54 protein-coding genes and 4 tRNA genes (2 of these 58 running past the window's edge) are annotated in these 56,701 nt (G+C 60.6%); 14 read left to right on the top strand and 44 right to left on the bottom strand.

Translation table 11 applies throughout. The annotated features are described in order from the left end of the window. From GO014_RS03455 to GO014_RS03340, 24 genes are all read right to left on the bottom strand, one after another. Positions 1 to 397 carry the start of a biotin--[acetyl-CoA-carboxylase] ligase gene (locus tag GO014_RS03455; protein ID WP_343030745.1) on the bottom strand. It extends 434 nt beyond the left edge of the window, so 397 of the gene's 831 nt are visible here — the first part of the coding sequence; it begins with the start codon at positions 395 to 397; its stop codon lies off the left edge, out of view. A 101-nt stretch (positions 398 to 498) separates the two neighbouring features. After that, positions 499 to 1,944: an NADH-quinone oxidoreductase subunit NuoN gene (gene nuoN, locus GO014_RS03450; RefSeq protein ID WP_343030744.1), complete on the bottom strand. Its 1,446-nt coding sequence runs from the start codon at positions 1,942 to 1,944 to the stop codon at positions 499 to 501. A 9-nt stretch (positions 1,945 to 1,953) separates the two neighbouring features. Further along, positions 1,954 to 3,537 carry an NADH-quinone oxidoreductase subunit M gene (locus GO014_RS03445; protein WP_157289122.1) on the bottom strand — a complete coding sequence of 528 codons (1,584 nt, stop codon included), beginning with the start codon at positions 3,535 to 3,537 and terminating at the stop codon, positions 1,954 to 1,956. Then, positions 3,537 to 5,645, bottom strand: coding sequence for an NADH-quinone oxidoreductase subunit L (gene nuoL / locus GO014_RS03440; protein WP_157289121.1), 2,109 nt, complete (start codon positions 5,643 to 5,645; stop codon positions 3,537 to 3,539). Before nuoL ends, GO014_RS03445 begins: the two co-directional genes overlap by 1 nt. A gap of 10 nt (positions 5,646 to 5,655) precedes the next feature. Beyond that, positions 5,656 to 5,964 (bottom strand): NADH-quinone oxidoreductase subunit NuoK, encoded by a 309-nt coding sequence (nuoK, locus tag GO014_RS03435; protein WP_116590553.1) that lies wholly within the window; start codon positions 5,962 to 5,964, stop codon positions 5,656 to 5,658. Positions 5,965 to 5,979: 15 nt separating this feature from the next. Then, complete coding sequence (locus GO014_RS03430) at positions 5,980 to 6,588, bottom strand: NADH-quinone oxidoreductase subunit J (RefSeq protein ID WP_116590442.1); 609 nt, start codon at positions 6,586 to 6,588, stop codon at positions 5,980 to 5,982. A gap of 11 nt (positions 6,589 to 6,599) precedes the next feature. Continuing rightward, positions 6,600 to 7,088, bottom strand: coding sequence for an NADH-quinone oxidoreductase subunit NuoI (nuoI, locus tag GO014_RS03425; RefSeq protein WP_104894426.1), 489 nt, complete (start codon positions 7,086 to 7,088; stop codon positions 6,600 to 6,602). Beyond that, positions 7,088 to 8,185, bottom strand: a complete 1,098-nt coding sequence (nuoH, locus tag GO014_RS03420; protein WP_157289120.1) for an NADH-quinone oxidoreductase subunit NuoH — start codon at positions 8,183 to 8,185, stop codon at positions 7,088 to 7,090. The genes nuoI and nuoH overlap by 1 nt, the downstream gene beginning before the upstream one ends. 9 nt (positions 8,186 to 8,194) lie before the next feature. Then, a complete protein-coding gene (nuoG, locus tag GO014_RS03415) occupies positions 8,195 to 10,297 on the bottom strand; it encodes an NADH-quinone oxidoreductase subunit NuoG (protein WP_157289119.1) in 2,103 nt (700 codons plus the stop codon). A gap of 4 nt (positions 10,298 to 10,301) precedes the next feature. Then, entirely contained in the window at positions 10,302 to 11,609 is a 1,308-nt protein-coding gene (gene nuoF, locus GO014_RS03410; RefSeq protein ID WP_116590445.1) for an NADH-quinone oxidoreductase subunit NuoF, read from the bottom strand. 2 nt (positions 11,610 to 11,611) lie between these two features. After that, the gene (locus tag GO014_RS03405; RefSeq protein ID WP_104894430.1) at positions 11,612 to 11,815 is read right to left on the bottom strand and encodes a hypothetical protein; all 204 of its coding nucleotides are present in this window, start codon (positions 11,813 to 11,815) and stop codon (positions 11,612 to 11,614) included. Then, positions 11,816 to 13,132 carry an NADH-quinone oxidoreductase subunit NuoE gene (gene nuoE / locus GO014_RS03400; RefSeq protein WP_157289118.1) on the bottom strand — a complete coding sequence of 439 codons (1,317 nt, stop codon included), beginning with the start codon at positions 13,130 to 13,132 and terminating at the stop codon, positions 11,816 to 11,818. Then, positions 13,132 to 14,322 carry an NADH-quinone oxidoreductase subunit D gene (locus GO014_RS03395; protein ID WP_116590448.1) on the bottom strand — a complete coding sequence of 397 codons (1,191 nt, stop codon included), beginning with the start codon at positions 14,320 to 14,322 and terminating at the stop codon, positions 13,132 to 13,134. Before GO014_RS03395 ends, nuoE begins: the two co-directional genes overlap by 1 nt. Next, positions 14,322 to 14,951 (bottom strand): NADH-quinone oxidoreductase subunit C, encoded by a 630-nt coding sequence (locus GO014_RS03390; protein WP_157289117.1) that lies wholly within the window; start codon positions 14,949 to 14,951, stop codon positions 14,322 to 14,324. Before GO014_RS03390 ends, GO014_RS03395 begins: the two co-directional genes overlap by 1 nt. A 9-nt stretch (positions 14,952 to 14,960) precedes the next feature. Next, the gene (locus GO014_RS03385; RefSeq protein WP_157289116.1) at positions 14,961 to 15,542 is read right to left on the bottom strand and encodes a NuoB/complex I 20 kDa subunit family protein; all 582 of its coding nucleotides are present in this window, start codon (positions 15,540 to 15,542) and stop codon (positions 14,961 to 14,963) included. After that, positions 15,533 to 15,898, bottom strand: a complete 366-nt coding sequence (locus tag GO014_RS03380) for an NADH-quinone oxidoreductase subunit A (RefSeq protein ID WP_116590450.1) — start codon at positions 15,896 to 15,898, stop codon at positions 15,533 to 15,535. Before GO014_RS03380 ends, GO014_RS03385 begins: the two co-directional genes overlap by 10 nt. A 418-nt stretch (positions 15,899 to 16,316) precedes the next feature. Beyond that, the gene (locus GO014_RS03375; RefSeq protein WP_157289115.1) at positions 16,317 to 16,895 is read right to left on the bottom strand and encodes an outer membrane protein; all 579 of its coding nucleotides are present in this window, start codon (positions 16,893 to 16,895) and stop codon (positions 16,317 to 16,319) included. Between the two features lie 317 nt (positions 16,896 to 17,212). Then, positions 17,213 to 17,764 carry an outer membrane beta-barrel protein gene (locus GO014_RS03370; protein ID WP_157289114.1) on the bottom strand — a complete coding sequence of 184 codons (552 nt, stop codon included), beginning with the start codon at positions 17,762 to 17,764 and terminating at the stop codon, positions 17,213 to 17,215. A 226-nt stretch (positions 17,765 to 17,990) separates the two neighbouring features. Then, positions 17,991 to 18,737, bottom strand: coding sequence for a peptide-methionine (S)-S-oxide reductase MsrA (msrA, locus tag GO014_RS03365; RefSeq protein WP_157289113.1), 747 nt, complete (start codon positions 18,735 to 18,737; stop codon positions 17,991 to 17,993). A 152-nt stretch (positions 18,738 to 18,889) separates the two neighbouring features. Next, a tRNA-Asp gene (locus GO014_RS03360) sits at positions 18,890 to 18,966 on the bottom strand. Positions 18,967 to 19,246: 280 nt separating this feature from the next. After that, positions 19,247 to 19,322: transfer RNA gene (locus GO014_RS03355), tRNA-Val, on the bottom strand. Between the two features lie 135 nt (positions 19,323 to 19,457). Next, entirely contained in the window at positions 19,458 to 19,730 is a 273-nt protein-coding gene (locus GO014_RS03350) for an HU family DNA-binding protein (RefSeq protein ID WP_046104301.1), read from the bottom strand. Positions 19,731 to 19,931: 201 nt separating this feature from the next. Further along, positions 19,932 to 21,131, bottom strand: a complete 1,200-nt coding sequence (gene tet, locus GO014_RS03345) for a Tet(A)/Tet(B)/Tet(C) family tetracycline efflux MFS transporter (protein WP_157289112.1) — start codon at positions 21,129 to 21,131, stop codon at positions 19,932 to 19,934. Between the two features lie 164 nt (positions 21,132 to 21,295). After that, a complete protein-coding gene (locus tag GO014_RS03340; protein WP_157289111.1) occupies positions 21,296 to 22,789 on the bottom strand; it encodes an NAD(P)H-hydrate dehydratase in 1,494 nt (497 codons plus the stop codon). A 129-nt stretch (positions 22,790 to 22,918) separates the two neighbouring features. Between GO014_RS03340 and GO014_RS03335 the strand changes: the two genes are divergently transcribed. Together GO014_RS03335 and GO014_RS03330 are read left to right on the top strand one after the other, a co-directional pair. Further along, entirely contained in the window at positions 22,919 to 23,575 is a 657-nt protein-coding gene (locus GO014_RS03335) for a PilZ domain-containing protein (protein WP_157289110.1), read from the top strand. A gap of 104 nt (positions 23,576 to 23,679) precedes the next feature. Then, on the top strand, positions 23,680 to 24,330 hold the full coding sequence (locus GO014_RS03330; protein WP_133244580.1) for a PilZ domain-containing protein: 651 nt from the start codon (positions 23,680 to 23,682) through the stop codon (positions 24,328 to 24,330). An 84-nt stretch (positions 24,331 to 24,414) separates the two neighbouring features. Here GO014_RS03330 and glnA read toward each other — a convergent pair whose 3' ends face one another. Beyond that, complete coding sequence (glnA, locus tag GO014_RS03325; RefSeq protein WP_116590474.1) at positions 24,415 to 25,824, bottom strand: type I glutamate--ammonia ligase; 1,410 nt, start codon at positions 25,822 to 25,824, stop codon at positions 24,415 to 24,417. Positions 25,825 to 25,894: 70 nt separating this feature from the next. Next, positions 25,895 to 26,233 carry a P-II family nitrogen regulator gene (locus GO014_RS03320; RefSeq protein WP_067452386.1) on the bottom strand — a complete coding sequence of 113 codons (339 nt, stop codon included), beginning with the start codon at positions 26,231 to 26,233 and terminating at the stop codon, positions 25,895 to 25,897. Between the two features lie 317 nt (positions 26,234 to 26,550). Between GO014_RS03320 and GO014_RS03315 the strand changes: the two genes are divergently transcribed. Next, a tRNA-Leu gene (locus tag GO014_RS03315) sits at positions 26,551 to 26,635 on the top strand. Between the two features lie 46 nt (positions 26,636 to 26,681). Next, positions 26,682 to 28,061 carry a trigger factor gene (gene tig, locus GO014_RS03310; RefSeq protein ID WP_157289109.1) on the top strand — a complete coding sequence of 460 codons (1,380 nt, stop codon included), beginning with the start codon at positions 26,682 to 26,684 and terminating at the stop codon, positions 28,059 to 28,061. Between the two features lie 72 nt (positions 28,062 to 28,133). Here the strand turns inward: tig and GO014_RS03305 are convergent, their stop codons facing one another. Together GO014_RS03305 and GO014_RS03300 are read right to left on the bottom strand one after the other, a co-directional pair. Further along, the gene (locus tag GO014_RS03305; RefSeq protein WP_157289108.1) at positions 28,134 to 29,645 is read right to left on the bottom strand and encodes an ABC-F family ATP-binding cassette domain-containing protein; all 1,512 of its coding nucleotides are present in this window, start codon (positions 29,643 to 29,645) and stop codon (positions 28,134 to 28,136) included. Between the two features lie 272 nt (positions 29,646 to 29,917). Beyond that, positions 29,918 to 30,088 (bottom strand): hypothetical protein, encoded by a 171-nt coding sequence (locus tag GO014_RS03300; RefSeq protein ID WP_157289107.1) that lies wholly within the window; start codon positions 30,086 to 30,088, stop codon positions 29,918 to 29,920. Between the two features lie 274 nt (positions 30,089 to 30,362). Between GO014_RS03300 and parE the strand changes: the two genes are divergently transcribed. The 3 genes from parE (at position 30,363) to GO014_RS19485 (ending at position 35,350) form a co-directional block, all read left to right on the top strand. Next, complete coding sequence (gene parE, locus GO014_RS03295) at positions 30,363 to 32,381, top strand: DNA topoisomerase IV subunit B (protein WP_116590477.1); 2,019 nt, start codon at positions 30,363 to 30,365, stop codon at positions 32,379 to 32,381. 333 nt (positions 32,382 to 32,714) lie between these two features. After that, a complete protein-coding gene (locus tag GO014_RS03290; protein WP_157289106.1) occupies positions 32,715 to 34,142 on the top strand; it encodes a DEAD/DEAH box helicase in 1,428 nt (475 codons plus the stop codon). Between the two features lie 140 nt (positions 34,143 to 34,282). Then, the gene (locus GO014_RS19485) at positions 34,283 to 35,350 is read left to right on the top strand and encodes a diguanylate cyclase (RefSeq protein ID WP_157289105.1); all 1,068 of its coding nucleotides are present in this window, start codon (positions 34,283 to 34,285) and stop codon (positions 35,348 to 35,350) included. Here GO014_RS19485 and aroA read toward each other — a convergent pair whose 3' ends face one another. The 9 genes from aroA to GO014_RS03240 all read right to left on the bottom strand — a co-directional run bounded on the left by aroA (position 35,351) and on the right by GO014_RS03240 (position 44,144). Then, positions 35,351 to 36,634, bottom strand: coding sequence for a 3-phosphoshikimate 1-carboxyvinyltransferase (aroA, locus tag GO014_RS03280; protein ID WP_157289104.1), 1,284 nt, complete (start codon positions 36,632 to 36,634; stop codon positions 35,351 to 35,353). Positions 36,635 to 36,737: 103 nt separating this feature from the next. Then, entirely contained in the window at positions 36,738 to 37,118 is a 381-nt protein-coding gene (locus tag GO014_RS03275; RefSeq protein ID WP_116590481.1) for a HesB/IscA family protein, read from the bottom strand. Positions 37,119 to 37,169: 51 nt separating this feature from the next. Beyond that, entirely contained in the window at positions 37,170 to 37,565 is a 396-nt protein-coding gene (locus GO014_RS03270) for an SUF system Fe-S cluster assembly protein (protein ID WP_157289103.1), read from the bottom strand. A gap of 11 nt (positions 37,566 to 37,576) precedes the next feature. After that, positions 37,577 to 38,797, bottom strand: coding sequence for a cysteine desulfurase (locus GO014_RS03265; protein WP_246204363.1), 1,221 nt, complete (start codon positions 38,795 to 38,797; stop codon positions 37,577 to 37,579). A 97-nt stretch (positions 38,798 to 38,894) separates the two neighbouring features. After that, the gene (sufD, locus tag GO014_RS03260) at positions 38,895 to 40,106 is read right to left on the bottom strand and encodes a Fe-S cluster assembly protein SufD (RefSeq protein ID WP_116590484.1); all 1,212 of its coding nucleotides are present in this window, start codon (positions 40,104 to 40,106) and stop codon (positions 38,895 to 38,897) included. A 3-nt stretch (positions 40,107 to 40,109) separates the two neighbouring features. Beyond that, complete coding sequence (gene sufC / locus GO014_RS03255; protein WP_157289101.1) at positions 40,110 to 40,871, bottom strand: Fe-S cluster assembly ATPase SufC; 762 nt, start codon at positions 40,869 to 40,871, stop codon at positions 40,110 to 40,112. 65 nt (positions 40,872 to 40,936) lie between these two features. Continuing rightward, complete coding sequence (locus GO014_RS03250; protein ID WP_157289100.1) at positions 40,937 to 41,404, bottom strand: cupin domain-containing protein; 468 nt, start codon at positions 41,402 to 41,404, stop codon at positions 40,937 to 40,939. Next, positions 41,404 to 42,933 (bottom strand): Fe-S cluster assembly protein SufB, encoded by a 1,530-nt coding sequence (gene sufB / locus GO014_RS03245; RefSeq protein ID WP_157289099.1) that lies wholly within the window; start codon positions 42,931 to 42,933, stop codon positions 41,404 to 41,406. The genes GO014_RS03250 and sufB overlap by 1 nt, the downstream gene beginning before the upstream one ends. A 65-nt stretch (positions 42,934 to 42,998) precedes the next feature. Then, entirely contained in the window at positions 42,999 to 44,144 is a 1,146-nt protein-coding gene (locus tag GO014_RS03240) for a cysteine desulfurase family protein (protein WP_157289098.1), read from the bottom strand. Between the two features lie 288 nt (positions 44,145 to 44,432). Here GO014_RS03240 and GO014_RS03235 point away from each other — a divergent pair, with 288 nt between their 5' ends. Then, a complete protein-coding gene (locus GO014_RS03235; RefSeq protein WP_104894457.1) occupies positions 44,433 to 45,095 on the top strand; it encodes an alpha/beta hydrolase in 663 nt (220 codons plus the stop codon). Between the two features lie 129 nt (positions 45,096 to 45,224). Next, complete coding sequence (gene tyrS, locus GO014_RS03230; protein ID WP_157289097.1) at positions 45,225 to 46,469, top strand: tyrosine--tRNA ligase; 1,245 nt, start codon at positions 45,225 to 45,227, stop codon at positions 46,467 to 46,469. 64 nt (positions 46,470 to 46,533) lie between these two features. Here the strand turns inward: tyrS and GO014_RS03225 are convergent, their stop codons facing one another. Then, positions 46,534 to 50,055, bottom strand: a complete 3,522-nt coding sequence (locus tag GO014_RS03225; protein WP_157289096.1) for a YhdP family protein — start codon at positions 50,053 to 50,055, stop codon at positions 46,534 to 46,536. A gap of 110 nt (positions 50,056 to 50,165) precedes the next feature. On the opposite strand from GO014_RS03225, the gene GO014_RS03220 reads away from it, so the two are divergent. Continuing rightward, complete coding sequence (locus GO014_RS03220; RefSeq protein WP_157289095.1) at positions 50,166 to 50,651, top strand: peroxiredoxin; 486 nt, start codon at positions 50,166 to 50,168, stop codon at positions 50,649 to 50,651. A 117-nt stretch (positions 50,652 to 50,768) separates the two neighbouring features. Next, complete coding sequence (locus tag GO014_RS19480) at positions 50,769 to 51,857, top strand: M23 family metallopeptidase (protein WP_210252405.1); 1,089 nt, start codon at positions 50,769 to 50,771, stop codon at positions 51,855 to 51,857. A gap of 48 nt (positions 51,858 to 51,905) precedes the next feature. On the opposite strand, the gene prfB is transcribed toward GO014_RS19480, so the two are convergent. Further along, positions 51,906 to 53,031 (bottom strand): peptide chain release factor 2 gene (gene prfB, locus GO014_RS03210; RefSeq protein ID WP_157289094.1). Its coding sequence is split into 2 segments (ribosomal slippage): positions 51,906 to 52,961 and positions 52,963 to 53,031, totalling 1,125 coding nucleotides; the frame shifts between segments, so codons are not numbered across the junction. Between the two features lie 50 nt (positions 53,032 to 53,081). Next, entirely contained in the window at positions 53,082 to 53,594 is a 513-nt protein-coding gene (locus GO014_RS03205; protein ID WP_157289093.1) for a peptide deformylase, read from the bottom strand. Between the two features lie 63 nt (positions 53,595 to 53,657). Between GO014_RS03205 and GO014_RS03200 the strand changes: the two genes are divergently transcribed. Beyond that, a tRNA-Arg gene (locus tag GO014_RS03200) sits at positions 53,658 to 53,734 on the top strand. On the opposite strand, the gene GO014_RS03195 is transcribed toward GO014_RS03200, so the two are convergent. From GO014_RS03195 to GO014_RS03190, 3 genes are read right to left on the bottom strand one after another with little or no spacing between them, the layout of a single operon-like run. Beyond that, positions 53,729 to 54,754 carry a carbohydrate kinase family protein gene (locus GO014_RS03195; RefSeq protein ID WP_157289092.1) on the bottom strand — a complete coding sequence of 342 codons (1,026 nt, stop codon included), beginning with the start codon at positions 54,752 to 54,754 and terminating at the stop codon, positions 53,729 to 53,731. The two genes, GO014_RS03200 and GO014_RS03195, sit on opposite strands and share 6 nt — an antisense overlap. 41 nt (positions 54,755 to 54,795) lie before the next feature. Next, positions 54,796 to 55,086: an SIP domain-containing protein gene (locus GO014_RS19595; protein ID WP_425482050.1), complete on the bottom strand. Its 291-nt coding sequence runs from the start codon at positions 55,084 to 55,086 to the stop codon at positions 54,796 to 54,798. Next, positions 54,986 to 55,630: a siderophore-interacting protein gene (locus GO014_RS03190; protein WP_246204361.1), complete on the bottom strand. Its 645-nt coding sequence runs from the start codon at positions 55,628 to 55,630 to the stop codon at positions 54,986 to 54,988. Before GO014_RS03190 ends, GO014_RS19595 begins: the two co-directional genes overlap by 101 nt. Positions 55,631 to 55,885: 255 nt before the next feature. Here GO014_RS03190 and GO014_RS03185 point away from each other — a divergent pair, with 255 nt between their 5' ends. Both GO014_RS03185 and GO014_RS03180 read left to right on the top strand, forming a co-directional pair. Next, complete coding sequence (locus GO014_RS03185) at positions 55,886 to 56,368, top strand: CAP domain-containing protein (RefSeq protein WP_157289091.1); 483 nt, start codon at positions 55,886 to 55,888, stop codon at positions 56,366 to 56,368. Further along, positions 56,358 to 56,600: a sulfurtransferase TusA family protein gene (locus tag GO014_RS03180; protein WP_116590289.1), complete on the top strand. Its 243-nt coding sequence runs from the start codon at positions 56,358 to 56,360 to the stop codon at positions 56,598 to 56,600. The genes GO014_RS03185 and GO014_RS03180 overlap by 11 nt, the downstream gene beginning before the upstream one ends. Here GO014_RS03180 and GO014_RS03175 read toward each other — a convergent pair. Beyond that, on the bottom strand, positions 56,597 to 56,701 hold the 3' end of the coding sequence (locus tag GO014_RS03175) for a D-alanyl-D-alanine carboxypeptidase family protein (protein WP_157289090.1). Its footprint extends 1,053 nt past the window's final position; only the last 105 of its 1,158 coding nucleotides appear in the window; its start codon lies beyond the right edge, outside the window; the stop codon is at positions 56,597 to 56,599. The genes GO014_RS03180 and GO014_RS03175 overlap by 4 nt on opposite strands.

The raw sequence follows: 56,701 nt of genomic DNA, 5'->3' as shown, positions 1-56,701 counted from the left end.
CGGCCAGAACATCGTTGGGCCATTTGAGCGCAATGCGCGACCGGCCATCGGCGCCGTCGGCCCCGTCGATGCCAATGCGGACCATGCCGCCCGGCAGAATAGCGGAGAGGCCGGCGTTGAGAGCGACACCGGCCACAAAACCCAGCGTGGCGATGGTGTCCGGCGAAGCATCGGGCACGACCAGGAGGCTGGCGGCCAGATTGCCGTGAGGGCTATGCCACTCCCTACCCCGCCGGCCGCGGCCGGCAGTCTGTTGCAGGGCAGCAAACCAGATGCCGCCGGGATCGCCTGCGGCCGCCGCAGCCAAAGCTTCGCTATTGGTGGAGCCGATGGAGTCAAAGCCCGCAAGCCGGTATCCGGCATCGCGGGCTTTTGCACCCAAGGCGAACCTTGCCACCTAGATCACCACATGCCCTGACGGGCATGTCCGGTGTGATCCACGTCCAATGTGGTGCATCGGCTGACCGAAAACCGGCAACCACTTTTCGGGCCGATGCACTAGAACAGGCTTCCGGCCGCTGTCTGCGCCCAGGATGCGAGCGGATTGCCGACCGTGAAGTAGTAGGTGACGACCAGGAAGCCGGAGGCTGCCATGATGATGTTGAGCTCTCCAGGGACAGCTGCGAACTGCTTGATCGGCGCGTCGAAGAACATCACCTTGACCACGCGCAGATAGTAGAAGGCGCTGACGGCCGAGGCGAGCACGCCGATCACCGAGAGCACGTAGAGGTTGGCTTCAATGGCGGCCAGGAAGACGTGCCACTTGGCAAAGAACCCGGCAAGCGGCGGCAGGCCGATGAGCGAGAACATCAGGATCGCCATGATGGCGGCCACGAAGGGCCGGGTCTGGGCAGCGCCAGCCAGATCATCGATGGTTTCGACATAGCCGGTGTCGGTGCGGAATGAGAGCAGGCAGGCGAACAGACCGACCGTCATGGCCACATAGATGGCCATGTAGATGGCGACGCCTTCCACCCCGACCTGGGTACCCGAGGACAGGCCCACAAGGGCAAAGCCGACATGACCGATAGACGAGTAGGCAATCAGGCGCTTGAGCGACTGCTGCCCGATGGCGGCAAAGGCCGCAAGCACCATGGAGGCAATCGAGAGGAAGATGACGATCTGCTGCCAGTCGGAGGTGATGGGCGCAAAGGTGTCCATCACCAGACGGATCATCAGCGTCATCGCCGCAACCTTGGGCGCCATGGCAAAGAATGCGGTGACCGGGGTCGGCGCGCCTTCATAAACGTCGGGTGTCCACATGTGGAACGGCACTGCCGAAATCTTGAAGGCAACGCCAGCAAGCAGAAACACCACGCCGAAGATCAGGCCGACTGAGCGACCTTCATTTGCGATGGCAATGACGATCTCGCCCAGATTGGTATGGCCGGTGAAGCCATAGATCAGCGAGGCGCCGTAGAGCAGCAAGCCCGAAGACAGCGCGCCGAGCACGAAGTACTTGAGGCCGGCTTCGGAGGCCCGCGGGTCATCACGCTTGATGGCGGCCATGACATAGAGCGAGAGCGACTGCAGCTCGAGACCGACATAGAGGCTCATCAGGTCGTTGGCAGAAACCATGACCATCATGCCCAGCGTGGCAAGCAACGCGAGCACGGAATACTCGTATTTATGGACGCCGTTTTCCTCGGCATTGGACATGGCGAGGATGAGGGCCAGGCCCGCGCCGCCAATGACCAGCACCTTCATGAACCGGCCAAAGCTGTCGGCGATGAACAGGCCATTGAAGATGACGCCGTCGGCCGGCTGTAGCATGACCAGCAGGCCAGTGGCGGCCAGCAGGCTCACGGCGAGCCAGGAAACGAGCGCCGAGCGCTCCTTATTGATCACCACGCCGAGCAGCAAGAGCACCAGAATACCCAATGCCATGAGCACTTCGGGATAGGCAGGAGCCAGGCTCGCGAAATCGGTAACGTCAGAGTTCACGTCAGTCTCCTAATGCGCAGCGGGCTCGGCCGCGTGGTCGTCGGCCGGCTGGGCCGCGCCTTCGGCAGGCGCGACATATTCAAGGGGGGCGCGGGCTTCGGCCTGGGCCACAGCCGGATCGAGGCCGTTGGCAGCCGAATATTGCGCGACCAGATTGTCGACCGCAGCTGCGGTCGTATCGAGGATCGGGGCCGGATAGAAGCCAAAAACCACGGTCAGCACGATGAGCGGATAGAGCACCACTTTCTCGCGCAGGTTGAGGTCGAGAATGCCCTTCAGGCTGTCCTTGGTGAGCGCACCGAACACCACCCGGCGATAAAGCCAGAGGGCGTAGCCGGCCGAGAAGATCACGCCGAAGGCCGCACCAAAGGCCACCCAGGTGTTGACCTGGAAGACACCGATCATGGTGAGGAATTCACCGACGAAGCCAGAGGTGCCCGGCAGGCCGACATTGGCCATGGTGAAGACCATGAACGCAAAGGCATATTGCGGCATGCGTTCGACAAGGCCGCCATAGGCAGAGATCTCGCGAGTGTGCATGCGGTCATAAATGACGCCAACACACAGGAAGAGCGCGCCGGACACGATGCCGTGGCTGATCATCTGGAACATGGCGCCTTGGATGCCCAAGGCATTGCCGGCAAAGATACCCATGGTCACGAAGCCCATGTGGGCCACCGACGAATAGGCGATCAGCTTCTTGATGTCGGTCTGCACCAGAGCCACCAGCGAGGTCAGGATGATGGCAGCGACCGAGAGCACGAAGACGAAGTTGGCGAACTGCGCCGAAGCGTCAGGGAACATAGGCAGCGAAAAGCGCAGGAAGCCGTAGCCGCCCAGCTTGAGCAGGATGGCCGCCAAGATCACCGAACCGGCCGTTGGCGCCTGTACGTGCGCTTCGGGCAGCCAGCGGTGGAAGGGCCACATGGGCATCTTGACCGCCAGCGAGGCGAAGAAGGCCAGCCACAGCCAAGTCTGCATGCCGACAGGGAAATCGTGGCCAAGCAGGCGGACAATGTCCGTGGTGCCGGCGTCCCAATACATCCCCATCATGGCGAGCAGCATCAGCACCGAGCCGACGAAAGTGTAGAAGAAGAACTTGTAGGCCGCCTGAATGCGCTGCGCGCCACCCCAGATGCCAATGATGAGGAACATCGGCAACAGTGTGCCTTCGAAGAAGACGTAGAACATGGCCAGATCGAGCGTGGTGAAAACGCCGACCATCAGCGTTTCGAGCACCAGGAACACGATCATGTATTCCTTGACGCGCATCTCGACGTCCCAGCTCGCCAGAACGGCGGCGGGCATCAGCAGCGCGGTCAGCACGACAAAGAGCACCGAAATGCCGTCGACGCCTACGCGGTAGCCGATCGAGTCGCCGATCCAGGGCATGTTGACCACGAACTGGAAGCCGGCGCTGGAGGCGTCGAACGCCTGCCAGAGGGCCAGGGAAAGCACGAAGACAACAATAGTGGTGGCCAGTGCAATCCAGCGGATGGCATTCAGCGCGGTCTTTGGCGTGAACAGCAGGATCGCTGCGCCGAGAACCGGCAGCCAGGTCAGGAGCGTGAGGATAGAGTTCTCAAAGGTCATCAGATCAGTCCCCCGGCCGCGATGGCCCAGGTCAACAGCGCCGCGATGCCGATGAGCATGGCGAAGGCATAATGGTAGAGATAGCCGGACTGGAGCTTGACGACCCAGCTCGTGACGTTCTGGACGCGACGGCCAAGGCCCTCGGCAATCTTGCCGTCGACCAGCCAGTCATCAAAGCCCTTCCAGACCGCATTGCCGATCCAGAGCGCAGGCTTGACGAAGATCGTGTTGTAGAGCTCGTCGAAGTACCACTTGTTGAGCAGGAACTTGTAGAGCCCCGGATTGGTCGCAGCCAGCCGGCCGGGCACATCCGGGCGGCGGATATACATGTACCAGGCCGAGACGAAGCCGAGGATCATGGCGATGGTGGCGCTCCACTTGACCCAGGTCGGGACGTGATGGGCGTCGTCGATGATCTGGTGGTCGACATAGATCGACCCGGCGAAGAAGTGCTCGATATGCTCCACCTCGTGGAAGAACATGCCGTAGAACACCACGCCAGCCAGCACTGCACCAACGGCCAGCACATAGAGCGGCACCAGCATGACATTGGGCGACTCGTGGGCGTGATCGTAAGCCGAGCCGTGGTGACCATGGTCGCCATGATCGTCGGCATTGCTGTCGTCGATCGGCTCGTCATGGCTTTCCAAGGCCGCATGGGCCGGATCAGGGTGGGGACCTTCGCCATGGTGCTGCGCGTCGCGCGGCGAGCCGTGGAAGGTCAGATGCACCAGGCGCCAGGAATAGAAGCTGGTGAACAGCGCCGCCACGACCAGCAGCCAAAAGGCAAGCGAGCCGACATTGCCGCCGAAAGCATAGGCGCTTTCGATGATGGCGTCCTTGGAGAAGAAGCCGGCGAAACCGAAATTGGTGCCCGGGATGCCCACGCCGGTCAGGGCCAGCGTACCGATCATCATCATGGCATAGGTGATGGGGATCTTCTTGCGCAGCCCCCCCATGTTCCGCATGTCCTGCTCATGGTGCATGGCATGGATGACCGAGCCGGCACCGAGGAACAGCAGAGCCTTGAAAAAGGCGTGGGTGAACAGGTGGAAGATACCGGCCGAATAGGCCCCTACCCCAAGCGCCACGAACATGTAGCCAAGCTGCGAGCAAGTCGAATAGGCGATGACGCGCTTGATGTCGTTCTGCACCAGGCCAACAGTTGCCGCGAAGAAGGCGGTGATGGCACCGATGACGATGACGACAGTCAGCGCGACCGGCGACGTTTCAAAGAGTGGCGACAGACGCGCAACCATGAAGACACCGGCCGTGACCATGGTGGCGGCATGGATCAGTGCCGACACCGGGGTCGGGCCTTCCATGGCGTCCGGGAGCCAAGTGTGCAGCAGAAACTGCGCCGACTTGCCCATGGCACCCATGAACAGCAGCAGGCAGATAACCGTCATGGCATCGAGCTGCCAGGAGAGGAACTGAATCACCGGCAGGCCGGTGACGGCGAATTCGTCGGCGGCGTGGAAGGCACCGTCGAAATCGATGTGACCCAGCACCAGAAAGGCGCCGAAAATGCCCAGGGCAAAGCCGAAGTCACCCACGCGGTTGACGATGAAGGCCTTCATCGCGGCAGCCGTAGCGGAGGGCTTGGTGTACCAGAAGCCGATCAGCAGATAGGAGGCCAGACCCACGCCTTCCCAGCCGAAGAACATCTGCAGGAAGTTGTCGGCGGTCACCAGCATGAGCATGGCGAAAGTGAAGAGCGAGAGATAGGCAAAGAAGCGCGAACGATGCGGGTCTTCTTCCATATAGCCGATGGAGTAGACGTGCACGAGTGCGGAGACCGTGTTGACCACGACCAGCATGATGGCAGTCAGCGTGTCGACACGCAGGATCCAGCGCAGATCCATGTCACCGACCTGGATCCAGCGCATCACCTCGACCTTGACCACGGCCGCATGGCCATCGCCCACGGCGCCGACCAGGCCGTCACCAAAGGCGACGGGGATGAACACGATCCAGCTCAGCACAGCCGCGATAAGCAACAGGCCGGTGGTGATGAACTCGGATGGCCGATGGCCGATGGTACGGCCGAGCAGTCCGGCCACAAGTGCCCCGATGAGGGGCAGGAAAACAATCGCCTGAATGATCATAGCGGTGCTCTTAGCCCTTCATCATATTGACGTCTTCAACCGCGATCGTCCCGCGGTTGCGGTAGAAGATAACCAGGATCGCCAGACCAATGGCGGCCTCGGCGGCAGCCACGGTGAGGATCATCAGCGCAAAGACCTGACCCTGAAGGTCATTGAGATGCGCACTGAAGGCCACCAGGTTGAGGTTCACCGCCAGAAGGATGAGTTCCACCGACATCAGGATGACGATGACGTTCTTGCGGTTGATGAAAATGCCGAACACGCCGAGCGTGAACAGGATTGCTGCTACGGTCAGGTAATGACCGAGCCCGATTTCCAGACCCATAGTAACCCCCTATAGCCCCTGACCGCTTTTGACTTTGACGTTGCGAACCGTCTCGCTGGGCTTGCGGCCCAGCTGCGAGGCGGTGCTCTGCCGTTTGATGCCTGTCCGGTGCCTCAGCGTCAGAACGATGGCGCCGATCATGGCGACCAACAGAACTGCAGCAGCACCCTGGAACAGGAAGACATAGCGCGTATAGAGCACCAGTCCGAGCGCCCTTGTGTTGTCCATGGTTGCGTCAATCGGCAGCCCCCCGGCACCCACCATATCGGGCGCAATCACGAAGCTACCCGCCACCAGCAGAAGTTCAAGGAACAGGATGGCACCAACCACCATGCCGATCGGTGCATAAGACAGCAGACCCGATTTCAGCTCGGCAAAATCCACGTCGATCATCATCACGACGAAGAGGAACAGCACGGCCACGGCGCCGACATAGACCACGATCAGCAGCAGGGCGAGGAATTCGGCCCCGGCCAGCATGAACAGGCCCGCTGCGTTGACAAAGGCCAGGATCAGGAACAGCACCGCGTGCACAGGATTGCGCGCGGAGATGACCATGAAGGCCGAAGCCACGGTAATGGCGGAGAAGACGTAAAAGAAGAACAGCGGAAGGGTCATGCTCTTCCCTCTCAGCGATAAGGCGCGTCGGCAGCCAGGTTGGCAGCGATTTCACGCTCCCACCGGTCACCGTTGGCAAGGAGCTTCTCCTTGGAGAAGTAGAGTTCCTCGCGCGTTTCTGTTGCGAATTCGAAATTCGGACCTTCAACGATGGCATCGACCGGGCAGGCTTCCTGGCAGAAGCCGCAATAGATGCACTTCACCATGTCGATGTCGTAGCGCACGGTACGGCGGGTGCCGTCATTCTGGCGCGGGCCGGCCTCGATTGTGATGGCCTGGGCCGGGCAAATAGCTTCGCACAGCTTACACGCGATGCAGCGCTCTTCCCCGTTGGGGTAGCGGCGCAAGGCATGTTCGCCCCGGAAACGCGGCGACACGGCACCCTTTTCGAACGGATAGTTGATGGTCGGCTTGGCCCCGAAGAAATAGCGCATGGCCAGAAAGAAGGCCGTGACGAATTCGGTAAGGAGCAGCTTGTTGATCAGTTGTCCGGCGCGCATCAGGCAATCCCCCCGTGCCAGCCCCAGCCGGTGAGCTGGAGAACAAAAGCGACGATCACGACCATGAGCAGGGAGAGCGGCAGGAACAGCTTCCAACCGATCCGCATGAGCTGGTCGTAGCGATAGCGGGGCACAATGGCCTTTGCCATGGCAAACATGAAGAAGACGAGAGTTACCTTGATGAAGAACCAGATGACCCCCGGAATCCAGGTGAACGGCGGCAGGTCGATCGGTGCGGCCCAACCACCCAGGAACAGGATGGTGGTCATGGCGCACATGAGCAGGATGGCGATGTACTCACCCAGCATGAACAGCAGGTAGGGCGTGGAGGAGTACTCGGTCATGAACCCGGCAACCAGCTCGGATTCGCCTTCGACCATGTCGAAAGGCGGACGGTTGGTTTCAGCCAGGGCCGAAATGTAGAACACCACGAACATCGGGAATAGCGGCAGCCAGAACCAATTCAGGAACGAGAGCCACGGCACGCCCAGGGCATGGGCAAGACCCATCTCGGACTGAGCGATGACGATGTCATTGAGGTTCAGCGACCCAACGCAGAGCAACACGGTGATGATGACGAGGCCGATCGAGACTTCGTAGGACACCATCTGGGCGGCAGCGCGCAGCGCGCCGAAGAAGGGGTATTTCGAGTTGGAGGCCCAGCCGCCGATGATGACGCCATAGACGCCAAGCGAGGAAATACCGAGCAGGTAGAGAATGCCGATATTGATATTGGCCATGGCCCAGCCATTGTCCACCGGCACAACCGCCCAACCGGCCAGGGCAAGCGTTGCTGTGATCAGCGGCGCGAGCAGGAACAGCACCTTGTCGGCGCCGGCGGGAATGACCGCTTCCTTGACTCCGAACTTGATCAGGTCGGCAAAGGATTGCAGCAGACCAAAGGGGCCGACAACGTTGGGACCACGGCGCATCTGCACGGCAGCCCAGACCTTGCGGTCGCCCAACAGGATGAAGGCCGTGAAGATCAAGAGGCCAACAAGCAGTGCAAGCGCCTTATAGACGAATCCGATCTGTTCACCCCATCCAAGGAAGGGGATGCCCAGCAGATAATCGAGGGCGGAGAGAATAAAGTCCATTGTGCTCCCCTACTCCGCCGCCTGCCGCAAACCAGCGGCCATCTGGGCGCATTCGGCCATTGTGGCCGAGGCGCGGGCAATCGGATTGCTGAGATAGAAGTCTGTGACCGGCGACACGAAAGGTGCCGACTTGGTCTTGATGGCGGCCTTGCCGAGCTTGGCCACTTCCGCCGCCGAACCGGGCGTAATTTCATCGATGTGCGCCAGATGCGGGAACTCCGCATAGAGCGAGGCACGGAGCTGGGCCAGCGAATTGTAGGGCAGCGGCTTGCCGATGGCGCCGGAAAGGGCGCGAATGATGGCCCAGTCTTCCCTGGCGTCGCCCGGCGGGAATACGGCGCGGGTGGTGACCTGCACGCGGCCCTCGGTGTTCACATAGGTGCCGGACTTCTCCGTATAGGTCGCGGCTGGAAGGATGACGTCGGCGCGATGTGCGCCCTTGTCGCCATGCGAGCCGATATAGACCACGAAGGCCTTACCCATGGCCGACATGTCGTATTCGTCCGCGCCGAGCAGGAAGAGAACGTCAAGTTCACCCTTGCCGGCCAGAGCGATCTGGTCGGCCGAGCAGACGCCGCCGTCATGCGGCACGAAACCGATATCGAGGCCACCAACGCGGCTGGCCGCATTGTGCAGCAGCGCAAAGCCGTTCCAGTCGCCTTCGACATTGGCGCCGGTGGCGAGCTTGGCCGCAAGCGCGATTGTGTCACGACCGGCCTGCTTGCCGAGTTCGGCATGCGAGACAGCGCCTTCGCCCACAATGACCAGGGGGCGTTTGGCGTTTTTGAGGGTTTCGGCGAAAGCGCCCTTGCCATCGGCAAGATCGGTGAGCGTTTCGAAGCCCGAACCCAGATATTCGTAAGCGTATGTGAGATCAGCCTGCTCGCCGATGACGGCGATGGGCAGGTTGGTGGCGCGCCAGGTCTTGCGGATGCGCGCATTGATCAGCGACGCTTCCTTGCGCGGGTTGGCACCGATGATGAGGATGGCGTCGGCCTGTTCGATCCCGGCAATGGTCGGGTTGAACAGATAGGCCGAGCGCGGCATGGAGGGGTCAATACCCGACATGGCGGGGCGCACATCGGTCATGCCCGACCCGATCGAGGCGAGCAGGCCCTTGAGGGCATACATTTCCTCGACAGCGGCGAGATCACCGGCAATGGCGCCGACCTTGTTGCCGGCCTTCTTGACCTTGGTAGAAACGGCGGCGAGCGCCTCTTCCCAGGTGGCGGCCTGCAACTTGCCGGACTTGCGCACATAGGGGCGGTCCAGGCGCTGGCTCTTGAGGCCATCCCAGATAAAGCGGGTCTTGTCCGAGATCCATTCTTCGTTGATGGCCTCGTTAATGCGCGGCAGAATGCGCATGACTTCGCGGCCACGGCTATCGACGCGGATGGCCGAACCGACAGCATCCATCACGTCGATGGATTCGGTCTTGGTCAGCTCCCAGGGCCGGGCGTTGAATGCGTAAGGCTTGGAGGTCAATGCACCGACCGGGCAGAGGTCGATGACATTGCCCTGCAGCTCGCTGGTCAGCGCGCGCTCGAGATAGGGAGTGATCTCGGCGTCTTCGCCGCGACCCAAGAGACCCAGCTCGGAAATGCCGGCGACTTCGGTGGTGAAGCGAACGCAACGCGTGCAGTGAATGCAGCGGTTCATCACCGTCTTGATCAGCGGGCCCATGTATTTGTCTTCGACTGCGCGCTTGTTCTCAGCGAAACGCGAACCGGAAACGCCATAGGCCATGGCCTGGTCCTGCAGGTCGCACTCGCCCCCCTGATCGCATATCGGGCAATCGAGCGGGTGGTTGATGAGCAGGAATTCCATCACACCTTCACGGGCCTTCTTGACCATGGGCGTGTTGGTAAACATTTCGGGCGGTTCGCCGTTCGGGCCGGGACGCAGATCCTTGACGGACATGGCGCACGAGGCCTGTGGCTTTGGCGGGCCACCCTTCACTTCCACCAGGCACATGCGGCAATTGCCGGCGACCGACAGGCGCTCGTGGTAGCAGAAGCGCGGAATTTCGGCGCCAGCGGCCTCGGCGGCCTGCATCAGGGTGTAATGATCGGGGACTTCGATGAGCTGCCCGTCGACTTTGAGATTTGCCATGGTCTTACTCCGCCGCGATCGACGGAACAGCGCCGTCGCTGGTGGATGAATAGGTGTATTGCTCGATCCGCGCCTCAATTGTGGGGCGGAAATTGCGGATCAGGCCCTGGATCGGCCAAGCGGCCGCGTCGCCCAGGGCGCAGATGGTGTGGCCTTCGATCTGCTTGGTTACCTCGAACAACATGTCGATCTCGCGCTTCTGGGCGCGGCCCTGAACCATGCGTTCCATGACGCGCATCATCCAGCCGGTGCCCTCGCGGCACGGCGTGCACTGGCCGCAGCTCTCGTGCTTGAAAAAGGCCGAGATTCGCCAGATGGCTTTGATGATGTCGGTGGACTTGTCCATGACGATCATGCCGCCGGTGCCGAAGCTCGACTTCTTCTCGCGCATGCCGTCGAAATCCATGATGGCATCCATCATGTCCTCGCCACGCACGACCGGGCACGAAGCGCCGCCAGGGATCACAGCAAGCAGATTGTCCCAGCCGCCGCGGATGCCACCGCAATGCTTTTCGATGATGTCCTTGAAGCTTTCGCCCAAGGCTTCCTCGAAGGTCGCCGGCTTGTTCACATGGCCCGAGACCATGAACAGCTTGGTGCCGACGTTGTTCGGGCGACCGATGGAGGAGAACCAGGCGCCGGAGCGGCGCAGGATTTCCGGCACAACGGCGATGGACTCGACATTGTTGACGGTGGTGGGATTGCCATAGACGCCCATACCAGCCGGGAACGGCGGCTTGAGGCGCGGCTGGCCCTTCTTGCCTTCCAGACTTTCCATCAGCGCGGTTTCTTCGCCGCAGATGTAGGCGCCGGCGCCGTGATGGACGATGATATCCAGATCCCAGCCGTGGATATTGTCCTTACCGATCAGCTTGGCGTCATAGGCCTCCTGAACGGCCTCTTCCAGGCGCTGGCGCTCACGGACGAACTCGCCACGCACATAGATGAAGGCCAGATGCGCATCCATGGCGCGGCAGGCCAAGAGGCAGCCTTCGATCAGGTGGTGCGGATCGTGGCGCAGGATTTCGCGGTCCTTGCAGGTGCCGGGCTCGGATTCGTCGGCATTGACCAGCAAGTAATGCGGGCGTCCGTCGGACTGCTTGGGCATGAAGGACCATTTCAGGCCCGTCGGGAAGCCAGCCCCGCCGCGGCCACGCAGGCCGGACGATTTGACTTCATTGGTGATCCAGTCGCGTCCGGAATCGATGAATTCCTTGGTCCCAACCCATGAGCCGCGCTCACGCGCGCCGTCCAGCCGCCAGTCGTGGTGGCCATAGAGATTGGTGAAAATGCGATCCTTGTCAGCGAGCATGATCAGCTTTTCCGCTTCAACAAAAAGACAAACCAGGCAGCGATACCAATCGCTGCCCCCACTGCCGCAGCCACGAAGCTGGGCAATGCAATATTGAGAACCATTTCAAAGCCGGTGACGATGAACGTGCCCAGCACCGCATAGACCACGCCAACTGCGTAGTCCGCGATCGTCAGAGCCCGAAAATCGATGCCACCAATGGTCATTTAGCGCGGGTCCTTCCCGAATACCTTGCGATATTCCTCAGCGCCGCCCTTGGCGAGCGCCTTGGCCTGCTTGAGCCAGTCGTCACGCTCGATACGACCCTTGAAGTTCAGGACGTCGTCGACACGGGTAATGTCGGCCTTCTTGAACTTTGCGATCTGGTCATAGCGAGTGATGCCCAGAGCATTGAGCTTGCGCTCAATCACCGGACCGACGCCCGAGATCAGTTTCAGATCATCGGCTGGACCTTCCGGCCGCTCGAACAAGGGCGTCGAGTCGCCCCCCTTCTCGGCGGTCGGGGTGACCTCCTTGGGATTGGCCGCGGGGGCCTTTGCCACAGGCTTAGACTTCTTGACCGAAGCCGATGCGCCGCCTTCGGCGGGCTCGGCGGCCTTCTTCTTGCCCACGGCCTTGCCATCGTCGACGGCTTCCGCGTGCGACTCGGCGCCGGTGGCACCTTCGCGCATGGCAGTGTTCGGCTTGCCGGTAGCCTTGGCGGCGGAATCTGCCGATTTGCGTTCGGCTTCGGCCTTGGCCTGGCTGACCTTGGCTTGCTTCGGGGTGCCCTTGATGGCCGGCGCGTTCTCGGCGGCCACATCCTTGGGCTTTGCCGCAGTGTCGGGCTCAGTCTTGGCTGCCGGTGCAGCGGCGGGTGCCGCTTCTGCCTCGGGCGCCGGTGGCGGCACGAATTTTTCGCGCTTGGCCGTCGGCTGCTCGAGCAATGTGGTGCGGCCACCGATGGCGGCAGAGGTCTGACGCTCGATCTGCGGGCCGGGCTCGATGGTGTCACCTTTGCCAGCGGCAAAGGCGTCCACGATTTCTTCCATGCGCTCGGGCGTCAGGTCTTCGTAAACGTCGTGATAGATCATCACCATGGGAGCGTTCACGCAGGCCCCGAGGCACTCGACCTCCTCCCAGCTCATTGTGCCATCTTCATTGAGATGGTGCGGCTCGGGATGGATCTTGTTCTTGCAGACCTCAATCAGCCCCTCAGCTCCACGCAGCATACAAGGCGTGGTGCCACAGACCTGGATATGAGCGTTCTTGCCCACGGGCTGGAGCTGGAACTGGGTGTAGAAGGTCGCCACTTCGAGCACGCGGATATAGGGCATATCCAGCATCTCGGCGACCTTTTCGATGGTCGCACGGGTGACCCAGCCATCCTGATCCTGCGCACGCATGAGCAGCGGGATGACGGCAGACTGCTGACGGCCCGCCGGGTAAAGCGCGATGCGCTTTTCGGCCCAGGCCTGATTCTCAGCGTTGAACGCAAAGCTCGCCGGCTGCACCGACTCGTCTGCAAGGCGTCGCGTAGACATCAGCGATCCACCTCTCCGAACACAATATCAATCGACCCCAGGATCGCGGTCACGTCTGCCAGCATGTGTTTGCGGCAGAGATAGTCCATGGCGCTGAGATGGGCGAAGCCCGGCGCACGGATGTGGCAGCGATAGGGCTTATTGGTGCCGTCGGACACCAAATAGACGCCAAACTCACCCTTGGGGGCTTCGACGGCGGCGTAAATCTCGCCAGCCGGCACCTTGAACCCTTCAGTATAGAGCTTGAAGTGGTGGATGAGCGCCTCCATGGACTGCTTCATCTCGCCACGCGAGGGCGGGACTACCTTGCCGTCGGTCGAGGACACGGGGCCCTTGCCGTCCGGTGCATTCAACTTCTTCACGCACTGGCGCATGATTTCGTTGGCCTGGCGCATTTCTTCCATGCGAATCAGGTAGCGGTCATAGCAATCGCCATTGGAGCCGACCGGAATGTCGAATTCCATCTCGGCATAGGCGTCATAGGGCTGGCTTTTGCGCAAGTCCCAGGCCGCGCCGGACGCGCGCACCATGACACCGGAAAACCCACGGCCCCAAGCCTCCTCGAGCGGCACGACGCCGATATCGACATTGCGCTGCTTGAAGATGCGGTTGCCGGTGAGCAGCGTGTCGATGTCCTTGAGGGCCGCCGGGAATTCGTCGCAAAACACGGCGATATCGTCGATCAGCGCCTGCGGCAGATCCTGATGGACTCCACCGGGACGGAAATAGGCGGCATGCATGCGGGCGCCCGATGCGCGCTCATAAAAGACCATGAGTTTTTCGCGCTGCTCAAAGCCCCAGAGCGGCGGGGTGAGCGCGCCAATGTCCATGGCCTGGGTGGTTACGTTCATCAGGTGCGCCAGGAGGCGGCCAATTTCAGCGTAGAGCACGCGAATGAGCTGGCCACGACGCGGTACCTCAAGCTCGAGCATACGCTCAACGGCCAGGGCAAAGGCGTGCTCCTGATTCATCGGCGCCACGTAATCGAGGCGGTCGAAATAGGGAACGGCCTGCAGATAGGTCTTGTACTCGATCAGCTTCTCAGTGCCGCGATGCAGCAGTCCGACATGCGGATCGACGCGCTCGACCAGCTCGCCATCGAGCTCAAGGATCATGCGCAGCACGCCGTGCGCCGAGGGGTGCACCGGGCCAAAGTTCAGAGTGAAGTTGCGAACGTCGACTTCAGACATCAGTTCTTCGCCTTCTCGTCACCCGGAAGCACGTAATCCGTACCCTCCCAAGGCGACAAATAATCGAACGATCGGAATTCCTGGGCCAGAGTTACTGGCTCATAGACCACACGCTTGCGCTCTTCGTCATAGCGGACCTCGACGAAGCCGGTCAGCGGGAAGTCCTTGCGCAGCGGGTGACCATCGAAGCCATAGTCCGTCAGGATACGACGCAGATCGGGATGTCCGGAGAACAGCACGCCGTAAAGGTCATATACTTCGCGCTCGAACCAGTTGGCGCCGGCAAAGACGTCGCAGATGGAGGGGACGGGCGTCGCATCATCGGCTTCCAGTTTAACCCGGATGCGATGATTCAAATGCGGGCTCAGGAAGTGATAGACCACATCGAAGCGGAATTCGCGCGCAGGATAGTCCGCGCCGCAAACATCGACAAAGCTGATGAAACGACATTTCGGATCATCGCGCAGGAATGTCGCCACATTGACGATGGAATCACGCGCAACGGTGACGGTCAGGTCACCGAAGGCCACTTCAAAACCCAGGACGGCGTCACCCAGGGACGCCGCAACGTGCTCGCCAAGCGTAACCAGCGGGTCGACAGCAATCGGCTCGACAACAGTTTCGTCCATGCCCCTGCCCTATCGTTCGATCGTACCGTCGCGGCGAATCTTCTTCTGCAGAAGAAGAATGCCGTAAAGAAGCGCTTCTGCCGTCGGCGGACAGCCCGGGACATAGACGTCGACAGGCAGCACCCGGTCGCAACCGCGCACCACGGAATAGGAATAATGGTAATAGCCGCCGCCATTGGCGCAGCTGCCCATGGAGATCACGTAGCGCGGCTCAGGCATCTGGTCATAGACCTTGCGCAGAGCTGGCGCCATCTTGTTGGTCAGAGTTCCCGCAACAATCAGAACGTCGGACTGGCGCGGCGAGGCGCGCGGGGCCGTGCCGAAGCGCTCGATGTCGTAGCGCGGCATCGACATCTGCATCATTTCGACAGCGCAACAGGCCAGGCCGGTCTGCATCCACATCAACGAGCCGGTACGGGCCCAGGTGATGAGTTGCGACACGGTGGTCACAAGAAAACCCTTGTCGGCCAACTCATTGTTAACGCCGGCGAAGAACGGATCATCCGCACCAACAGGCTTGCCAGTTGCCGGATCGATCGCACCCGTGGGCTGCGGAGAAACCAGTGTCGAACTGGACGGGCTCAATCCCATTCCAGAGCTCCCTTACGCCATTCATAGATAAAGCCGATGGTCAGCACCGCCAGGAAGATCATCATGGACCAAAAGCCAAACCAGCCTACGTCCCGGAAAGCGACCGCCCATGGAAAGAGGAATGCCACTTCAAGATCGAAGATGATGAAGAGAATCGCCACGAGGTAGAATCGAACATCCACCTTCATGCGGGCATCGCTGAACGCGTCAAAGCCCGCTTCAAAGGCCGAAACCTTTTCTGGATCGGGACGCTTCACTGCCACAAGGAACGGCGCCACCAAAAGGGCTACGCCAATCAAGGCAGACAAGGCGATGAAGATGACGATGGGCAGGTAATTGCTGAGCAATTCAGTCATGCGGCAGCCTAAAGTTCAAACCGGCCAGAGGGGACCGAGAAGCGCGCGGGCCACATTGCGATTGGGGCAAACAGGCCGATGCGCCGGTGATGGGCAACGGCTTAGACCTTCCCCCCAAACGTTTCAAGGGAAAGAAAATATGACCAAAACATTCATGTAACAACGAGGCGATATTTCGCGCTTCCCGCCCCGCTTGGAGCCAATCAGGGCAATGGAATTGCTCCAAACGCGAGTTTGCTAGCACGCCCATGTCGGGCTCGCCTATACGAGGATCGTCAAAAGCGGGATCGATCTGTCAGACGGCAAACGAACTAGGCGCTCCAAAAAACCAAAACGGCGGACCGAAAGAATCGGTCCGCCGCGATGGGCTGCAAGATTGAGAACTCCGGGGCGGAGGCCGTCCCGGAGCACTACAAACTTAGAAGTGGTAGAATACGCCGACGGTGGCCTTGGTCGACTCGAAGAACGAGTCAGCGCCAACGGACGAAAAGTCGCCCTGGCCGACGATTTCACCACGGACGGTAACAACGTTGTTGACGGCGAATTCAACGCCACCACCGAGCTGGTAGACGGATTCGGTCGCGGTGCCATTGTTCTGGAAGCCAACGCCGCCCAGTGCGTAGATCAGAGCGTTGTCGGTCACGATCGCACCAGCGCGCAGGTTCGCAAAGAACTCGCTGGTCGAGGTCGCCGTGTTGTTCCAGTTGTAGTCGCCGGTGACTTCAACGCCAAGCAGGACCGGGTCCATCGGAATGAAGTTCACGCCGACAGCAGCACCAATCACACCATAGGTGGTGCTTGCGGTGGAACCGGCATAGGCGTTAGCGCCGGTGAACTGACCGCCGAGACGGGCACCGACGTAGAGGCCTTCCCAGTCAAAACCAGCCGGAGCATAGATCGGCTCCGGAGTGGTCGGGATGATGAGGTCAGCGGCCTGAGCGCCACCAACCATGAGAGCCGCGGCGGAAACGCCAATGGCCAAAGAACGTACAAACATGTCTTGCACTCCCATAGAGTTAACCGTAGTCGACCGATAGATGCCTGACGGGCGCGTGGCTGACAAGAGCGCGCGCCACCAAATTTGGTAGCGCGGATAAGATTTGATGACCATTTCCGGGCAGGTGTTGCACGAACACACCGGAATTGGTTCAATTTGATACAATTGCCACGTTCCGTCCCGTGCCCGCGCGATTCTTGCAGGCAATTGTGGCAACGAACGCCTCGCTGCCATTTAGCTGACATAATTTCGCCAAGAACGCAATCGGCCCCGCATGCGCGCATGCGGGGCCGATGAGAACAAATGCCGGGTGGGCACTAGAAGTGGTAGCTGGCGCCCAGGGTGAACTGATTCTTGTTGTTGCCGCCCTGGAGCGGGAAGCCGTGCAGATATTGGGCACGTACCGAAATATCCTCAGTCACTGCCAGTTCGACGCCGCCGCCGAGAAGGGCGTCTTCCTCATTGGGTGGGCCCATGTCGATGCCGTAGCCGCCGGCGGCATAGACAACCACGTTATCGGAGACCACCAGGCCGGCCCGACCAAGTATCTGGCCGTAGGACGTTTCGCCGACTGTTCCGTTCTCCAACAGGCCGCTGACCGCCACTTCGGCTCCAAGCAGGTAAAAGTCGAACTGGGCATTCACGCCGGCCTGAATGCCCAGGCCGTATTGCGTGCCACTGGTCGAACCGTTCTGCGCAGTGCCATGCACACCGGCGTAGAACCCGCTCCAATCAAACCCGGCAGCCTCGACCATGGGCAATTCGGCCTGGGTCGATGTGGGCACGGTAATGAGGTCCGCCGCCATGGCAGCACCGGCCGGAACGGTGGTGACAAAGGCCGCTAGGGCAAATGTTGCTGCAACACGCATTGCCGTCATCCTTGTATTGAACCATCTGATGGAGCCGGAACGTCCCCCTGCATGCGGGGGTTCCGGGATGGTTTCCTCTGCTGCGACCACGCTCTCGGCTGTCTGCACAGCCTTTGACGGGGTCGCCGTACGACCGGTTTTGCAGGCCTTTGAGGGCCAAACGCCGACAGTCAGAGGGCCAGAATAGGGCAACCAATCAATGTGGCCACAAGGCCACACTCAGCCATCAGCTTGTCGGCAACATCCCCACAAGCACCGGCTCGGGCCGGAACTTGTCAGGAAAAATCTCTTCAAGGGCCACGATCTTGGGCAGGTCGTGGACCACGATATAGGGCCAGTCCGGATTGAGCGTCAGGAAGTCCTGATGGTATTGCTCGGCCGGATAGAAGGCCTTGAAAGGTTCGAGCGTGGTGACGACCGGCCCTTCGAACAGGCCGGTGGCGTCCAATTGTTCGATGTAGGCCTGGGCGACGCGGCGCTGGTCCTCATCTAGCGGGAAGATGGTCGAGCGATATTGTGTGCCGCGGTCGGGGCCCTGGTAGTTCAGCTGCGTAGGGTTGTGCGCGACCGAGAAATAGACGTGCATCAATTCGCCAAAGCTGACGATCCGCGGGTCGTATGAGATCTCGACCGTTTCGGCATGGCCGGTGTCCCCGCGGTTGGTCCTGTCATAGGTCGCGGTGGACGCCTCGCCCCCGGAATAGCCCGAGACCGCGTTGGTGACACCCTTGACCCGCTGGAACACGCCCTGGACGCCCCAGAAGCAGCCGCCGGCGAACACAGCAGTCGCGGTATTGCCTGTTTCGACCAGATCCAACGCCGGGGCCGGAATCACCACAGGCTCTTCCTGTGCTTGCGGGGACACTGCGGCAAAAGGCAAGGCGAGGGCGGACAAGGCGGCAAAGCCTGCCAGCAGGCGGCGGCGTGGCAGACGACCTGCAAATGCGAAATGTGGCGACCGGCTTTCTGGCATCTTGAAACCTCATGCTGAACATCTGCCAGCATATACGGTCATCATGCGCCCGAAGTTACGCCGGATCACCCGGCTCACGACTATATGATGAACGGCACCGCTCATGCGCGGCGACGCCAACCTGAACCAAACCAACAATGTTACGGAAAAGGTGGCGCGAGAGACGGGGCTCGAACCCGCGACCTCCGGCGTGACAGGCCGGCGCTCTAACCAACTGAGCTACTCCCGCAGCGCTTGCGAACAAGTCGTTCGCGCAACGTGGCGTCCATGTACTGGGCGCCTATTGTGAAGTCAAGCGCCCTGCCCGCATTCTGTCGCAGAAAAAGCTAAATTGTCCGACGGGGCTGTGGATAACTTTTTAAGATCAAGGGATAGGAGCAAAATGCTGATGCATTGGGTCAGCACAGCGCAATCGCGGGGACATTGGATAGGGACGCCGCTTTGCAGGTCTTGCGGGAAGGCTCCCGCAGATGGCCGGATGATCGGCCTATTGCGCAAATGCAGGTAAATGGTGGGCGATGACGGGCTCGAACCGCCGACATCTTCGGTGTAAACGAAGCGCTCTACCAACTGAGCTAATCGCCCACAGCGGCCGGAGCCGACTGAGTGGCGCCCTGATTAGGGCGCAAGCCCCTGCCCGTCAACTGACATTTGCAGGAATAGAAACGGCCCCGGCGAAATCGCACGGGACCGATTGCCAAAGTCCGGCAGAACGCAATCTTAGTTGATGGCGTCCTTAAGACCCTTACCGGGCTTGAACTTCGCCTGGTTCGAAGCCGGAATCTGAATCTCGGCACCAGTGGCCGGATTGCGGCCGGTCGAAGCCTTGCGCTGGGAGACGGCAAAGGTGCCGAAACCGACCAGACGAACTTCGTCGCCGCCCTTGAGAGCAGCAGTAATGGCTTCGAACACTGCGTCAACCGCTTCGGCGGCCTGTGCCTTGGTGATCGTAGCCTTGTCGGCAACGACGCCAACCAGATCGTTTTTGTTCATAGCGTTTCCTCACAGTGAATGCCCGCCGTCTCTGGCGAACGAAAACGCCGACAACCTTTTGTGATTCTGCGCTTGGCGCAAGGAAATCCGGGGGTTTTCGGCTGCCCGACGGTGCAAAGCTGTTAATGAACCGGAAAAAACGCCCCCGCAAGCCCGCATTGGGCAAAAAGCCCCGTATTCCGGGGATTGTCCCCGTTTTGCCTAGCCGGGGTGCACCGTTTGCACAGTCAAGGTGCGCCGGATACCCATCATCAGCGGTACCGCCAGGAGATAAATGCAGATCGCGACCAGCCAAATCGCGCCCGGCCAGCTCGGACGCAGGCCATGATAGGTCATGGAGAAGAAGAGCGGCCCGAACACCGATGCGAGGCTGACCAGGCTCGCCAGGACGCCCTGCAACTGGCCCTGCCGTTCCGAATCGACCTGCCGGGTCAGTAAGGATTGAAGAGCCGGCATGCCAATGCCGCCGAGGGCGAATATTGGCATGATGACAAAGACCAGCCAGCCTTGCCCGGACAGGGCCATGACCAGCATGGCGGTGATCTCGCAGGCCATGCCCAGCAAAAGCGCCCAGCGTTCACCCAGCCGCGCCACAGCGGGGCCGGTGAGGAAGGCCTGCGCGATGGCGTGCAAGAGACCATATGCCCCCAGGGACAACCCGATCATCATGCCGTTCCAGGCAAAAACGTCTTCGCTGAAGATAGCCCAGATGCTGCCATAGACGGTGCCGACGAGATTCATGATGAGATAGATCGCCATGAGCGGAATCAGCGCTTTGAACGTCAGCGCCCACGCCAGTGGCTTGAAAGGGTTAAGCGTGCTCCAGGTGAAGCGTGTACCCTTCTGGCCGGGACGGGATTCAGGTAGCAGGAACAGCGCCAGTGCGAAGTTGGCGGCGTTGAGAATCGCGGCGATCAGGAAGGGCGAACGCAGCCAGATATCGCCAAGTATGCCGCCCAGCACGGGGCCGACAATGAAGCCGATTCCGAACATGGCATGGAACAGGCCGAATCGCCGGGCCCTTTGTTCTTCAGTCGAAATATCGGTGATGTAGGCGGTCGCTACCGCCATATTGGCGCTGGTGATGCCAGCAATGGCGCGACCGATCACCAGCAACCAGAGCTCCGGAGCAAAGGCCATGACCAGATAGTCGATGGCCGCACCCGCCAATGAGACCAACAGGACCGGCCGCCGGCCGAATCGGTCGCTCAATACGCCAAGGATGGGCGAGAACAGAAACTGACAGGCCGAGTAGAGCGCCAGCATGACGCCCAAAAGCATGGCGATGTCAGTAGTGTGGCCCACATCGCGCAACAGCGCGGGCAGAATGGGGAAGATCAGACCGATACCCACGGCATCGAGCATGACTGCGGCAAGAATGACGACCAGCGCCTTGTTCATCGGGCAACTCCAGACACACGCACCGCATGGGATAGGACCTGAAAGGCAGTTAAGGCCAAGCCCGGTCGATCCAGCTGGTGTAGTCAAACCGACTTTCGGCAGCAAGACAAAGGCGGCAATGAGCCGACGAAGTGACAAGGCGTGTCAGCAACCCGACTCGCCTTCTATTGGAGTGTGGCGAGCAGGTTGGGCAGCAAGGGAGGAAGGTCATCGCTCAGCATGCCCGGGCCGCCGAAGCGGTTGGCCGCCTCAGCATGTAGCCAAACGGCGGCGCTGGCCGCTTCAAATCCCGGCATGCCCTGGGCGAGCAGTCCGGCGGCCATGCCGGCGAGAACATCCCCTGCCCCCGCCGTTCCGAGCCAGTATGGAGCATTGTCGTTGATTGCAGCACGACCGTCAGGTGCGGCGATGACGGTGTCGCGCCCTTTCAGAATTACATAAGCACCTGATCGGCTGGCCGCGGCGCGCGCGCGCGCCAGCTTGTCGCCCTCAAGACCGGAGAAGAGCCGGGCAAATTCGCCTTCATGGGGCGTCAACACGACTGGCGCGGCTCGCCGATGGATCTGACTGAACAATTTGTCCGGTCGGTCGGCGAAACTGGTCAAGGCGTCGGCGTCCAGCACCAGCGCTGTTTTTGCAGCCAGTGCAGCATCGACATGCGCAATGGTTGCCGGGCCGATGCCGGCCGCTGGACCGATGACGCAGGCATTGTGCCGCTCGTCCGCAAGGATTGCTGCGGTGTCTTCGGCAGACGACGCCGGTCGAAGCATGATGGCTGTAACATGGGTTGCGTGGACCCTGAGCGCGTCTTCGGCACCAAAAAGCGTAACGAGACCTGCACCGATCCTGATGGCGCCCATCGCCGACAAACGCGCTGCACCGGTCTGCAATAGGCCGCCGGACAGGACTACGACATGTCCGCGATCAAACTTGTGGCTATCGCTCGCCGGGCTGGGCAGCGCCCACAGACCTGGCGCGTTGCGCCAGGTCTGCGGCCCGATTGCATCCAGGACACTATTGGGTATGCCGATATCGGCAAGGGTCAACCTGCCGCACAGATCGCGCCCCGGCATCAGCAGGTGGCCGGGCTTGCGTCGAAAGAAGGTTACGGTCGCATCGGCGTTGACTGCGATGCCCCTGACCGCGCCGGTGGCGCCATCGACGCCGCTGGGCACGTCGATGCTGACGACGGGCAGCACGGATTTGTTGACGGCCTCTATGACCGCGCCAAGCGGCCCAGTGATGTCCCGGTCGAGGCCAGCACCGAGCAAGGCGTCCACGACCAGGGCAGCCCCTTCGAGCGCCAACGGACCTGTCTCGCATGATCCCGTCCAGCGGGCCGCCATTTCTGCAGCATCGCCACGCAGGCGTGTCTGGTCCGTGGACATCCAGAGACGCACCGGCCAACCCATGTCCTGCAGCAGGCGGGCGACGACGAAGCCATCGCCGCCATTATTGCCAGGTCCGCACAGCACCAGGACCGGCAAGCGTGAGTACGTGGCGGCGATCAAATCGACAACCGCCCGGCCGGCTTGTTCCATCAGGTCCAGGGACGCAATACCAGACTGCACCGCCAGACGGTCGGCTTGTGCCATTTCCGCGGGAGTCAAAAGGGCATCTGGGTGCTGGTGGGCGTCTGGGTAGCCGAATTTGGACATGTGAACGATTGGAAACTTCAGATTAGGAACAAATTTACATCGGATGCGCCATTTGAATATCGATTGGGAAAACTCCTTAAAGTGTAACCTTCAGATTGGTTTCGATAGTGACAGTTGGGAGGGGGGCCCATGTCATTGATCGCCACATTAGATGGCCGCGGCCTGGGCGCAAAGGCCAGCTTACATGATGTCCGTTTCATTGGGGCGCTGGCGGGACGCTATGCCCTGCCGGAGCGCCGCCAAGGCGACAATAGCAGGATTCCGGTCTACGCCTGCCGGCTCTGCTCAATCTCCACCCGCTTACTGGTTTCCGTCGGGCCTGTAGTTGGAAAAGAGGGGGAGAGAGTTTCCTGTCACTTCACTGAGTTCGGCATGCTACGTGGACGCATAACGCGCCGGCTGGCATCGGGCTTCGTTGCCGAACTGCATATGAATGCCAATGAGCGCGAGAAACTGGCGGCCAAGATCGAGTGGCAGAAAAGGCATGTGCATGCGCAGGTGCCGGACAAGCGCGAGCACAAGCGCGTTCAGCCACGCGACCCGCGTAGCACAATCGTTTTGGCGGATGGTCAACGCCTGCCCTGTTTCGTGATCGACATGTCTCGTTCGTGGGCCGCCGTTTCCGCCCATTGCTGGCCAGAGCTGGGCACGCCGATGGCGCTGGGCCGCATAGTCGGCCGGGTGGTACGTCACCTCGAGGTCGGGTCCGCACTCCAGTTTATCCAGCCCCAGGCGTTCGAAGAGCTTGAGCACCTGATCAAGCCCGCCATTGCGCCCACGCCGTAGCGTATGCCATTGGTCACCGATCTCGATAAAATGCGATCAATACGTGCAATGCCGCGTTGACGGGGCTGATGCATGCTCTTTCGACCACCAGAGGGAGGTCGGAATTGCCCGAAGTTCTGGAACGTCCAACAATTGCCTTGCACGGTATCGCCAGCGTGGCGGGACGCTATGTCATCGGCGAACAACCAACCCACCCCGGAATCAACCTGTTCGCCTGCCGGCTTCGCATGATTGCCAGCGACAGTCTGCGGCTCACGGCCCCCGTCATTCCGCAAATGGGTGAGCAGGTTACAACCAGTTTCAACTCCTTCGGCACCCTGACCGGCCAGGTCACCCGCCAGTTCGAAGACGGGTTCGCAGTGAGTATCGAGCACGATGCTGCAGGACGTGATCGTCTCAATGCCCGCATCACCAGTTTCAGCGAGAAGCTCTGGACGGCAGAGACGGACCGGCGAGCGGCCCAGCGCATAATGCCAAGCAATCCACGCACCGTGATCGCGCGCCCGGACAATTGGTCCCAACCCTGCCTGATCGTTGACTATTCGATCTCCGGGGCTGCGGTATCGGCGGCCTTTCAACCCGAGGTCGGAGAGATCGTCACCGTTGGCCGGGTCACTGGCGAAGTGGTGCGCCTATTCGATTTCGGCTTTGCGGTGCGCTTCTTCGAGCCGCAGAATGCCGATCACCTGGAGGGGCTCCTGGAGGCCCCGGATGAATGGCGCGATGTGATGCGCCGGACCTTCAAGGCGGTCTGACGGCGTTTCGACACCAAGCGGCTTTGCAGAGCTAAAAAGAAAGGGGCCCGAAAGGCCCCTTCCCTGTTTTTATGTCCGCTCGACTTAGGCGGAGTAGTACATCTCGTACTCGACCGGATGCGGTGTGTGCTCGAACTTGACCACTTCCTGCATCTTAAGGTCGATGTAGCTGTCGATGAAGTCATCATCCATGACGCCACCCACCTTGAGGAAGTCGCGGTCGGCCGAAAGGCTGTCCAGCGCTTCGCGCAGCGAGCCGGAAACGGTCGGGATTTCCTTGAGCTCTTCCTTGGGCAGCTCGTAGAGATCCTTGTCCATCGGGTCGCCCGGGTGGATCTTGTTCTTGATGCCGTCGAGGCCGGCCATCAGCAGCGCGGTGAACGCCAGATAAGGGTTGGCCATCGGATCGGGGAAGCGCACTTCGACGCGCTTGGACTTGGGCGACTGACCAAACGGGATACGGCAGGACGCCGAACGATTGCGAGCCGAGTAGGCCAGCAGCACAGGAGCTTCAAAGCCCGGCACCAGACGCTTGTAGGAGTTGGTTGTCGGGTTGGTGAAGGCGTTGATGGCCTTCGCGTGCTTGATCACGCCTCCGATGTAGTAGAGGCACTCCATCGACAGACCAGCATACTGATCACCGGCGAAGAGCGGCTTGCCGTCCTTCCAGATCGACTGGTGGCAGTGCATGCCCGAGCCGTTGTCGCCATAGACGGGCTTGGGCATGAAGGTTGCGGTCTTGCCATAGGCATTGGCAACCTGCTGCACGGCATATTTGTAGAGCAGGACGTCATCGGCCGATTGGATCATCGGCTTGAACTTCATGCCGAGCTCGTGCTGGGCCGAGGCCACTTCGTGGTGGTGCTTTTCGATGATGACGCCCATCGAGCCCATGGCTTCGAGCATCTCGCCGCGCATGTCCTGGGCGCTGTCGAGCGGCGGAACCGGGAAGTAGCCCTTCTTCAGGCCAATATGGTGACCGTTATTGCCGCCTTCATAGTCGGCATTGCTGTTGATCGGCAGTTCGGAGTGATCAACGGAGAAGCCAACGTTATAGGTCGAGGTGGAGTACTTCACATCGTCGAAGATGAAGAATTCGGGCTCAGGACCGAACACCACAGAGTCGCCAACACCCGAAGACTTGACCAGGGCTTCTGCCTTCTTGGCGATGCTGCGCGGGTCGCGGTTGTAGGGCTGGTAGGTGGCCGGCTCAAGAATGTCGCAGTTAACCGCAAGGGTCGGCGCTGCAAAGAACGGATCCATATAGGCGGAGTCCGGGTCGGGCATCAGCACCATGTCGCTTTCGTTGATGGCCTTCCAGCCCGCGATCGAGGAGCCGTCGAACATCACACCTTCTTCGAACATGTCGGCGTCCACCACCGAGGCGTCCATGGTGACGTGCTGGAGCTTACCGCGCAGGTCGGTGAAGCGCACATCGAGGTATTTGATGTTCTCGTCCTTAATACGCTGAACAATATCGCTTCCGGTGGTCATTAGGTCTTCCCCTGTCAAATGCGGAATGCTTGTTGTTGAGTTTGGCGCGGTGCGTCAGAGAGGGAGGGTCTCAGAGCGCGTCGTCGCCGAATTCGCCAGTACGAATACGGATGGCCTGCTCGATGGAATAGACAAAAATCTTGCCGTCACCGATGCGGCCGGTCTGCGCAGCAACGCGGATCGCCTCAATGGCCTTTTCAGCCAGATCATCGGGACAGACGACTTCGACTTTCACCTTGGGCAGGAAATCCACCACATATTCAGCGCCGCGATAGAGCTCGGTATGCCCTTTCTGGCGCCCGAAACCCTTGGCCTCGGTCACGGTGATGCCCTGCAGGCCAACTTCCTGCAGCGCTTCTTTGACTTCGTCGAGCTTGAATGGCTTTACGATAGCCTCGATTTTTTTCACTCTTGCCTCCACAGGCCGTTTTCGGCGGTTACCGGCCAGATCGTATGCATGGGCTGTGCCAGCCTGCCAAAAGGCCCAAAACCACAATTATTCCAATACCTTAACTGGCTCCGCAGACACTGCTCCAACCGGCCGCCACGCGACAGCTGATTAAAAAATGGGCGGAAAGGTCACTTTCTGCTCATTTTTGCCGGAACGCAAATTTGCAATTGCCGCACAATTGGGCGGTCCGGTAGCGTGACGGCGCGCCAATCAAGCTTTGACTGGCTTACACTCTTCATATAGATGCATCGCCAACCCGGCCGACGGGGACCCTTGCGGGTGTGGCGGAACTGGTAGACGCACTGGATTTAGGTTCCAGCGCCGCAAGGCGTGGAGGTTCGAGTCCTCTCACCCGCACCATATGGCCTTCGGCCAACACTATTAATCAATACGGGATCAGACCCCAATGCAGGTAACAGAAACCCTCAACGAAGGCCTGAAGCGCAAGCTGAGCGTCACAATCCCGGCCGCGGACCTCAATTCGCGCCTGGACGTCAAGCTCGAGGAGCTCAAGGGCCAGGCCAATATCAAGGGCTTCCGTCCCGGCAAGGTGCCCACCTCGCACCTGAAGAAGGTCTATGGCCGCTCGGCCATGTCGGAAGTCATGACCGACGCGATCAATGCGACCGTTTCAGACACGCTGGACAAGCGCGAAGAACGTGCCGCCGCGCAGCCCAAGGTTGACCTGCCGGACGATCAGAGCGTCATCAATGACGTGCTCGATGGCAAGGCCGATCTCGCTTTTGAAGTCGAATATGAAGTGCTGCCGCCCGTCACGCTGATGGACATCAAGGGCGTCAAGCTCAACAAGCCGGTGGTCGAAGTTTCCGAAGAGGAAGTCGATGCCGAAGTGAAGCGCGTGTTCGCGCAGAACCGCGGCTATACCGACAAGGGCGAAGACGCTGTCGTTGCCGATGGCGACCGACTGGGCCTTAGCTTTGTTGGCAAGATCGACGGCAAGGAATTCGAGGGTGGCTCGTCCGACCATGCGCACCTGACTATCGGTTCGGGCGAGTTCATCCCCGGCTTCGAAGAGCAGCTTGTGGGCATGAAGAAGGGCCAGACCGGCGAAGTGAAGGTGACCTTCCCCGAGGACTACCAGAACGAAGATCTAGCCGGCAAGAAGGCGACTTTCGAGGTCACCATTCTGCATGTCGATGGCCCCAATGAAGGCGAACTGGACGACGAGTTCGCCAAGCGCCTGGGTCTGGAAGATGTGGCCGCACTGCGCAAGGCCGTCCGTGACCAGATGGAAAACGCGCTGGCATCGATGGGCCGCCAGCACTTGAAGCGCCAGGTGCTGGATGCGCTGGACGACGGTCACAAGTTCGAGGTGCCGGCCCAGCTGGTCGACGCCGAGTTCAACACGATCTGGCAGCGCGTCGTGCACGAGATCGAGCACCATGGCCGGTCCTTCGAAGACGAAGGCACCACCGAGGAGGCTGCCAAGGAACAGTATCGCCGGATCGCCGAGCGTCGCGTGCGCCTGGGCCTGGTCGTTGCCGAAATCGGCAACACCAATGAGGTTCAGGTGACTGACGAAGAGCACCAGCAGGCTCTGATCGCCGAAGTGCGCCGCTTCCCGGGCCAGGAACAGCAGGTTTACGACTATTACCGCAAGAACCCGCAAGCCCTTGCCAGCCTGCGCGCCCCGATCTTCGAGAACAAGGTCGTCGACCACATCATCGAGTTGGGTGAAGTCACCGACAAGAAGATGACCCGCGAGGAACTCGCCAAGCTGATCCAGGCTGACGAGGACGAGGTTCCGGAAGAGCACCACCACTAAGGTGGCGCCAGCCAAGAATTGAAAAGGCCGCCTCCGGGCGGCCTTTTTGTGTTAGCGCGCAACCGGTCCGCGCTAGCCTGCCATTTCGGCGAAAAACCCCTCGGGGCCGTCGACCTCCACCAGTTTCCGGCGTTCGATCTGCAGGAAGCGCGTGCCGATAGCCTTGAGAAAGGCGCGGTCGTGGGTCACCAGGATGGTGGTCGCGCCCTGCTCTCTTATGTCGACCTCGAGTTGCTCCTGCCCCGGAATATCGAGATGATTGGTCGGCTCATCAAGCAGGTAGAAATTGGGGCGCTCCAGTCGCAGGGCGAGGAGCGCAAGCCGCGCCCTCTGGCCCAGTGACATGGTGCGGATCGGTTTGGATTGCCGATCGGGCAGAAACCCGGCACCGGCCAGCAAGGCGATGATGCGGCGGTCGCCTTCATCAAAGCGATGCAGCAGGTAATCGAGTGGTGACGGGTCGAGCGGCAGCCAACCAAGTGACTGGTCCATATAGCCCGGTGTGAGTTGCGGGCTGATCCGTAACCCAGGCGGCGCCTGACCTGACAGAGCCTGGGTGACAAGCCGCATGAGCTGGGACTTTCCCGTGCCATTGCGGCCAAGCAGGACAATTCGATCCCCCTGGAAGATGTGGAGCTTTTCGATGGCGAACAGTGGCTGACCGTCGGGCGTGGTGATGGCGACGTTTTCGAACGCCATCATTACGCGTGCCTCGGCGCCGGAATTGCCCAGCTTGACGAGCCCGGTGCGGTCCTTGTGGGCTTCTTGCACCTGGGTCTCAATCTTTTCGGCGCGATCCCGCAATTGCTTGGATTTGACGGTGAGCAGGTCGCTACCGGAGTTGATGCCGATGTTGGTGAGCTTGGCCGCCTGCTTGCGCAATTGTGCGACCTGCTTGAGATCGCGTTCGCGCTGGGCGGCAGCGGCGGTAACAATCTGGTCGAGTTCGGCGCGCGCCGCGGTATAGCTCAAGGGCAGATAGACCTGCTCGGTGGGCCGGAGAAATAGAGTGCGATTGGTGGCCTTGTCGAGAAAGGCGCGGTCATGGCTGGCAATAATGAGAGGAATGTTCCGGGCAGCGTGGGCCAGCCAGTCCTCAAGCATCAGAATCCGGCCGAGATCGAGATGGTTGGTGGGCTCGTCCAGCAGCAAGGCATCGGGCTGGGTCACCCAGGCTCGAGCAATCAGCGCCATGCGCTGCCAGCCGCCACTGAGTTCCTGCAACGGCCTGTCGCGCAGTTCCTGTGGGATTGAGAGCTCTTCCATGATCACGTCCACGCGCCAGCTCTCGCTGGCAAGGGTTTCCGTCTCAAGCGCAGATGCCACGAACTCCATTGCGGTCTGGCGCAATGCGGTTTCAGGCACTTCCTGAGGCATGTAGCCGATGGTGAGGCCACGCGAGCGTGTCACCTCGCCGTCGCTGAGTTCCGCCTGCCCCGCCAGGGCGCGCAGCAGTGTGGTCTTGCCACGGCCATTGGGCGCGACGACACCGACGCGGTCCTGCTCGCCAATCGTCAGGGTTAAGTTTGAAAACAGAATTTCGCCTGCCCGATGGCCGGCATTGCGGAGATTGATATTGCCCATGAAAGTCGCTCACTGGTGCGGCGCCTGCAACAGGCGCCAAATGCCTTGAGATCAACGTCCTGGTTGAAACCAGGCCGCCAAGAAGGGCAAACCAGAGGAATGGGAACGGGAACTGGCGTCCGGACCTAGTCTGGTCAGCCCTGCAGCGTCTGCCACAGGGCACAAACGGGACCACGCGTGCGATGCGTCTGAAATACGATCATCTGCAGCCTCCCCGTTGGAATGGACAACAAGACACACCTAACCGCGTTGCCGAAGCAACGCAAGTCAGGTCAGACCAGATAGAAAAGCAGGCTGACGCCCAAAAGCGCGCCTAAGCGCGAAATACGGAAACTGGCCAGCCGGTACGCAATACTATCAAATCCGGCGATCGGCCAATATCCGAGAGACGCAGAACCAACCTTGACCGATTGATACGCAATACCCGGTTGTTCGGTTCGCATACGGCAACTCCAGACAAAAACCGTATGTCCATAGGTCTATCAGCGCGCGCTTAAGAAAGTGCTTTCAAGAAGGAAACGAGGAGTAAACCTGCCGCCCTATCTTGGGACGAAACTGTTCCTTTCTTGCGCGGGGGAGCGTTCACATCCGTTCCGCTTGACGAGACGTGATCACCTTGGCTGTGGGAATTGCCTGGACGGCCAGACCCTCGGAAATGCCTGCTATATGCTAGAACTTGGACTTGCCCGATTCGGGCACGAACCTTACGGAAAGTGCATGTCGCCAGATCTCTTCGGAAGCGCCGCTCCCAATCCGGAACCGCCCAAGGAAACGAAGCCAGCCAAGCCGGCTGTCCGTTCCGGTGCGGAGCCACCCGCGGAATATGGCGCCTCAGACATCGAAATCCTAGAAGGGCTCGAACCGGTCCGTCGACGCCCCGGCATGTATATCGGGGGCACCGATATCAACGCCTATCACCATCTGTTTGCCGAGGTGATCGACAACTCGATGGACGAGGCGATTGCCGGCCATGCCACGCGGATCGAGGTACATCTGGGGGCCGACGGATACATCACGGTTACCGATAATGGCCGTGGTATCCCGGTTGAGAAGCATCCCAAGTTCCCTGCCCGTTCAACGCTGGAAATCGTCCATACGGTCCTGCATGCCGGTGGCAAATTCGACAGCAAGGCCTACGAAACCTCCGGCGGCCTGCATGGCGTCGGCGTCTCGGTGGTCAACGCGCTGTCCGACGACATGGTCGTCGAGGTAGCGCGCGACCAGCAGTTGTACCGCATCCAGTTTTCGCGCGGCCTCGTGGTCGAGGATGTCGTCAATGTCGGGAGGGTGCAGAACCGGCGCGGCACGACCACGCGGTTCCACCCCGATCCGGAGATTTTCGGACCAACGGCGCATTTCTCGGCGGGCCGCATTTTCCGCATGACCCGGGCCAAGGCCTATCTGTTTGGCGGGGTCGAACTGCGCTGGAGCTGCGATGAATCCCTGGCGAGCGATGAAGTGCCGGCCAAGGCGGTGTTCCATTATCCCGATGGCCTGAAGGACTATATGACCGCGCGCATCGAAGGCGAAACGCGGATCACCGAGGATATCTTTGCCGGGCGCAGCGGCAGGCCGGGCAGCCATGGCTCGGTAGAGTGGGCCATTGCCTGGACCATTGGCGATGGCGGCGTGCAGTCCTACTGCAATACTGTGCCGACCCCCGATGGCGGCACGCATGAGGCAGGCCTGCGCATGGCTTTGCTGCGCGGTCTCAAAAACTACGCCGAGCTGACCAAGAACAAGGGCGCGGCAAATCTGACAGCTGAGGACGTGCTGACCAGTTGCGCGGCCATGCTTTCGGTGTTCGTGCGCGAGCCGGAATTTGTCGGTCAGACCAAAGACAAGCTGGCCTCAGGCGAAGCGACGCGCATCGTCGATAATGCCCTGCGTGACGCATTCGACCATTGGCTGGCCGCCTCGCCGCAGCAGGCAGGCAAGCTCCTCGACTGGGCCCTGGAGCGTGCCGAGGAACGCCTGCGCCGGCGCAAGGAAAAGGAAATCGACCGGGCCAGCGCCACGCGAAAGCTGCGCCTGCCCGGCAAGCTCGCCGACTGTACGCAGAACGCGGCCCAAGGCGCGGAACTGTTCATCGTCGAAGGGGATTCGGCGGGTGGCTCGGCCAAACAGGCTCGCAATCGAACCACGCAAGCCGTGCTGCCGCTGCGTGGCAAGATCCTGAACGTAGCAGGAGCCAGCCGTGACAAGCTGGCGGCCAACCAGTTGATCGCCGATCTGGTGCAGGCCTTGGGCTGTGGCACGCGAGACCGCTACACCGAGGATGATCTGCGCTATGATAAGATCATCATCATGACCGACGCGGATGTCGACGGGGCACATATTGCGTCTCTGCTGATCACTTTCTTCTTCCAGGAAATGCCGCGCCTGATCGAAAACGGGCATCTCTATCTCGCCCTGCCCCCACTGTACCGGATCAGCCAGGGCGGCAAGACGCTTTATGCACGTGATGACGCGCATCGGGCCGAATTGCTGGCCAGCGAGTTCAATAGCAAGGGCAAGATTGACACAACCCGCTTCAAAGGCCTGGGCGAAATGCCTTTCGCGCATTTGCGCGAAACGACAATGTCGCCCAAGTCGCGTACCCTGCTGCAGGTGAAAATTCTCGATGATCGCGATGTGACGCGCAATACGGTTGACCGCCTGATGGGAACCAAGCCCGAGGCCCGTTTCGAGTTCATACAGGAGAATGCGGCCTTTGTAACGGACCTGGACGTCTGAGTCCGCCTTAACCGCGTTGCAGTGTGAATGGCCCATGACCGTTGACAGTCAAGGGGTTTGCGCTATGGTCCGCGCCGCTGGGCAATTCCATTGGACCCGACTATGTGGGCCAGATTGGTGTTCTATCAGCGCGACATTGACCCCGGCGCGATGGACTTGCCGCTGCAATGTCACTTACGCGGATGCGCAATAGTATTTCATAGCCCATCCGCTCTCATGCAAGGGACGCGCGCCCCAAGGGCAGAACTTGCGCAATTCCAATGACCGGCGCACCGGCCCGAACCCTTCGGTCCGGACAGGCATCGGGCAGACCGCTGAGTGGAACGACCAACTTTGACCGACGACTTTTCTGGACTGGGCCTTTCGAGCAAAGTTACCGAAGCGGTAGCCGCAGCAGGCTATGACAAGCCAACCGAAATTCAGGCACAGGCCATTCCCCACCTTCTGGAAAAGAAGGATCTGATCGGCATTGCCCAGACCGGCACCGGCAAAACGGCATCTTTTGTGCTGCCCATGCTGACGCTGCTGGAAAAGGGGCGCGCCCGCGCGCGCATGCCACGGACGCTCATTCTGGAACCTACGCGCGAACTGGCCGCGCAGGTCGCCGACAACTTCGAAAAATACGGCAAGAATCATCGCCTCAACATGGCGCTGATCATTGGCGGGGTTTCATTCGAGGAGCAGAACAAGAAGCTCGATCGCGGCGTCGATGTGCTGATTGCAACGCCTGGGCGTTTGCTGGACCAGTTCGAACGTGGCAAAATCCTGCTCACGGGCGTAGAAATTCTGGTGATCGACGAAGCCGACCGCATGCTGGACATGGGCTTCATCGACGATATCGAAAAGATCGTTTCGCGCCTGCCGCCACGCCGCCAGACGATGCTGTTCTCGGCCACGATGGACAGCCAGATCGAACGGCTGACCAAGAAGTTCCTCAAAGACCCGGTGCATGTACAGGTGTCGCGTGCCGCATCGACTGCAGACACCATTGACCAGAAACTGGTCAGGGTGGGGTCCAAGCCGGACGAGAAGCGTGCTGCCCTCAGGGCACGAATCGAGGCGTCGGTGGGGCTGACCAATGCCATAATCTTCTGCAACCGCAAGCGAGACGTGGCGACATTGGCCCGCTCGCTGCAGCGCCACGGCCATTCAGCCGGCGCACTGCACGGCGACATGGACCAAAAGAGCCGCATGGAAACGCTGGACGCGTTCAAAACCAACAAGCTCACCTTGCTGGTGGCCAGCGATGTGGCGGCCCGGGGACTAGACATTCCGGCTGTCAGTCATGTGTTCAACTTCGACGTACCGGTGCATGCCGAAGACTATGTGCACCGCATCGGTCGTACTGGCCGCGCTGGCCGTTCAGGCGTTGCCTATACACTTGTTGGCCCATCCGACAGCAAGCATCTCGATGCCATTCTCAAGCTGATCCAGAAGCCAATTGACTGGCTGGAAGGGGACAAGCCAAAACCGGCGGCGGAGGAGAGTGATGCCTCCAAGTCGGATGCGGAAAAACCCAGCCGCGGCCGGCGCGGGCGAGCCGCCGCCAAGCCAAAGACGGAGTCCCGGACGCGAGCCCAGGCTGAGGCCGAGGCCGCACTCGAAGCGCCCGTCGAACCAAGGGACAAGACGGAACCTGCGCCCAAGAATACCAGGAAGCGCGCACCCAAAAGGACGGAAACGCCGCCGGACGATTCGCCCTTCGGCGATGCGGGTCCTATCCCGGCGTTCTTGTTGCGGCCGGCGCGAATTACCCAATAAACGGCGCAATGTAGACCTAAATAGGTAGCATTATTGCCAACTGGTGCTTGTTAGAACGGGGTTTGGGGCTGTATTTATTAGCCACGACTCAATTAACGTAGATCGATACGGTCGGGGCGCAAATTTGCGCGGGGTGGGTAGTGTCGGACCAAGAATTCACGCGTACGCTGGGATATGCCAACGCGGCGTTTGATTTGCTCAAGCGCAGCGGCATCCCGCCTTATCCGCAATTCTATGAGCTGCTCTATACTTATGCGACCGGCGTGAACCCCTCGCTGAACAATCGCATCAACGCAATTTTCCGCAGCGGAACGGTTCCGTCTTCGGAACTTGCGGAAACGCTCTATAACGAGTTCCTGAAGTCCGACGTCAATGACCGTATGTCGAGCGTGTCGGAGCGGATGCACGCCCGGATCGAAGCGGTGCATGATGCCATCGACACCGCGATGACCACGGCAAATGCCTATTCCGGCTCGTTGCAATCGGCCAGCGGTGATCTGGAGCGTGAGCTCGATGCCGAAGGCATGAAGGCGCTATCCCTGCGATTGTTGGCCGAAACGCGGCGCATGCAGGATACGAATCGGCAGCTTGAGAGCAAGCTGGAGGCGTCGCGCGAGGATATCGCGGCCCTGCAGCGAGACCTGGACGACGTGCGGCGCGAATCCATGCTCGATCCGTTGACCAAGATCGCCAATCGCAAGAGCTTCGATGAAGGCCTGGCCGATGCGATCGCAGCGGCGGCGGATGGCGGCACGCCGCTTTGCCTGATGCTGCTGGATATCGACTACTTCAAAAATTTCAACGACACCTACGGGCACCAGACCGGCGACCAGGTGTTGCGCCTGGTGGCGATGACGCTGAAGTCTAATATCAAGGGCAAGGACCTAGCGGCCCGTTATGGCGGTGAAGAATTCGTGGCTGTCCTGCCCTCCACAGATCTCGATGGCGCCGTCATCGTGGCGGAAAATATCCGCAAGGCGATCCAGGCAAAGGAACTGCTCAAGCGCTCGACCAATGAGAAGCTGGGGCGGATAACGGCTTCCTTTGGTGTTGCGGCCTTCACGCCCCAGGATAATGCCATGTCGCTGATCGAACGGGCCGATCGGTGCCTCTATGCGGCCAAACGGGCAGGCCGCAACAGAGTTGTCAGCGAAACCGAGCTGATCGAGATCGACGATGCCTCCGAGAGGGATGCGTCGGCCGCCTGATCAGCCAGCTTCCGGCGTTAGTTCGACACCCAGACCTGCGAGCATCTGCCAGTATTCAGGATAGGTCTTGCCGGTACAGGCCGGGTCCAGAATGACGATATTGGGCACAAGCAGCCCAGCCAGCGCAAAGCTCATGGCAATGCGGTGGTCGTGATAGGTCTCGATCTTGATGCGCGAATTTCGCCCCTGGAGCTTGGTGGCCAGGTTTGGATCTGCTGCAACGATCAGGTCGTCGCCCTCTTCTTTGGCCAGTCCCGGCAGGATGCGATTGAGCTCATTGGCAACAGCACGGATGCGGTCGGTTTCCTTGACCCGCAAATTGGCAATGCCGACAAAGCGGACTGGGCGATTGTTAAAGGCGGCGACGACAGCGATGGTCGGCACGGCGTCCTGCATCTGAGAGCCATCAATGACTTCAGGCATATTCGGGAACTGCGCAAGCACTGCCCGCGCGGCCGCATCCGGCTGGGAAAACGCGTCTGCTGCGATTCCCAGGTCGATCTTACCACCAGTGAGGGCCTCGATGCCCCATAGATAGGTCGCGGCAGACGCATCTGGCTCAATGTGGAAGTCGGCTGCGCTATAGCCGGTGGGCTGCACCAGCCAGGAACCGTCTTGCTGATCCTCGACCTGAGCACCAAAGGCCCGCATGGCACCCAAAGTCAGGTCGACATAGCCGCGGGCGCCGATATCCTTGCCAGCCAGGGCGACTTCGATTGGTCCGTCCCCGCGCGGCGCGGCCATCAACAGGGCCGACACATACTGGCTGGACAGCGAGGCATCAATTTCCACGCGGCCGTGACCGAAAGAGCCCCTGCCCTGAATAGTCACTGGTGGGCAACCCGTTGGACTTGCGGCGTCAATCCCGAGCGCGTTCAGGGCATCCACGAGCGGGCTGATCGGTCGAAGGCGCATGTCTTCATCGCCATCGACAATGACCGTCCCGTCAATTGTCGCAACGGCAGCGGTGAGGAAGCGCGTTGCGGTTCCGGCATTGCCCAGAACCAAGGGTGCATCAGGAGCTGTCAGCCTCCCCGTGCTTGTGACCAGAAAGGTGGTGGCATCAGGTTCGTCGACTTGCACGCCCATTTCGCGCAAGGCGCGGGCCATCAGGTCCGTATCCTTGCTCTTGAGTGCCCCTGTCAGCCGGCTGGTGCCCTCAGCCAATGCGGCAAGCAGCAGCACACGATTAGTGATCGATTTACTGCCCGGCGGCGAAACGCGACCGGACAGTGGACGATCTGGAGGGGTGATGGTCAGAGCAGGCGGAAGATCGTTTTGCATGATGCCGGATCAATGCCTTACCTGAGCGGCGTGCGCAACTGGAGAGATACGCGTCGACAAGGCTCTGACTGTCACGCCACCCTGTCGTCGCTCCACTTGGCGATCAGGCGAGCGTCCGTGCCTCGGCCAGTGCCTTCAAGTCGGCCGGTGCCAGGGTGACGCTTTCACCGCAGCCGCAAGCGCCCGTCTGGTTTGGATTATTGAAGGTGAAGCTGGAGCCCATCTTGCCCGCTTCAAAGTCCATGACGGTGCCGAGCAGATACATAGTCGCCTTGGGATCAACCCAGACATTGACACCCTTGTCCTCGACATGGTCGTCGCCAGCAATTGGTGCCTCGACATATTCCATGGTGTAGGACACGCCCGCGCAGCCAGCGTTCTTGATACCGACGCGCAGGCCAATAACCGGCTTGTCGGAATCTTCAATGATCTCGGTGATGCGCTCGGCGGCGGCATCTGTCAGCGACATGATCTGGAACGGCATGGCCTAAACTTTCATCGGCGTTTCACGATATATAGAGCGAAACGCGCAAAATTACCACCAGTTCAACGCAACTTGCGCTTCCTCGCTCATTCGTGAGGCATCCCAGGGCGGGTCGAACACCATGTTGACAGTGACGTCCTGAATGCCTTCAACACCCCGGGCGGCGTTTTCAACCCAGCCTGGCATTTCACCGGCGACTGGGCAACCGGGCGCCGTCAAGGTCATGTCGATGGTCAAATTGCGTTCGTCATCCAGGTCAACCCGGTAGATCAGGCCCAACTCATAGATGTCGACGGGGATCTCGGGATCATAGACCGTTTTCAAGGCCCCGATGAGATCGGTCGTGATGCGTTCGACTTCTCCTTCGGGGAGGCTGGTCGGCATGCTTGGCGCGATACGGGTGTCCGTTTCGGCTGTGGTCTGGTCGATCTTGGTCTCTTCGGTCATATCAGCCTTCCTCAGGCGAAAAATTTCTGGGCACGCTCAATGCCGTCCACCAGCGCATCCACGTCGTCCTTGCCGTTATATAGGGCGAAGGAAGCGCGACATGTAGAGGTAACGCCAAATCGGGACAGCAGCGGTTGCGCGCAATGGGTGCCCGCACGCACAGCAATGCCATAGCGGTCGAGAATGGTGGCGATATCATGGGCATGGGCGCCAGCGATCTCGAAAGAGAAAATGCCGCCCTTGCCCGGCGCGGTGCCGATCTGGCGCAGCGAGTTGATGCGTCCCAGCCGCTCCTGCGCATAGGCGGCAATTTCGTGCTCATGGGCGGCAATCGCTTCGCGGCCAATGTCCTGCATGTAATCCAGCGCAGCGCCGAGACCCATAGCTTGGACGATTGGCGGCGTGCCGGCTTCGAAGCGATGGGGCGGCTCGTTATAGGTGACGCCGTCAAGTGTGACGGTTTCGATCATTTCGCCGCCGCCCTGATAGGGCTGCATCTCGGCCAGCAGCTCATATTTGCCATAGAGCACGCCGATTCCGGTGGGCCCGTAAAGCTTGTGACCGGTCATCACGTAGAAATCGGCACCGAGGTCCTGCACATCCACGCTGGTATGGACAGCTCCTTGCGACCCATCGACAAGCACCGGGATGCCGCGGGCATGGGCCATCTCGACGATTTGCTTAATTGGATTGACCGTGCCCAGGACGTTGGACATATGCGTAACGGCGACGATACGGGTGCGGTCCGTCAGCGATGCCTCGAAGGCCGCCATGTCGAGGACGCCATCGTCATCGACATCGATCCACTTGATCACAGCGCCTTTGCGTTCGCGATGAAAATGCCAGGGCACGATGTTGGAGTGGTGCTCCATGATCGTGGTGACGAGCTCGTCGCCCTCATTGGTCCGCGGACCGACAAAGGATGATGCGACCAGATTTATCGCTTCTGTGGCAGATCGGGTGAAAATAATCTCTTCGATACGACCGGCATTGAGGAAGCGGCGCACGCTTTCGCGGCCCGCCTCATAGCCTTCGGTGGCCCGATTGGCGAGCGTGTGCAGGCCTCGATGCACATTGGCATATTCGTGCCTGAATGCATGGTCCATGCGGTCCAGGACCTGGACCGGCTTCTGAGCCGAGGCGCCGCTATCGAGATAGACAAGCTTGTTCCCGTGGATCTGTTCGGACAGAATCGGGAAATCTGCGCGGACTTTTTCGAGGTCGAAGGTCATGGGGGTCACCCCCTCCATAGCTTTGCCGCTGCCTTGCGGGCCCGGCGACGCGCCCCTCCCCTAATATGGGGAGTGTGTAATTGGGCGTGTGACGAGCCTACTGGCCGTTCATCAGCCAACCATCGACGATGCCCTGCAAAGCTTCATTGAGTTCTTCATCCTCGATTGGATCAAAAAGTTCCGCAATGAAGCCGCGCACAAGCATGGTCTCTGCCTCGGCCTTGGGGACGCCGCGGCTCATCAGGTAGAACAGGCTGTCCTCGTCGATCATGCCGCAGGTCGAACCATGGCCGCAGACCACGTCGTCAGCATAGATTTCGAGTTCGGGCTTGGACAGGATCTCTGCTTCATCCGAGAGCATCAGGCCCTGATGCATGAACTTGGCATCGGTCTTCTGTGCGTCGCGGGCAACAACGAGCTTGCCCTGTACGACAGCTTTGGCGCGACCGCGCACAATGGATTTGAACAGCGGCTGCGACGAGGTGTGCGGCACCGCGTGCAGCGTTTCCATGGTGATGTCGGCGTGCTGACCATCGGCCACCAGATTGAGGCCAGTGAGATCGGCATGGGCCCCTGCACCGGCCATGCGCGGGAACACATGGGTGCGTGCGAGACCGGCGCCGGCATGGATCACCAAGGTGCGCAGCTTGGCGCCATCGGCGAGCTGATATTCATTGGTGGCGAAGTGCGAAACGGCGCGGGCGCTGAGGTCGATGGTGATATGGGTCACCACCGCGTTCTTGCCCGCCGACAAGTAGGTTGCGTGATTGCCGACATGGGCCGCATCGGAGCCCGAGAAGGTTTCGACAATGGTCGCCGAGGCGTCGTCTGCCACGAAGATCTTGAGCGCATCGGCGACGTGGGCCGCCTCGCCTTCAACGCGACGCTCCACCTGAATGACCGGATCGACGCTGCTCTCCAGCGTGAGGGTCAGTGCCTCCTTGGCCAGCGCCCCGTTGATATGCACCAAGACGTCGTCACGAGTGGTCAGCACGCCGCCCTCGGCCTTGCCGACGATAACGCCGGCTGGGGCTGTGGCGGCATTCTGGATGGCACCATTGGCAATCATCAGATTGAAAGCGCCGGGAATGCGCAGCGCCGGAGCGCTGGCTTCATTGGCCGCGGTTGCCAGCGGCGGGATCGCCCGCAGCAGGGTTTTCAGATCGGTGTAGTGGTAGCTCTCGACGCGACGGGTCGGCAGGCCCGCCACAGTGATGCGCTCGGCGGCAGCATCAGCGCCGGCAGCTTTGAGCTGGGCGATAAGAGCGTCCTCGGCGGGCCCGAGGCGGACTGGAAAGTTTGCGCGCATGATTTAGGCTGCCTCTCCGCCATAGCTGGCATAGCCCTTGGCCTCGAGCTTGAGGGCCAGTTCCTTGTCGCCGCTTTCCACGATCTTGCCGTCCGAGAAGACGTGCACGACGTCGGGCACGATGTGGTTGAGAAGGCGCTGATAGTGAGTGATGACCAGCATGGAGCGCTGACCGTCGCGCAGGGCGTTCACACCCTTGGAGACAACCTGCAGCGCGTCGATGTCGAGGCCGGAATCGGTCTCGTCGAGTACGGCCAGCGAGGGCTTCAGCAGTGCCATCTGCATGATCTCGGCGCGCTTCTTTTCGCCGCCGGAGAAGCCGACGTTGAGCGGGCGCTTGAGCATGTCGTTGTCAATGTTGAGCTGGCTGCCAGCCTCCTTGACCAGACGCATGAAGTCGGGCGTCTTGAGCTCCTCCTCGCCGCGCGCCTTGCGCTGAGCGTTGAGCGCGGCCTTGAGGAAGGTCATGGTCGCAACGCCGGGGATTTCAATCGGATACTGGAAGGCCAGGAACAGGCCGGCAACGGCGCGCTCATCGGGCTCCATCTCCAGGATGTTCGCGCCATTGAGCAGGATTTCGCCCTCGGTGACCTCATAGTCTTCCTTACCAGCGAGCACATAGCTCAGGGTCGACTTGCCCGAACCATTGCGGCCCATGATGGCATGGACTTCGCCAGGCGGGATGATGAGGTTCACACCCTTGAGGATTTCACGCTCGTCGATGCGGGCATGCAGGTTGCGGATTTCAAGAACGGGAGTGGTCATTTCTTCTACCTTCTTCAGTCTGGGCGGCGTCGCTGCCGGCTCTCAGGACTGGTCATCAATTTCGTTCAGGCCTTGGCGGGCGTGGGCAATTCGACACTCTCGTAGCCGCCCGGTTTCCGGTGATGGACGCGCAGAACACCATGCTCAGGCAGTTCGACCACATTGGTCTCTGTCTGATTGGCGACGCAGATATATTTCAGCATGCCCGTTCCGGTATTGGTGAGCTGGTGCGCCAGTTCGGCCCGGCCGGCAGGCGCGCCGAGCACGTCACCCACGGTCACCTTGTGGGACGTTTCGCCGAAACGATAGGTCCCCTCACCTTCCAGAATGACGATGATCTCGTCCTCCAGGTAGTGGACATGGAACGGGAAGGCGGATTCGCCCGGCTGTACCTCGAAATAGCTGGCGCCAAGCATGGTCAGTCCCATAGCCCGAGTGAAATTGGCTCCGTGTGCACCAATACCAGGACCCCGATCGTGTCGCTTGAGTGCCAGGCCGGACAGGGCGACGACAGGTTCGATACTCTTTTCCATCAGCCCACGCTGCCTTCAAGGCTGATCGCGATCAGCTTCTGGGTTTCGACCATGAATTCCATGGGCAGGTGCTGCAGCACATCGCGCACGAAGCCATTGACGATCAGGGCCACGGCATCCTCTTCGGAGAGGCCGCGCTGCATGCAGTAGAACATCTGGTCGTCAGAAATCTTGGACGTGGTCGCTTCGTGCTCGAAGACGGCCGTGCCATTGCGGCTCTCGATATAGGGCACGGTGTGCGCCCCGCACTTGTCACCGATCAGCAGTGAGTCGCACTGGGTGAAGTTGCGGGCATTCTTGGCCTTGGCATGGGCCGAGACCTGACCGCGATAGGTGTTGTCCGAGAAGCCGGCGGCAATGCCCTTGGAGATGATGCGGCTGGACGTGTTCTTGCCCAGGTGGATCATCTTGGTGCCGCTATCGACCTGCTGATAGCCGTTGGAAATGGCGATGGAATAGAACTCGCCGCGTGAACCGTCACCGCGCAGGATACAGCTCGGGTACTTCCAGGTGATGGCCGAGCCGGTTTCCACCTGGGTCCAGGAAATATGCGAGTTCTTGCCACGGCAGTCGCCACGCTTGGTGACGAAGTTGTAGATACCGCCCTTGCCGTTCTTGTCGCCCGGATACCAGTTCTGGACCGTCGAGTACTTGATCTCGGCATTGTCCAGGGCAACCAGTTCCACCACCGCGGCATGCAACTGGTGCTCGTCGCGCATCGGGGCGGTGCAGCCCTCAAGATAGGACACGTAGCTGTCGTCATCAGCGATGATCAGCGTGCGCTCGAACTGGCCGGTTTTCTTTTCGTTGATGCGGAAATAGGTCGACAACTCCATCGGGCAACGGACGCCCTTCGGGATGTAGACGAAGGACCCATCGGTGAAGACGGCGCAGTTGAGCGTGGCGTAGTAATTGTCCGAGACCGGCACCACCGAGCCCAGATACTGCTTGACCAGATCGGGATACTCACGAATGGCGTCGGAGATCGAGCAGAAGATGATGCCCTGCTTGGCCAGTTCCTCGCGGAAGGTAGTGACCACGGAAACCGAGTCAAAGACCGCATCAACCGCGACATTACCGGAGAACGGCGTACCGGTCGGTTCGCCCGCGCCTTCGACGCCCGCCAGAATGGCCTGTTCCTTCAGTGGAATGCCGAGCTTCTCGTAAGTGCGCAGCAGTTCGGGATCGACTTCGTCCAGGCTCTTGGGGCCACTGAAGGACTTCGGCGCCGAATAATAGCTGATCGCCTGGAAATCGATCTTGGGATAATGAACCTTGGCCCAGTTGGGCTCTTCCATCGTCTGCCAGCGGCGGAACGCTTCTAGACGCCATTCCAGCATCCATTCGGGCTCGTCCTTCTTGGCCGAGATGAAGCGGATGGTGTCTTCCGTCAGGCCAGGGGGGGCGACGTCGGACTCGATCTCTGTTTCGAAGCCGTACTTGTATTTGTCGACGTCGAGCGCCAGCACCTGCTCGACCGTCTCCCGGTCGATTTCTTCCTTGAGGGTCGGAATGTTGTAGTCCGCCATGCGGCTTCTCCTTTATGTCCCTCGGCGGTTCAAGGCCGCCGCGAACGAATAGTCTGATGTGGCGGCTAGGCCGCTTTCCCTGCCCGCTTCTGGCGGGAAAGGAGCGTTTCAAATCCGGCAAGGAACGCCTCTGCGTCCGCCTTGGTCGAGTTCCAGCCGAAGCTGACGCGCAAGGCGCAATTGGCGATATCCCTGGGCACGCCCATGGCAGCAAGCACATGGCTGGCGCCGACCTTGCCCGATGAGCAGGCGGAGCCGGACGATACAGATAGTCCCATCAGGTCCAGTGCCATCATCGCGGTCGCATTGCCCACACCCGGCACGGCGAAATTGGTAACATTGCCGATACGGTTCACACCTTGGCCGAAAATGACCAGATCCGGCGCCAATTTCCTCAGATCGGCCTCGACATGCTGCACAAGGCCCGACAGTGTTTCGTCATCATAATCGTTCGCCGCTGCCGCCGCACCAAAGGCTGCGATCAGTGCCGCCGATTCGGTGCCCCCCCGGCGCCCCTGTTCCTGGCCACCGCCGGGAATGAGCCGCACCGTATCGGCATGTGATTTTACCAGCAGCGCGCCAATGCCGGCGGGCGCGCCGATCTTGTGGCCACTCACCGCCACCATGTCGGGAGCCGAGGTGGCAAATTCCAGTGGGCGTTTACCAAAGGCCTGCACCGCATCGATGAAAAGCGTGTGACGCGTCGGGCCGACAAGCGCGTTGATCCGCTCAATGGGCTGGATGACGCCGGTTTCGTTGTTGACCCAGTGCAGGGCGACCAGAAGGGTTTCACTCTGTTCGTCTGCCTTTTGCAAAGTGGTCGCCAGTTGATCGAGATCAATGCGGCCTTCGCTATCCAGTGGAACGGTCCAGACAGGCAGGCCCGTGGCTTCTGCTGCCCTGCCAACAGCTGCGTGCTCCCCCGCACTCAGAGCTACGGCGCCTGCCGAGAATGCCCTGGCACCGCCCAGGATGGCCTGGGTGATAGCTTCGGTAGCGGAACCGGTGAATACGACCTGCTTGGGTTCGGCGCCCGCCAGTTCGGCCACTTGGCGCCGCCCTGTTTCAACCAGATTGCGCAGCGCGCGGCCATGGGCGTGAACGGACGAGGGATTGCCCACCAGGTCGAGCGCAGCAAGCATGGCTTCCCGCGCTTCGGGGCGAAGCGGAGATGATGCATTGTGATCGAGATAAATGGCCGCTCTCGTCATTGCGCTTTCCGGACGCATGTGCGTCCCATATAGCTTCCATGCCTGCAGCGGGACGCTTCTTGCGTCCACGCAATCAAACACTTCTTGAAATTTTACGCCCAACTTCATTACAAGGGGCGCTCCATTGGGCCGTTTCGCGGCTCAAAACCAAGTTTCGAATAATTCTAAACTGGTGTTTCGGACCCATGTTTTAGGGAGCAGTCCGCGCTTAGTCAAGCCGCGAACCGCTTTCCGCCAGAGGGTCCGGAGGGCCAAACGGACAGAGCCAGAAAAGGCCGGAACAAACTTATGCCAGAAGTGATCTTCAACGGCCCGGAAGGGCGCCTGGAAGGCCGGTACCAGCCGGGTAAGGAACCGAACGCGCCCGTGGCGATCGTGTTGCATCCTCACCCGCAATTCGGCGGGACGATGAACAACCAGATCGTCTACAATCTCTTCTATATGTTTGCCGAGCGTGGCTTTTCGGTTCTGCGCTTCAATTCACGCGGCGTCGGCCGATCGCAGGGCGTGTTCGATCATGGCATCGGCGAGCTCTCGGATGCGGCTGCGGCGCTGGACTGGCTGCAGATCATCAATCGGGAATCGCGCGGCTGCTGGATCGCCGGATTCTCCTTCGGTGCCTGGATCGGCATGCAGCTCTTGATGCGCCGTCCGGAGGTGGAAGGCTTTATCTCCGTATCGCCGCCGGAGAATCTCTACGACTTCTCATTTCTCGCCCCCTGCCCGTCCTCGGGCCTGATCATCCATGGCGACAAGGACCGCGTAGCCCCGCCCACTTCGGTGCAGAAGCTGGTGGACAAGCTCAAGACGCAGAAGGGTATCACCATTGAGCAGCAGATCGTGGAAGGGGCGAACCATTTCTACGAAGGCAAGGTCGACGAGCTGACCACGCGTTGCGCCGAATATCTCGACCGTCGCCGTCAGGAGATCGCGGACGGTGGCGGGCGCTAACGAGAGCGCAATTGAGACGGTCATTCGGAGGAACCTCATCCTGAGCAGGTCGAAGGATGAGGTTCCGGATGTACCGACCTCGTGGTTCGACAGCTCACCATGAGGTCTCACAAGGCTTCAGTGAATCAAATGACCCAGTTTAAATCAGACTTCCTGCGCACCCTCTCCGAGCGCGGCTTTATTCACCAGACATCCGACGATCAGGGTCTGGACAATCTGTTCGCCACCGAAACCGTCACCGCCTATATTGGTTTCGATCCCACAGCCGCATCGCTGCATGTGGGGAGCCTGATCCAGATCATGATGTTGCACTGGCTGGAAAAGACCGGCCACCGTGCCGTTGCCCTGATGGGTGGCGGCACCGGCATGGTCGGTGACCCGTCTTTCAAGGACGAAGCGCGCAAGCTGATGACGCCTGAGATGATCCAGGCCAATATCGACAGCATCAAGCGGGTGTTCTCCAACTACCTGACCTTTGGCGATGGACCAAAGGACAGCGTGATGCTGAACAATGCCGAATGGCTGATGCCGCTCAACTACCTCGAATTCCTCCGCGATGTTGGGCAGCATTTCTCGGTCAACCGCATGCTCAGCTTTGACTCGGTCAAGCAGCGGCTGGATCGCGAACAGTCGCTGAGCTTTCTTGAGTTCAACTACATGATCCTGCAGGCCTATGACTTTGTGGAGCTTAACAAGCGCTATGACGTCAAGCTGCAAATGGGCGGTTCGGACCAATGGGGCAATATTGTCAATGGCATCGATCTCGGGCATCGCCTAGGGACGCCGCAGCTTTATGCGCTGACCTCGCCGCTGCTGACCACGGCTTCGGGCGCCAAGATGGGCAAGTCGCTCAATGGCGCCATCTGGCTCAACGAAGACATGCTCTCGGCCTATGATTTCTGGCAATACTGGCGCAATACCGAGGACGCGGATGTGGAGCGGTTCCTGAAGCTCTATACAACGCTGCCACTCGATGAGATCGCCCGGGTCGTGGCCGGCGACATCAACGAGGCCAAAAAGCGGCTGGCCACTGAGGTGACCGCGATGCTGCGGGGTCGAGAGGCTGCTGAGGGCGCTGCGGAAACGGCGCGCGCGACGTTCGAAACTGGCAAGCTTGATCTGTCCCTGCCGACTGCCGAAGTCAATCATGCCGAGCTCAATGCCGGCATCGGCGTGCTCAATGCGCTGGTCAAAGTGGGCCTGGCCACCTCGAATGGCGAGGCGCGGCGGCATATCTCTTCGGGCGCCGTAAGGGTCAATGATGCCGTCATAGACGATGACAAGCTCGTTCTGGCGGACAATGCCTTGCTGGCCGAGGGGGTTATCAAGCTTTCCATCGGCAAGAAGCGGCATGCGCTGCTCAAGCCGGTCTAGAGCGTTACCAACGCGTCCCAAAACTGCGATATCTGTTCGAAAGGCACCCTGGCGGGTGCCTTTCTTATTGAGCGCCCTCGGGGGGCAGCTCGCGGGCGCGGAATTCGAACATTTCGCGGAAGATCCCGGGGGCCAGGATCGAGAGCGGATTGACGAGGAATTGCGGATCCTCAAGCGGCCCGCGCACCGCGAAGGTGACGCCAACAAGCCCCTCGCCATCGCGGCCGCCAAGAAGTGGCCCCAGGATGGGCAATTGCTGGAAGATATTGTTGAGTCCAAAGAGCGGCACATAGGTGCCACTGAGATCGTATTGGCGCTGATCGGTATAGATGAAGCCGCGCATGGTGCCGCCAACGGTATCGCCAGCCAGTACCGCATCGGTCACCTCGACCCGATCACTCTTGCGGATGAAGTCCACTTCCCCGGCCCGGAAATCCAGCCGGTTTCTGGCCGCAATAGCTGCCCGGGAGTCGGAGTGATTACCGAGGATCTGGACGACGTTGTTCTCGTCGACGATGGCGAAATTGCGCATGACCAATCGCCCGACCTCCTGGTCGAGCCGGCGGTTGGTGGTCATTACCAGGCTGCCTGATCCGCCGGCAAGTTGGGAGTAGATGCCGAGCAGGCGCAGCACGGTACCCGCATCGTTGAAAGCCATTGAGAGCGTGCGCCCATTGGGGGCCGGATTGGTGGTGATCGAGACTGCGTTGCCCTCGTCGAACTGGGCCGTGAGATTGACCCGTGAAAGGTTTTCGCCGCGCAGCGACAGATCGAGGTCCAGGTTAAAGGCGGTGGTCGCATAGTAGCCAATGGCGCGATCAAGTTGGACATCAAGGACTATGGACTGGTCAAATTGTGTGGACTGCACGCCGCCGCTGCCCTGCCCCAGGCTGAAGAAGCGGCTCAACACAGGCTTGAGGTCGAGCTGGCTCCCTCGAATGCGGACGACGAACCCACCGTCCACCGGCGTCAGGTCCACGGTGGCGCTATCACCTTCGCTCAGCGCGAAATTGGTGAAGTTGGCGGCCACGAGACCTTCTGTGGCGTGGTAGTCGAGCAAGCCGGTGAGGCGGACGCTGCCGAAGGTGAGTGCGATATCTTCGAGATGGGTCACTTCGCCATCGGGACGGATGATCGCCGTGAGCAGGCCCGGCGTCCCAACCGCCTTGGAGATCCCAAGATCGCGTATGGTGAGACTGGCCTCGGCCAGATCCACTGACATATGCAGCGCACCTCCCTCCAGCTGCTGCGCCACGAAACGGACCCGCCCGCCTAGAAATTCGGACGCGTCGAACCCGAAATCGGCCAGGTCGGCCACGTCGATGGTCGATCCCAACCGGACCACAGGATCGGTTTCCGGGGTTCCTTCAATCGAGATTTCAGCGGCCATGCCGTCGATCTCGGCAGTGCCGCCGAGCTGATAACTGTCCTGTGAAGCGGAAAAGGACAGTTGGCCATCTCCGATCAGCCGCCCCTCGATGGGCTGCGTACTGGCAAAATCAGCCACGGTCCCGTTGACCACATAGTCGATATCCATTTCGCGGCCGGTCCGTTCGTCACCCAGGGCAATGGTGGCCACCAGCCCGAGATCGACGGCGCCATTTATGCTGGCCAGATCAACCGGCAGCGCCGCCCCGCTGAGGGCATCTGGCTGCTGTTGCTCGATCAGGGCCAGCAGGGCAGGAATAGGCGCCATGAGGTCGCCGGAAATTTCAACAATGCTTTCACCGGGCACGGAATTATCCATGACCAGGGCCGGATTGGAGACGTCAATCGTGCCCGCCTCGGTTTCCAGGGTACCGCCGCCACCCGCGATCGACATATTGGCGTCGTCCAGGCGCAGGCGCGTTTCGCCGGAGATCAGGATCGGCGGCATTTCCGGTGTCGGCTTGATGGCAACGCCTTCGCCAACAATATCGATCTGCATGCTGTCAGGCGGAATTGGCACGTCTTCGTCGCCTATTGCCAAGGTTCCGACGGGAAAATTGAATCGCAAGCGGGCGTCCTTGACCCGGCCCTCGGTGACATTGGCAACGAACCAGTCCCGGCTCTCGCCCGACATGACATAAGGCCAGAGGCGCTTGAAATCGTCCGCTGTCACCCCCTGCCCGGCTATCGTCATGTCGAGACCCATGCCGGCCTGCACCATGTCGATCCGCCCCGCCGTTTCGACGGTGGCGCCGGGTTTGGTCGCAGTCAGGCGGTCGATACCGAGCGCGCCATAAAGGGGGGCGGACCAGCCGGAGAACTCGACAAGGTCGAAGGGGGTTTCGGGCGCATCCATATCATCGGGGTGAATCATGACATCGCGCGCGGTCAGCGACATACCGATGGTCGGCCCATAGGCCCGATCGAGGCCCAGGGCGAATACGCCGGAAACACGCGCAGACGAACGCCCTATCCGCAATGCTCCCTCGGCGAGACGGAATTGGCCGAGCTCCGGATTCCAGGTGACATCAAGTATCGAGCTCGCCACGGGGAAATAGTCATCAGCAAGACGCAGATCGAGGCCGGTCAAATCAAGCTTGAAGCCCCCCCCCACGAGCTTCCCCTCGTCGGCGGTGAAGGTCACGTCGATCGAGATCGAGCCCGCGCCGCGCATTGCGGCCACGCTGTCGCGATCGTCGATGAAGGGCACAAAGGCGGAAAAATCGAGATTGGTCAGATCGGCCTGGAGACGCCTGACACCATCCGGGTCGACCGAACGATCAATTGTGCCCACAACAGTCTGGCCGCCGATACGCGCGCTGAACTCGCCGGTCACCCGCTCTTCACCAGGCACGGGTCCAATTTCGAGCGATACCGCCTCGAACTGCCGGAACAGGCCGTAAATGGGGTCTGCCATATCGATCAGCCCGTCGCGGACGACGAGCCGGGAGAAACGCCCCTGTGTGGTCTGCTCGACGAGGTCAGCGATGGCCAGTTCACTGGCCTCCAGATTGTAGATCAGCCAGTCATTGTCCGAACGCATGGGCGGTGCAACGCCCTTATCGAAAGAAATGCCTTCCGACGAGATCGCAACGGCCGGAAAGCTATCGTCGCCTTCGAGAACCCGTACAATTGGCGGCCCACCCTCGGGATTCTCCTCAACCTCAAGCGTTCCTGGGCGCGGGCCATAGAGGTCCTGGACGATCTGCACATGCGGACCGACAATGGTGATGGTGGTACCCGGCTGACCGAACAGGGCGCGGGCCGGAGAAAAGCCCACTTCCAGGGCCTCCATCTGTACGCGGGCGCCGGACTTGCTGTCGGTATAGGAGACGGGCGCGAACTGGATGACTGGCCAGACACCGCCTTCGAGCGCGAGCGCCATGTCACCCATCTGCAAATCGGCCGACTCGGCCACGAAATTCTGCACGAAACTGCGGATAGCCTGGCCGGTAAAGGGAACGCGGATCGGCGTAATCAGCATAATCGCGTAGAGGATGAGCAGGATCAGGCTGGGCACACCCAGAACCCAGACCGCAATTCGACGCGCGCGGCGAAATCCGGCCGAGCGAGCCTGCCTGTCTGATGGCGGCGCCTGAGACGGATCTGGTTCTGCTAGTTGGTTCACTGCCACCACGTCAAAGATCGGCTGGGTCAACCCCTCCCACCGGAAACAGAATCATCCACCTCAAGCGGTGCATTGATTGATGATACCGGCTGGAATGTGGCGCTGACACCCTCTATTCAAGCAGCAGCACAGGATAGGCCATGACACATCTTAAAGCCGGCGACCCAGCACCCGACTTTGTCCTGCACCGTGATGACGGCTCAATCATCGCGAAGGCAGAGCTGATTGGAAATCCTGTGGTTATGTTCTTCTACCCCGAGGACGACTCGGGCGGATGCACCGACGAAAACCAGCAATTCTCAGCGCTCTCAGATGCGTTCAGCGTTCGCAACACATTTCTGGTTGGGGTGTCGCCCAACACGCAGGAAAGCCACCTGAAATTCCGTGCCAAGTACGATCTCAAGGTTCCGCTTGCGTTCGATCCCGACCTGTTGATGATTGAGTCTTTCGGCCTGTGGCAGCTCAAAAAGCTCTATGGCCGTGAGTTCATGGGGCTGGTGCGGACCAGCTTCATCATTGATGCAGAGGGGAAGATCGCCCGCATCATCCGTGCGACCCGCATCAAGGGGCATGCTGCCAAGGTGCTGGCAGCGCTAGATGAGGTCCTTGCTTCGGACCGCAACTAGCAGCGCTTTCGCCTTTCTTAACCAAACGCCAGCATAGTTTACTAACCATGTTTGGCGCGTTTGGGGGTTGTAGCGTTGGGTCACTCTGCCAGTTCTGAAGGCGGGAACAGCCGGCCAGTGCGGCGTGGCGTCCACCCCGCGCTGTTCTACAGTATGTTTGTACTGCTGCTCGGCGGCAATGCGCTGCAGGGCACCGCTCTGCTGATGGCGCCAGACATTGCCCGGCTGCTCAGCGGACAAAACGAGATGGTCGTCACGGCCTATGAAGACAGGCTGGCGCAGATGCGGGTCGAAATTGATCGCCTGCAATCGCGCAATTATGCCCAGGCGGGCGATATCAATCTGCAGCTCCAGGAACTATCGGTGCAGCAGGAGGCTTTGCTGGAACAACACCAGCTTGTCCGGGCACTGGTGACCAAAGCCGACGAGCTCGGCCTGGCGGCCCTGGGGGGTGTTGATGAACAGATTCCCCACACGCCGACGACAGCCAATGGCAATCCGGATGTTGCGGCCACCTCGGCGGCTGTGGTCCAGATGATGGACGAAACACAACAGGCGATGAATGGCATTGCCAGCGCCGCGACTGAGCGTACGGCAAGCATAATCGGCGAGTTGTCCAAGATCGGTATCGAAGTGGACCTTCCCCAGACCGCGCTGAGTGGCGTCGGTGGGCCCCTGTTGGCGGCCGAGGGCGGTGCGGACGTGGCTTCTCCGTCGCTCGATGACGCCAACGCGGTAATGGAGGCCCTGCTGCAATACAAGGCGGCGCGGGACAGTCTGGAACTGGCGCCCGTGCATATGCCCATCGTGGGGAACTTCCGCCAGAGTTCGGGCTATGGCAATCGGAAAGACCCCTTTACAGGGGGCCGCGCTTTTCACTCCGGGCTCGATTTTGCCGCGCCGACAGGAACGACCGTATTGAGTGCGGGCAAAGGCGTGGTCATCTTTGCCGGGCTACGGTCAGGCTATGGCAAGGTGGTGGAAGTAGCACATGGAAACGGGCTGGTGACGCGCTATGCCCATCTGAGCGCATTTCTCTCGCAAAAGGGTCAAAGGGTGCAAACGGGCACGCCAATCGCCAAAGTGGGCTCGACTGGTCGCTCGACCGGACCGCATCTGCATTTTGAGGTGCACCGTGCCGACAAGAGCGTCGACCCAAAGCCCTTTCTTGATACCGGCAAGCGCATTCTGGCGATGCTGAACTAGCAAATGAAGACCTCGGACGGTGTCCGGGTTCTTCATTTGCTGCCAGGGCTAGTCTTCGGCTGACACGTCTGTCGCCACGCCGACGCGCTGGGCGAGTGCGGCTTCCATGAATTCGTCCAGCCCACCGTCGAGCACGACCGAGGGCTGGCCGCTTTCGACGCCAGTGCGCAGGTCCTTGACCATCTGGTAGGGCTGCAGGACGTAGGAGCGGATCTGGTGGCCCCAGCCGATATCCGTCTTGCTGGCGGCCTGCGCGTTGGCCGCTTCTTCGCGCTTCTGCAGTTCCATCTCGTAGAGCCGGGCCTTGAGCATGTTCATGGCCGTGGCGCGGTTCTTGTGCTGGCTGCGTTCCTGCTGACACGCCACGATGATGCCAGTGGGCACGTGGGTGATGCGGATGGCCGAGTCGGTGGTGTTGACGTGCTGCCCACCGGCACCAGAGGCGCGGTAGGTATCGACCTTTAGATCGGCTTCGCGGATTTCGATGTCGATATTGTCGTCCACAACCGGGTAGACCCAGACGCTTGAGAAGCTGGTGTGACGGCGCGCGGCCGAGTCGTACGGGCTGATCCGCACGAGGCGATGCACGCCACTCTCGGTCTTCATCCAACCGTAGGCATTATGCCCCTTGATCATGATGGTGGCGGACTTAATGCCGGCCTCTTCACCATCGTGCATTTCGATGGTGTCGACCTTCATCTTCCGAGCCTCGGCCCAGCGGGTGTACATGCGCAGAAGCATGTTGGCCCAGTCCTGGCTCTCGGTGCCACCGGCGCCGGAGTGAATTTCGACGTAGCAATCATTGCTGTCGACTTCACCGGAGAGCAGGGTTTCGATCTGGGTGCGCCGCGCTGTCTGCATCAGTTCGAGCAGAGCGTTTTCGGCGTCGCGCACGATCTCCTCATCGCCCTCGGCTTCGCCCAGTTCGATCAGTTCGCAATTGTCCCGAATACCAGCTTCGAGCTCGCGCACCGTCCTGACGGCAACGTCCAGTTCGTCGCGCTCACGCATGGTGACGCGGGCCTTTTCAGGATCATTCCAGAATTCTGGAGATTCGGTTTGCGCGGTCAGCGCGTCGAGACGGAGTTGAGCTGTATCCCAGTCAAAGATGCCTCCTCAGCAGGGTCAGAACCTGCTCGATTTCGGCGACGGTCTTTTCGATTTCCGTGCGCATTTGTCTTCCTTTGTGTGTGGGGCACCGTTTAGCGAAACGGCACCCCCGGATCAACCCATGCGGCGCGTGAGCTTGGCATATCGCTTGATGGCCGCTTCGCGCTTGAGCCGTGACAGCCGATCTAGGAAAAAGATTCCATTCACCTGGTCGATCTCATGCTGGACAACGCGGGCGGGGAACCCGGTCAACTCCAACTCCACTATGGCGCCGGCTTCGTCTTCAAAGCCGATCCGGGCAAAGCTGGGTCGCGTGATCTCGACCTCGACACCGGGCATGGACACCGATCCTTCCTTGCCAGAGACCGGGTCGCCCCCGGTTTCGATGACGCGCGGATTGAACAGAACGCGATAATCGCGGCCGGGTGGTGGGACGATGCTAACAACTGCGACAGGGGCCAGCATGCCGATATGGACTGCCGCCAGCCCATAGGCCTGCGCTGCCTGCGCGGCGTCCAGCAGTTTCGTCCCGATTTGCATGAGCGCCGAGTCCACTGCGGCGGGCGCTGCGGCGGCGTGAAAGCGGTCATCGGGGAAGAGAATGAATGGCACTACATCATTACCCATGGCTGGCATTCATCTTCGCCATCTTGCAACTCCTGCCCCCTGCTGGTACGTCGATCCTCGGCTGGTCCCGTAGCTCAGCAGGATAGAGCACAGGATTCCTAATCCTGGGGTCACGCGTTCGAATCGCGTCGGGATCACCATTCCGCCCTCTCTATCTTTGTGACGATCTCGCGCCGAATAGCGTCTGCCAGGGTGAGTGGTCCGGCCATGCCAACCTTGTGGCGCGCCAGGGCAAAGCCCAGAGCCACCGCCCGTTGTGGGCGGGTCATGTCCTGACAATAGGACCAAAGAAATGCCCCACAAAACGTATCCCCTGCCCCGGTCGCATCCCTGACCTCTCTGTTCTGTAGCTCGGGGGCATAGGTGGCAGAGCCTTTCTCCGAATGCAGCGTCACACACTCATGCGTCCTTGCAACGAGCAGCCAGCCGGGCTGCAGACCAGCGCCAATTTCGGCCGGGCTTGCCTTTCCCAGGAGACGTGTGAACTCCTCGCTATTGAGGTGCAGTATGTTGGTCTGGGCCAAAAGGCGGGCGAACCCGTCTCCACCCGGCGCAATCCAGGCCATGCCGGGGTCGAGCGACACGATCAGCTCCGGATTGTCGATGCGGGCGCGTTGCAGGATCCGGGCGATCAATTCAGGCGATGCCGGATCGAGGTATGAGGTGACGTGGATGGCGTCGCAGCGGGCGATGGCAGCGGCCAAAGCCGCCTGCTCGCGTTCCAGCCAGTTTGCGATGGCGGCATTGGCGCCATGGGCGGTCAGAAGTGTGCGGCCGGCCTGTTCGACGATGGCAAGGCAGGTGGCTGGCGGGACCGCACTTGTTTCTACGCCCGACGCGTCGACCCCCCAGCCGTCGAGAGCCTCGAGATGCGGCCGGGATTGCCCCAGTGTGCCAGCAACACCGAAAAAGGCCAGATCAATCTCATGGTTGCCATTGAGCCGAGCCGCTACACGGGCGGCATTGAAGGCGGAGCCGCCGAGATAGTCGGCAGCGCCAAGACGCTGCAGCAGCTCGACCCCGCGCTGCGCCTCCTCGTCGGAAACGGGTGTTTCGACCAAGGGAGAACCATCAATGCGGAGGGCATCGAGGACCGTCGCGCAGTCCTGCTGCACGACGAGATCGCGATTCATGGCACCCAGAAAGCCCAGTCTTGTCATGCAGCGCTGGTATCGCCTGCGCGGCAAGTGGGCAAGCAGGATCAGAGCCCGAACTTTTCCAAGGTTGCGTCATATTCGTCGCGCAGGTCTTCCCGGTCCCAATCCGAGGCCCAGCCAGCCTCGATGGCGTGCTTGACCGCGTCGGGCAAGGCTTCCCACTTTGCCTCCCAGGCTTCGCCTTCTTGGGTCCAGTAGCCAACCAGTTGGTACCGCTCGGGCGGTAGCTTCAACTCATGGCGCACATATTTGCGAATGGCCCGGACGACGCGCTGTTCCCCGGCGACCCAGACATAGCCGCTGCCCGAAGGCAGGGGGCACGGCGCGCACGACATCTTCCATGCGGATGGGCGCGGCGCCATTGCCGCTCTTGTGCAGCCAGGTGATCGTGGCCTTGGGGTGATGCGGCAATTTTTGTTCGTGCTCGACCTCCGCCACTTCGACAAAGACCCGGGACTGTACCTGAGCCGGCGTTTGCTCGAGAATGCGGGCCAGTGTCGGCAAACCAGTGGCGTCTGCAACCAGCAATTGCCAGGTGACGTCCCTGGGCGGGGCATAGAGGCCACGCGGGCGGTTAACGGTAATCGTGTTACCGGGCTTTGCCTGCTGCGCCCATTCACTGGCGAGACCGCCCTTGTGCACCACGAAATCGATATCGACTTGCCCGTCATCCCGACGGTGACGGCGAACGGTGTATGTCGAACACCGGATCGCCTCTCGGCCTCCAACGGGGTAGGTCCAACGCCCTTCCTCATCGATATGGGGCAGATGCAAGTGGCCGGTATCCGGATCGGGGAAGAAAAGGCGCAGATATTCGTCCGCAATGCCGGTTTCCGGGAAGTCCGACAGTTCCAGCCCGCCAAATGTCACCCGGATCATGCCGGTTGTGAGATAGCGGGCGGCAAGGACCGTGGCGGCTGAGGGTGCGACAAGCGTCGTTCAGGATCGATCCGGCTCACAATGCTGCCCCTTTTGCGCTGTCTTCTCACTGCCATTGGTTAAGGCCAGCCCAGGTGTCCAATTCAGGATTTTCTAAGCGCCACTCCAGTTTCATCCACCCCCACGCCGTTAATGCGGGCGAAGGTGTTGACTGCTAGAAGCCAGGACGCCCGGATTTCTCCCGGAAGGAAAAACATGTCGAAGATCATCAGCAAGCTGGCAAAAAGCGCGGCGGCGGCGGGAACGGTTCTGGCGCTTGCCGCCTGCTCCTCATTTGGCGGCGCGACGGCACCGGCCGCGTTGGCCCCGGCGCTGTCCGCGCGTATGGACCAGCCCAATGCGCGGCTTGATTCACAGCAGGCCATCGGCCTGATCAATGCCTATCGTGCGACCCGCGGCGTGGCGCCACTGACTGCGGATTCAGGCCTGAATGCGACGGCACAGGCGCTGGCCAGTCAATATGCGCAGACCGGCGCTGCTCCGACCAAGCCGCAGGCATTGGTGCAGATGAAATTGAGCGCCGGCTATTCCAGCTTTGCCGAGACGTTCTCGGGTTGGCGCAACAACGCCGCCGACGCTGTTGGCCTGGCTGCCCCGGCGAGCAAGGCCGGCGTTGCCGTGGCCTATAATCCATCATCAAGCTACGGCGTCTATTGGGTGCTGGTCCTTGGCAACTGAGGTCAAAACGATTGACGCCAGGGGGCTGAAATGTCCCCTGCCCGTTCTTAAGCTCGAAAAGCGCCTGACCGACGCGACAAAGGGGACAACAATCGTGGTGCTGGCGAGTGATCCGATGGCGCGGATCGATATTCCGCTGCATTGCCGGCAGAACGGGCACGATTGCGCCGTGGCGACGGCCGAAGACCACATGGAGTTTACAGTGACCGTTGGGGCCGCCAGCCCGGCCTAGAGATCGGCGGGACGCGGACGCGGCAGGGCGATATCGAGGCCGCCGGCAGTCAGGCCGGGGCGCAGGACGTTCTCGATAGCAGCGCTTTCGACCGGCGCGGG

This window comes from Devosia marina (assembly GCF_009758415.1).
Lineage (GTDB): Bacteria > Pseudomonadota > Alphaproteobacteria > Rhizobiales > Devosiaceae > Devosia > Devosia marina.
The sequence above is the reverse complement of the archived record's forward strand: the minus strand, read 5'-3'. Positions and strand labels throughout refer to the sequence as shown.

What these genes read in the sequence shown, in the direction of transcription:
- GO014_RS03445 (WP_157289122.1), bottom strand. Translation starts at nt 3,537, where the DNA reads ATGACCTTTGAGAACTCTATCCTCACGCTCCTGACCTGGCTGCCGGTT.
- nuoL (WP_157289121.1), bottom strand. Translation starts at nt 5,645, where the DNA reads ATGATCATTCAGGCGATTGTTTTCCTGCCCCTCATCGGGGCACTTGTG.
- GO014_RS03430 (WP_116590442.1), bottom strand. Translation starts at nt 6,588, where the DNA reads ATGACCCTTCCGCTGTTCTTCTTTTACGTCTTCTCCGCCATTACCGTG.
- nuoI (WP_104894426.1), bottom strand. Translation starts at nt 7,088, where the DNA reads ATGCGCGCCGGACAACTGATCAACAAGCTGCTCCTTACCGAATTCGTC.
- nuoH (WP_157289120.1), bottom strand. Translation starts at nt 8,185, where the DNA reads ATGGACTTTATTCTCTCCGCCCTCGATTATCTGCTGGGCATCCCCTTC.
- nuoG (WP_157289119.1), bottom strand. Translation starts at nt 10,297, where the DNA reads ATGGCAAATCTCAAAGTCGACGGGCAGCTCATCGAAGTCCCCGATCAT.
- nuoF (WP_116590445.1), bottom strand. Translation starts at nt 11,609, where the DNA reads ATGCTCGCTGACAAGGATCGCATTTTCACCAATCTCTATGGCCACCAC.
- GO014_RS03405 (WP_104894430.1), bottom strand. Translation starts at nt 11,815, where the DNA reads ATGACCATTGGTGGCATCGATTTTCGGGCTCTGACGATCGCGGACTAC.
- nuoE (WP_157289118.1), bottom strand. Translation starts at nt 13,132, where the DNA reads ATGTCTACGCGACGCCTTGCAGACGAGTCGGTGCAGCCGGCGAGCTTT.
- GO014_RS03395 (WP_116590448.1), bottom strand. Translation starts at nt 14,322, where the DNA reads ATGTCTGAAGTCGACGTTCGCAACTTCACTCTGAACTTTGGCCCGGTG.
- GO014_RS03390 (WP_157289117.1), bottom strand. Translation starts at nt 14,951, where the DNA reads ATGGACGAAACTGTTGTCGAGCCGATTGCTGTCGACCCGCTGGTTACG.
- GO014_RS03385 (WP_157289116.1), bottom strand. Translation starts at nt 15,542, where the DNA reads ATGGGATTGAGCCCGTCCAGTTCGACACTGGTTTCTCCGCAGCCCACG.
- GO014_RS03380 (WP_116590450.1), bottom strand. Translation starts at nt 15,898, where the DNA reads ATGACTGAATTGCTCAGCAATTACCTGCCCATCGTCATCTTCATCGCC.
- GO014_RS03375 (WP_157289115.1), bottom strand. Translation starts at nt 16,895, where the DNA reads ATGTTTGTACGTTCTTTGGCCATTGGCGTTTCCGCCGCGGCTCTCATG.
- GO014_RS03370 (WP_157289114.1), bottom strand. Translation starts at nt 17,764, where the DNA reads ATGCGTGTTGCAGCAACATTTGCCCTAGCGGCCTTTGTCACCACCGTT.
- msrA (WP_157289113.1), bottom strand. Translation starts at nt 18,737, where the DNA reads ATGCCAGAAAGCCGGTCGCCACATTTCGCATTTGCAGGTCGTCTGCCA.
- GO014_RS03350 (WP_046104301.1), bottom strand. Translation starts at nt 19,730, where the DNA reads ATGAACAAAAACGATCTGGTTGGCGTCGTTGCCGACAAGGCTACGATC.
- tet (WP_157289112.1), bottom strand. Translation starts at nt 21,131, where the DNA reads ATGAACAAGGCGCTGGTCGTCATTCTTGCCGCAGTCATGCTCGATGCC.
- GO014_RS03340 (WP_157289111.1), bottom strand. Translation starts at nt 22,789, where the DNA reads ATGTCCAAATTCGGCTACCCAGACGCCCACCAGCACCCAGATGCCCTT.
- GO014_RS03335 (WP_157289110.1), top strand. Translation starts at nt 22,919, where the DNA reads ATGTCATTGATCGCCACATTAGATGGCCGCGGCCTGGGCGCAAAGGCC.
- glnA (WP_116590474.1), bottom strand. Translation starts at nt 25,824, where the DNA reads ATGACCACCGGAAGCGATATTGTTCAGCGTATTAAGGACGAGAACATC.
- tig (WP_157289109.1), top strand. Translation starts at nt 26,682, where the DNA reads ATGCAGGTAACAGAAACCCTCAACGAAGGCCTGAAGCGCAAGCTGAGC.
- GO014_RS03305 (WP_157289108.1), bottom strand. Translation starts at nt 29,645, where the DNA reads ATGGGCAATATCAATCTCCGCAATGCCGGCCATCGGGCAGGCGAAATT.
- GO014_RS03300 (WP_157289107.1), bottom strand. Translation starts at nt 30,088, where the DNA reads ATGCGAACCGAACAACCGGGTATTGCGTATCAATCGGTCAAGGTTGGT.
- parE (WP_116590477.1), top strand. Translation starts at nt 30,363, where the DNA reads ATGTCGCCAGATCTCTTCGGAAGCGCCGCTCCCAATCCGGAACCGCCC.
- aroA (WP_157289104.1), bottom strand. Translation starts at nt 36,634, where the DNA reads ATGCAAAACGATCTTCCGCCTGCTCTGACCATCACCCCTCCAGATCGT.
- GO014_RS03275 (WP_116590481.1), bottom strand. Translation starts at nt 37,118, where the DNA reads ATGCCGTTCCAGATCATGTCGCTGACAGATGCCGCCGCCGAGCGCATC.
- GO014_RS03270 (WP_157289103.1), bottom strand. Translation starts at nt 37,565, where the DNA reads ATGACCGAAGAGACCAAGATCGACCAGACCACAGCCGAAACGGACACC.
- GO014_RS03265 (WP_246204363.1), bottom strand. Translation starts at nt 38,797, where the DNA reads ATGACCTTCGACCTCGAAAAAGTCCGCGCAGATTTCCCGATTCTGTCC.
- sufD (WP_116590484.1), bottom strand. Translation starts at nt 40,106, where the DNA reads ATGCGCGCAAACTTTCCAGTCCGCCTCGGGCCCGCCGAGGACGCTCTT.
- sufC (WP_157289101.1), bottom strand. Translation starts at nt 40,871, where the DNA reads ATGACCACTCCCGTTCTTGAAATCCGCAACCTGCATGCCCGCATCGAC.
- GO014_RS03250 (WP_157289100.1), bottom strand. Translation starts at nt 41,404, where the DNA reads ATGGAAAAGAGTATCGAACCTGTCGTCGCCCTGTCCGGCCTGGCACTC.
- sufB (WP_157289099.1), bottom strand. Translation starts at nt 42,933, where the DNA reads ATGGCGGACTACAACATTCCGACCCTCAAGGAAGAAATCGACCGGGAG.
- GO014_RS03240 (WP_157289098.1), bottom strand. Translation starts at nt 44,144, where the DNA reads ATGACGAGAGCGGCCATTTATCTCGATCACAATGCATCATCTCCGCTT.
- GO014_RS03235 (WP_104894457.1), top strand. Translation starts at nt 44,433, where the DNA reads ATGCCAGAAGTGATCTTCAACGGCCCGGAAGGGCGCCTGGAAGGCCGG.
- tyrS (WP_157289097.1), top strand. Translation starts at nt 45,225, where the DNA reads ATGACCCAGTTTAAATCAGACTTCCTGCGCACCCTCTCCGAGCGCGGC.
- GO014_RS03220 (WP_157289095.1), top strand. Translation starts at nt 50,166, where the DNA reads ATGACACATCTTAAAGCCGGCGACCCAGCACCCGACTTTGTCCTGCAC.
- GO014_RS03205 (WP_157289093.1), bottom strand. Translation starts at nt 53,594, where the DNA reads ATGGGTAATGATGTAGTGCCATTCATTCTCTTCCCCGATGACCGCTTT.
- GO014_RS03195 (WP_157289092.1), bottom strand. Translation starts at nt 54,754, where the DNA reads ATGACAAGACTGGGCTTTCTGGGTGCCATGAATCGCGATCTCGTCGTG.
- GO014_RS19595 (WP_425482050.1), bottom strand. Translation starts at nt 55,086, where the DNA reads ATGTCGTGCGCGCCGTGCCCCCTGCCTTCGGGCAGCGGCTATGTCTGG.
- GO014_RS03190 (WP_246204361.1), bottom strand. Translation starts at nt 55,630, where the DNA reads ATGATCCGGGTGACATTTGGCGGGCTGGAACTGTCGGACTTCCCGGAA.
- GO014_RS03185 (WP_157289091.1), top strand. Translation starts at nt 55,886, where the DNA reads ATGTCGAAGATCATCAGCAAGCTGGCAAAAAGCGCGGCGGCGGCGGGA.